Source organism: Enterobacter cloacae complex sp. IR5458, from assembly GCF_049238025.1.
GTDB lineage: Bacteria > Pseudomonadota > Gammaproteobacteria > Enterobacterales > Enterobacteriaceae > Enterobacter > Enterobacter kobei.
On record NZ_JBMKIF010000017.1, the window covers coordinates 1 to 57,671 of the forward strand.

General features: G+C 55.9%; 51 protein-coding genes (1 of these 51 running past the window's edge). 28 read left to right on the forward strand and 23 right to left on the reverse strand.

All coding sequences use genetic code 11. The features are described from left to right. Positions 1 to 113: 113 nt before the first annotated feature. The 6 genes from artJ to ACOTYN_RS14690 form a co-directional block, all read right to left on the reverse strand. Positions 114 to 845, reverse strand: a complete 732-nt coding sequence (gene artJ / locus ACOTYN_RS14665; RefSeq protein ID WP_014883160.1) for an arginine ABC transporter substrate-binding protein ArtJ — start codon at positions 843 to 845, stop codon at positions 114 to 116. A 195-nt stretch (positions 846 to 1,040) separates the two neighbouring features. Next, a complete protein-coding gene (gene artM, locus ACOTYN_RS14670; RefSeq protein WP_071922442.1) occupies positions 1,041 to 1,709 on the reverse strand; it encodes an arginine ABC transporter permease ArtM in 669 nt (222 codons plus the stop codon). After that, positions 1,709 to 2,425 carry an arginine ABC transporter permease ArtQ gene (gene artQ, locus ACOTYN_RS14675; protein ID WP_014883162.1) on the reverse strand — a complete coding sequence of 239 codons (717 nt, stop codon included), beginning with the start codon at positions 2,423 to 2,425 and terminating at the stop codon, positions 1,709 to 1,711. Before artQ ends, artM begins: the two co-directional genes overlap by 1 nt. A gap of 6 nt (positions 2,426 to 2,431) precedes the next feature. Beyond that, positions 2,432 to 3,163 (reverse strand): arginine ABC transporter substrate-binding protein ArtI, encoded by a 732-nt coding sequence (gene artI, locus ACOTYN_RS14680; RefSeq protein ID WP_008500032.1) that lies wholly within the window; start codon positions 3,161 to 3,163, stop codon positions 2,432 to 2,434. A gap of 19 nt (positions 3,164 to 3,182) precedes the next feature. Then, a complete protein-coding gene (gene artP / locus ACOTYN_RS14685) occupies positions 3,183 to 3,911 on the reverse strand; it encodes an arginine ABC transporter ATP-binding protein ArtP (protein ID WP_071922441.1) in 729 nt (242 codons plus the stop codon). Positions 3,912 to 4,137: 226 nt separating this feature from the next. Further along, positions 4,138 to 4,656 carry a lipoprotein gene (locus ACOTYN_RS14690; RefSeq protein WP_014883164.1) on the reverse strand — a complete coding sequence of 173 codons (519 nt, stop codon included), beginning with the start codon at positions 4,654 to 4,656 and terminating at the stop codon, positions 4,138 to 4,140. Between the two features lie 97 nt (positions 4,657 to 4,753). On the opposite strand from ACOTYN_RS14690, the gene ACOTYN_RS14695 reads away from it, so the two are divergent. The 3 genes from ACOTYN_RS14695 (at position 4,754) to ACOTYN_RS14705 (ending at position 6,797) form a co-directional block, all read left to right on the forward strand. After that, on the forward strand, positions 4,754 to 5,077 hold the full coding sequence (locus ACOTYN_RS14695) for a heavy metal-binding domain-containing protein (protein ID WP_023332507.1): 324 nt from the start codon (positions 4,754 to 4,756) through the stop codon (positions 5,075 to 5,077). Further along, positions 5,074 to 5,904: an N-acetylmuramoyl-L-alanine amidase gene (locus ACOTYN_RS14700; RefSeq protein ID WP_071922440.1), complete on the forward strand. Its 831-nt coding sequence runs from the start codon at positions 5,074 to 5,076 to the stop codon at positions 5,902 to 5,904. The genes ACOTYN_RS14695 and ACOTYN_RS14700 overlap by 4 nt, the downstream gene beginning before the upstream one ends. A gap of 269 nt (positions 5,905 to 6,173) precedes the next feature. Beyond that, positions 6,174 to 6,797: a helix-turn-helix domain-containing protein gene (locus ACOTYN_RS14705; RefSeq protein ID WP_014883167.1), complete on the forward strand. Its 624-nt coding sequence runs from the start codon at positions 6,174 to 6,176 to the stop codon at positions 6,795 to 6,797. Here the strand turns inward: ACOTYN_RS14705 and ACOTYN_RS14710 are convergent, their stop codons facing one another. Beyond that, positions 6,798 to 7,442, reverse strand: coding sequence for a hypothetical protein (locus ACOTYN_RS14710; RefSeq protein WP_071922439.1), 645 nt, complete (start codon positions 7,440 to 7,442; stop codon positions 6,798 to 6,800). Then, positions 7,442 to 9,007 carry an ExeA family protein gene (locus ACOTYN_RS14715; protein WP_071922438.1) on the reverse strand — a complete coding sequence of 522 codons (1,566 nt, stop codon included), beginning with the start codon at positions 9,005 to 9,007 and terminating at the stop codon, positions 7,442 to 7,444. Before ACOTYN_RS14715 ends, ACOTYN_RS14710 begins: the two co-directional genes overlap by 1 nt. 300 nt (positions 9,008 to 9,307) lie before the next feature. Here ACOTYN_RS14715 and gspC point away from each other — a divergent pair, with 300 nt between their 5' ends. From gspC to ACOTYN_RS14790, 15 genes are all read left to right on the forward strand, one after another. After that, positions 9,308 to 10,039: a type II secretion system protein GspC gene (gspC, locus tag ACOTYN_RS14720; protein WP_014883170.1), complete on the forward strand. Its 732-nt coding sequence runs from the start codon at positions 9,308 to 9,310 to the stop codon at positions 10,037 to 10,039. Between the two features lie 13 nt (positions 10,040 to 10,052). Continuing rightward, positions 10,053 to 11,984: a type II secretion system secretin GspD gene (gspD, locus tag ACOTYN_RS14725; RefSeq protein WP_014883171.1), complete on the forward strand. Its 1,932-nt coding sequence runs from the start codon at positions 10,053 to 10,055 to the stop codon at positions 11,982 to 11,984. A gap of 14 nt (positions 11,985 to 11,998) precedes the next feature. Beyond that, a complete protein-coding gene (gene gspE, locus ACOTYN_RS14730) occupies positions 11,999 to 13,477 on the forward strand; it encodes a type II secretion system ATPase GspE (RefSeq protein ID WP_014883172.1) in 1,479 nt (492 codons plus the stop codon). Continuing rightward, the gene (gspF, locus tag ACOTYN_RS14735) at positions 13,477 to 14,685 is read left to right on the forward strand and encodes a type II secretion system inner membrane protein GspF (RefSeq protein ID WP_014883173.1); all 1,209 of its coding nucleotides are present in this window, start codon (positions 13,477 to 13,479) and stop codon (positions 14,683 to 14,685) included. Before gspE ends, gspF begins: the two co-directional genes overlap by 1 nt. 3 nt (positions 14,686 to 14,688) lie before the next feature. After that, entirely contained in the window at positions 14,689 to 15,138 is a 450-nt protein-coding gene (gene gspG / locus ACOTYN_RS14740; RefSeq protein WP_014883174.1) for a type II secretion system major pseudopilin GspG, read from the forward strand. After that, positions 15,138 to 15,623, forward strand: a complete 486-nt coding sequence (gene gspH / locus ACOTYN_RS14745; protein ID WP_071922436.1) for a type II secretion system minor pseudopilin GspH — start codon at positions 15,138 to 15,140, stop codon at positions 15,621 to 15,623. The genes gspG and gspH overlap by 1 nt, the downstream gene beginning before the upstream one ends. After that, positions 15,616 to 15,996 carry a type II secretion system minor pseudopilin GspI gene (gene gspI / locus ACOTYN_RS14750; protein WP_023332514.1) on the forward strand — a complete coding sequence of 127 codons (381 nt, stop codon included), beginning with the start codon at positions 15,616 to 15,618 and terminating at the stop codon, positions 15,994 to 15,996. Before gspH ends, gspI begins: the two co-directional genes overlap by 8 nt. Then, on the forward strand, positions 15,993 to 16,664 hold the full coding sequence (gene gspJ / locus ACOTYN_RS14755) for a type II secretion system minor pseudopilin GspJ (protein WP_332958170.1): 672 nt from the start codon (positions 15,993 to 15,995) through the stop codon (positions 16,662 to 16,664). Before gspI ends, gspJ begins: the two co-directional genes overlap by 4 nt. Next, positions 16,661 to 17,671: a type II secretion system minor pseudopilin GspK gene (gspK, locus tag ACOTYN_RS14760; protein ID WP_023332516.1), complete on the forward strand. Its 1,011-nt coding sequence runs from the start codon at positions 16,661 to 16,663 to the stop codon at positions 17,669 to 17,671. The genes gspJ and gspK overlap by 4 nt, the downstream gene beginning before the upstream one ends. A 15-nt stretch (positions 17,672 to 17,686) precedes the next feature. Further along, the gene (gspL, locus tag ACOTYN_RS14765) at positions 17,687 to 18,820 is read left to right on the forward strand and encodes a type II secretion system protein GspL (protein ID WP_023338197.1); all 1,134 of its coding nucleotides are present in this window, start codon (positions 17,687 to 17,689) and stop codon (positions 18,818 to 18,820) included. Beyond that, positions 18,817 to 19,302: a type II secretion system protein GspM gene (gene gspM / locus ACOTYN_RS14770; protein ID WP_014883180.1), complete on the forward strand. Its 486-nt coding sequence runs from the start codon at positions 18,817 to 18,819 to the stop codon at positions 19,300 to 19,302. The genes gspL and gspM overlap by 4 nt, the downstream gene beginning before the upstream one ends. After that, the gene (locus ACOTYN_RS14775; protein ID WP_023336994.1) at positions 19,299 to 20,096 is read left to right on the forward strand and encodes a prepilin peptidase; all 798 of its coding nucleotides are present in this window, start codon (positions 19,299 to 19,301) and stop codon (positions 20,094 to 20,096) included. The genes gspM and ACOTYN_RS14775 overlap by 4 nt, the downstream gene beginning before the upstream one ends. Positions 20,097 to 20,349: 253 nt before the next feature. Beyond that, the gene (locus tag ACOTYN_RS14780; RefSeq protein WP_071922434.1) at positions 20,350 to 23,064 is read left to right on the forward strand and encodes a glycosyl hydrolase family 18 protein; all 2,715 of its coding nucleotides are present in this window, start codon (positions 20,350 to 20,352) and stop codon (positions 23,062 to 23,064) included. 103 nt (positions 23,065 to 23,167) lie between these two features. Continuing rightward, positions 23,168 to 23,608 (forward strand): type III secretion system invasion protein IagB, encoded by a 441-nt coding sequence (gene iagB / locus ACOTYN_RS14785; protein ID WP_014883183.1) that lies wholly within the window; start codon positions 23,168 to 23,170, stop codon positions 23,606 to 23,608. 133 nt (positions 23,609 to 23,741) lie between these two features. Then, complete coding sequence (locus ACOTYN_RS14790) at positions 23,742 to 25,571, forward strand: glycoside hydrolase family 19 protein (protein ID WP_059372790.1); 1,830 nt, start codon at positions 23,742 to 23,744, stop codon at positions 25,569 to 25,571. Between the two features lie 104 nt (positions 25,572 to 25,675). Here ACOTYN_RS14790 and ACOTYN_RS14795 read toward each other — a convergent pair whose 3' ends face one another. From ACOTYN_RS14795 to poxB, 4 genes are all read right to left on the reverse strand, one after another. Continuing rightward, the gene (locus ACOTYN_RS14795) at positions 25,676 to 26,689 is read right to left on the reverse strand and encodes an NAD(P)-dependent oxidoreductase (RefSeq protein WP_332958177.1); all 1,014 of its coding nucleotides are present in this window, start codon (positions 26,687 to 26,689) and stop codon (positions 25,676 to 25,678) included. Positions 26,690 to 26,778: 89 nt separating this feature from the next. After that, complete coding sequence (locus ACOTYN_RS14800) at positions 26,779 to 28,218, reverse strand: SDR family oxidoreductase (protein ID WP_071922433.1); 1,440 nt, start codon at positions 28,216 to 28,218, stop codon at positions 26,779 to 26,781. A 10-nt stretch (positions 28,219 to 28,228) separates the two neighbouring features. Beyond that, complete coding sequence (gene ltaE, locus ACOTYN_RS14805) at positions 28,229 to 29,230, reverse strand: low-specificity L-threonine aldolase (protein WP_071922432.1); 1,002 nt, start codon at positions 29,228 to 29,230, stop codon at positions 28,229 to 28,231. Positions 29,231 to 29,268: 38 nt separating this feature from the next. Beyond that, a complete protein-coding gene (gene poxB / locus ACOTYN_RS14810) occupies positions 29,269 to 30,987 on the reverse strand; it encodes a ubiquinone-dependent pyruvate dehydrogenase (protein ID WP_023332523.1) in 1,719 nt (572 codons plus the stop codon). Positions 30,988 to 31,138: 151 nt separating this feature from the next. On the opposite strand from poxB, the gene ACOTYN_RS14815 reads away from it, so the two are divergent. Next, positions 31,139 to 31,573, forward strand: coding sequence for a DoxX family protein (locus ACOTYN_RS14815; RefSeq protein WP_023338201.1), 435 nt, complete (start codon positions 31,139 to 31,141; stop codon positions 31,571 to 31,573). A gap of 146 nt (positions 31,574 to 31,719) precedes the next feature. Here ACOTYN_RS14815 and hcr read toward each other — a convergent pair whose 3' ends face one another. The 4 genes from hcr to aqpZ all read right to left on the reverse strand — a co-directional run bounded on the left by hcr (position 31,720) and on the right by aqpZ (position 36,261). After that, positions 31,720 to 32,688 (reverse strand): NADH oxidoreductase, encoded by a 969-nt coding sequence (hcr, locus tag ACOTYN_RS14820; protein ID WP_180253510.1) that lies wholly within the window; start codon positions 32,686 to 32,688, stop codon positions 31,720 to 31,722. 10 nt (positions 32,689 to 32,698) lie between these two features. After that, positions 32,699 to 34,351, reverse strand: a complete 1,653-nt coding sequence (gene hcp / locus ACOTYN_RS14825) for a hydroxylamine reductase (protein ID WP_014883191.1) — start codon at positions 34,349 to 34,351, stop codon at positions 32,699 to 32,701. 144 nt (positions 34,352 to 34,495) lie between these two features. Further along, entirely contained in the window at positions 34,496 to 35,395 is a 900-nt protein-coding gene (locus tag ACOTYN_RS14830) for a lysine exporter LysO family protein (RefSeq protein WP_032637084.1), read from the reverse strand. A 170-nt stretch (positions 35,396 to 35,565) separates the two neighbouring features. After that, positions 35,566 to 36,261 (reverse strand): aquaporin Z, encoded by a 696-nt coding sequence (gene aqpZ / locus ACOTYN_RS14835; RefSeq protein WP_071922430.1) that lies wholly within the window; start codon positions 36,259 to 36,261, stop codon positions 35,566 to 35,568. A gap of 289 nt (positions 36,262 to 36,550) precedes the next feature. Here aqpZ and ACOTYN_RS14840 point away from each other — a divergent pair, with 289 nt between their 5' ends. Continuing rightward, positions 36,551 to 38,209, forward strand: coding sequence for an ATP-dependent endonuclease (locus ACOTYN_RS14840; RefSeq protein WP_071922429.1), 1,659 nt, complete (start codon positions 36,551 to 36,553; stop codon positions 38,207 to 38,209). Here ACOTYN_RS14840 and ACOTYN_RS14845 read toward each other — a convergent pair. After that, positions 38,206 to 39,162: a VirK/YbjX family protein gene (locus ACOTYN_RS14845; RefSeq protein WP_071922428.1), complete on the reverse strand. Its 957-nt coding sequence runs from the start codon at positions 39,160 to 39,162 to the stop codon at positions 38,206 to 38,208. The genes ACOTYN_RS14840 and ACOTYN_RS14845 overlap by 4 nt on opposite strands. Positions 39,163 to 39,321: 159 nt before the next feature. Here ACOTYN_RS14845 and macA point away from each other — a divergent pair, with 159 nt between their 5' ends. Further along, positions 39,322 to 40,437 (forward strand): macrolide transporter subunit MacA, encoded by a 1,116-nt coding sequence (macA, locus tag ACOTYN_RS14850; RefSeq protein WP_071922427.1) that lies wholly within the window; start codon positions 39,322 to 39,324, stop codon positions 40,435 to 40,437. Further along, the gene (macB, locus tag ACOTYN_RS14855) at positions 40,434 to 42,374 is read left to right on the forward strand and encodes a macrolide ABC transporter ATP-binding protein/permease MacB (RefSeq protein ID WP_071922426.1); all 1,941 of its coding nucleotides are present in this window, start codon (positions 40,434 to 40,436) and stop codon (positions 42,372 to 42,374) included. The genes macA and macB overlap by 4 nt, the downstream gene beginning before the upstream one ends. Positions 42,375 to 42,444: 70 nt before the next feature. Here the strand turns inward: macB and cspD are convergent, their stop codons facing one another. Continuing rightward, positions 42,445 to 42,666, reverse strand: a complete 222-nt coding sequence (gene cspD, locus ACOTYN_RS14860; RefSeq protein ID WP_008499993.1) for a cold shock-like protein CspD — start codon at positions 42,664 to 42,666, stop codon at positions 42,445 to 42,447. Between the two features lie 267 nt (positions 42,667 to 42,933). Here cspD and clpS point away from each other — a divergent pair, with 267 nt between their 5' ends. The 3 genes from clpS to ACOTYN_RS14875 all read left to right on the forward strand — a co-directional run bounded on the left by clpS (position 42,934) and on the right by ACOTYN_RS14875 (position 46,444). Then, positions 42,934 to 43,254: an ATP-dependent Clp protease adapter ClpS gene (gene clpS / locus ACOTYN_RS14865; RefSeq protein ID WP_006174393.1), complete on the forward strand. Its 321-nt coding sequence runs from the start codon at positions 42,934 to 42,936 to the stop codon at positions 43,252 to 43,254. A 27-nt stretch (positions 43,255 to 43,281) separates the two neighbouring features. Then, complete coding sequence (gene clpA / locus ACOTYN_RS14870) at positions 43,282 to 45,561, forward strand: ATP-dependent Clp protease ATP-binding subunit ClpA (protein ID WP_014831269.1); 2,280 nt, start codon at positions 43,282 to 43,284, stop codon at positions 45,559 to 45,561. 430 nt (positions 45,562 to 45,991) lie between these two features. After that, positions 45,992 to 46,444: a hypothetical protein gene (locus tag ACOTYN_RS14875; RefSeq protein WP_047624184.1), complete on the forward strand. Its 453-nt coding sequence runs from the start codon at positions 45,992 to 45,994 to the stop codon at positions 46,442 to 46,444. 71 nt (positions 46,445 to 46,515) lie between these two features. On the opposite strand, the gene infA is transcribed toward ACOTYN_RS14875, so the two are convergent. From infA to trxB, 5 genes are all read right to left on the reverse strand, one after another. Beyond that, entirely contained in the window at positions 46,516 to 46,734 is a 219-nt protein-coding gene (gene infA / locus ACOTYN_RS14880; RefSeq protein ID WP_002211347.1) for a translation initiation factor IF-1, read from the reverse strand. 284 nt (positions 46,735 to 47,018) lie between these two features. Next, positions 47,019 to 47,723 (reverse strand): leucyl/phenylalanyl-tRNA--protein transferase, encoded by a 705-nt coding sequence (aat, locus tag ACOTYN_RS14885; RefSeq protein WP_032637078.1) that lies wholly within the window; start codon positions 47,721 to 47,723, stop codon positions 47,019 to 47,021. 45 nt (positions 47,724 to 47,768) lie between these two features. Continuing rightward, positions 47,769 to 49,490 (reverse strand): heme ABC transporter ATP-binding protein/permease CydC, encoded by a 1,722-nt coding sequence (gene cydC, locus ACOTYN_RS14890; protein WP_071922424.1) that lies wholly within the window; start codon positions 49,488 to 49,490, stop codon positions 47,769 to 47,771. Next, complete coding sequence (gene cydD, locus ACOTYN_RS14895; protein ID WP_071922423.1) at positions 49,490 to 51,256, reverse strand: heme ABC transporter permease/ATP-binding protein CydD; 1,767 nt, start codon at positions 51,254 to 51,256, stop codon at positions 49,490 to 49,492. The genes cydC and cydD overlap by 1 nt, the downstream gene beginning before the upstream one ends. A 114-nt stretch (positions 51,257 to 51,370) precedes the next feature. Beyond that, positions 51,371 to 52,339 (reverse strand): thioredoxin-disulfide reductase, encoded by a 969-nt coding sequence (gene trxB / locus ACOTYN_RS14900; RefSeq protein WP_023332535.1) that lies wholly within the window; start codon positions 52,337 to 52,339, stop codon positions 51,371 to 51,373. Between the two features lie 544 nt (positions 52,340 to 52,883). On the opposite strand from trxB, the gene lrp reads away from it, so the two are divergent. The 3 genes from lrp to lolA form a co-directional block, all read left to right on the forward strand. Next, on the forward strand, positions 52,884 to 53,378 hold the full coding sequence (lrp, locus tag ACOTYN_RS14905) for a leucine-responsive transcriptional regulator Lrp (RefSeq protein ID WP_000228469.1): 495 nt from the start codon (positions 52,884 to 52,886) through the stop codon (positions 53,376 to 53,378). Positions 53,379 to 53,513: 135 nt separating this feature from the next. Beyond that, positions 53,514 to 57,203 (forward strand): DNA translocase FtsK 4TM domain-containing protein, encoded by a 3,690-nt coding sequence (locus tag ACOTYN_RS14910; protein WP_332958192.1) that lies wholly within the window; start codon positions 53,514 to 53,516, stop codon positions 57,201 to 57,203. Between the two features lie 128 nt (positions 57,204 to 57,331). Next, positions 57,332 to 57,671: the 5' portion of an outer membrane lipoprotein chaperone LolA gene (gene lolA / locus ACOTYN_RS14915; protein WP_014883204.1), read on the forward strand. It continues 275 nt past the right edge of the window; 340 of the gene's 615 nt are visible here — the first part of the coding sequence; its start codon is at positions 57,332 to 57,334; its stop codon lies off the right edge, out of view.

Sequence of the window (57,671 nt, forward strand, 5' to 3'; positions counted from 1 at the left end):
ATGTTCCCGGTCTGATCTGTCACCTATGTATCCGGTCATACACTGCGCTTATCCGGCCTACAAAACCCCCCTCGTAGGCCGGGTAAGGCGAAGCCGTCACCCGGCAAAACACCTTACTGCGGGAACCACTGCTCGCTGATTTTCTGGTACGTACCGTCAGCTTTAATCGCTTTCAGCGCGCCGTTCAGTTTTGCAAGCAAGGCTTTGTTATCCGGACGTACCGCGATGCCGAGGCCGGTACCGAAGTACTGTGGATCGGTCACTTTCTCGGTCGCCGTGCCCAGCTGCGGGTTGGTTTTCAGCCACTCGTTGACCACGGCGGTATCGCCGAAGACGCCATCAATACGGCCATTTTTCAGGTCGATAATCGCATTCTGATAGCTGTCATAGGCCACGGTTTTCACTTCAGGATGTTTGTCCTGCAGGTATTTCTGGTGCGTGGTGCCGTTTTCCATCCCGATGCGTTTGCCTTTCAGCTCGTCGAAGGACTTATACGCCCCTTTCTTCGCAATCACTACCGCCGAGTTGGCGTAGTACGGGTCGGTGAACGCTACCTGCTTGCTGCGCTCTGGGGTGATGTCCATTCCGGAGATCACCGCATCGTATTTTTTGAACTTCAGCGACGGGATCAGACTGTCAAAGGCGTGGTTGGTAAAGGTGCAGTCGGCCTGCATCTGTTTGCACAGCGCTTTCGCCAGGTCGATATCGAAACCGACGATCTGGTTGCTGGCATCCAGCGATTCAAACGGCGGATAGGTGGCGGACACGCCAAAATTGATTTTATCCGCTGCGGATGCGCCTGCGGCGAACGTTGCCAGTAATGCGGCCAGAACTAACTTTTTCATGGTAATGCTCCCGTCTGTCTTATTGATGCGCCGTGTCTGCGGCCTGGATGTACAATGCCAGTTAATGAATTTATATGCAATAAAAACGATTAAATATTATCTTTATAGCAAAAAAAAGCGGATAACCAGAAAGTTATCCGCATTGATTAATCACATTTATGCACTTCTTGCCGGGTGGCGCTGCGCTTACCTGGCCTACGATCTGCGCTCAAACGCTAAAGCTTTACGCTCAATCAGGCGCATCATCAGCGTCAACAGGCCGTTCACGACCAGATACACCACGCCCGCCGCGCCGAAGACCATCACGTCATAGGTGCGTCCATACAGCAGCTGTCCGTGGCCCATCACTTCCATCAGGGTGATGGTATAGGCCAGAGAGGTACTCTTGAACACCAGCACCACTTCGTTGGAGTAAGAGGAGAGCGCACGCTTAAAGGCGTACGGCAGCAGGATCGCCAGCGTGTCTTTCTTGCTCATGCCGAGCGCCCCGCAGGACTGCCATTGCCCTTCCGGGATGGCACGAATCGCGCCGTAGAACAGCTGGGTGGTATAGGCCGCGCTGTTCAGGGAAAGGGCTATCAGGGCGCACAGCCACGGCTCAGAGAGCAGATGCCAGATAACCGGATATTCCTGCAGCGACGGGAACTGTCCCGGGCCGTAGTAAATCAGGAAGATCTGCACCAGCAGCGGCGTACCGGTAAACAGGGTGATGTAGCCGCGCACAATCCATACCAGTACCGGCGTTTTCAGCGTCAGGACGATGGTGAAGATGATCGCCAGGATCAGCGCCACGATAATGGACGCCACGGTCAGCGTCAGGCTGGTGTGCAGCCCTTTCATGAGCTCCGGGAAATATTCAAGCATCAGCCTGGTCTCCGTTCAAAGCGCGTCGCCCGCAGGTCAATACGCTTGAGGATGTACTGACTGAGCAACGTGATCACCAGGTAGATCGCCGCCGCCACAATGTACCAGGTAAAAGGCTCCTGGGTACGGGTGGCGATGCTTTTGGTTTGCAGCATCAAATCGTTAACGCTGATCAGGCTCACCAGCGCGGTATCTTTCAGCAGCACCAGCCACTGGTTACCAAGGCCCGGCAGGGCATGGCGCCACATCTGCGGCATGACCAGACGGAAGAAGATCGCTGATTTCGACATACCCAACGCCTGACCCGACTCCCACTGCCCCTGCGGCACGGCTTTCAGCGCACCACGCAGGGTTTGCGACGCGTACGCCGAGTAGAGCAGGGAGAGGGCAATCACGCCGCACAGGAACGGGCTGACGTCGAAGTTTTCAATCTGCATTTGCACCGGGATCTGCGCAAAGCCAAGATTGACAGTGAAGCCATCCGACAGCGTAAGCAGCAGCTGCGAGGAGCCGAAATAGATAAACAGGACCACCAGAATTTCCGGTAGTCCACGCAGCACAGTGACCAGCGCGGAGCCTGTCCAGGCGACGGGGAACCATTTCGCGGACTCCCACACCGCAAAGAACATCGCCAGCACCAGGCCGATAATCAGTGCGCAAACGGCAAGGCCGACGGTCATCCCGGCGGCGCTTGCTAAAGGAAAAATTTCATTCATCAGGAATTACTTCTGGAACCATTTTTTGTAGATGGTTTCGTAGGTGCCGTCTTTCTTCACTTTTTCCAGCGCAGCGTTGAACTTCTGCTGCAGCTCAGTGTTGCCCTGACGAACGGCAATCCCCAGACCGGTACCGAAGTAGTCCTTATCGGTCACTTTGTCGCCTACTGGCGCCAGTTTATCGTTCGCTTTCAGCCACTCGGTCACGACCGCGGTGTCGCCAAAGACGCCGTCAATACGACCATTTTGCAGATCCAGCTTCGCGTTCTGGTAGCTGTCATACGGAACGGTGGTGATTTCCGGATGCTTATCCATGATGAATTTCTGGTGCGTGGTGCCGTTCTGCACGCCCACTTTTTTGCCTTTCAGCTGATCAACAGAGGTGAATTTCCCTTTCTGACCAATGAACAGCGCCGAGTTGTCGTAGTAAGGGGTCGTAAACAGCACCTGCTTTTCACGCTCAGGGGTGATGTCCATACCGGCCATGACGGCATCGATACGGCGGAACTTCAGGCTTGGGATCAGGCTGTCAAACGCCTGGTTGCTGAAAGTGCAGGTCGCATCGATCTCTTTACACAGGGCGTTTGCCAGGTCTACGTCAAAGCCAACAATTTTGTTGTTTGCATCAATGGACTCAAACGGAGGGTAAGACGCTTCCGTGGCAAAACGAATGGTCTGGGCTGCGGTAGCGGAAAGGGTAACGCCAGCAAGCAGCACGGCAAGTAATACTTTTTTCATTATATTTCCCCTGACACAATCAATGAGATAAATAGTTTTTGAAGGCATCGGTTTGCGGGTTAGCGAAGCAGCTCGCATCACCTTGCTCAACGATATACCCATTTTCCATGTAGACCACACGGCTGGCGGTTTTACGCGCCACTTCCACTTCGTGGGTAACGATGACTTGCGTGATATTGGTTTCCGCCAGCTCACGAATAATGCTGACGATCTGAGCGGTGATTTCCGGGTCCAGCGCCGCGGTCGGTTCATCAAACAGCAAAACCGCCGGTTCCATCATCAACGCACGGGCAATCGCCACACGCTGCTGCTGACCACCCGAAAGATGCAGCGGATAACGGTCACTGTAAGGCTTAAGGCGCAGACGCTCCAGCAGCTTTTCGGCACGGCCGATGGCCTGATCCTTACTTAACCCCAGCACGCGACACGGGGCTTCAATCAGGTTTTGCAGCACCGTTAGATGCGGCCAGAGATTGTATTGCTGGAAGACCATGCCGACGTTTTGACGCAGCTCGCGAATCGCTTTATCAGACGGCGTTTTCGCGAAATCAAAATGGTTACCAGCAATCACCAGCGTACCTGAACGGGGCATTTCAAGCAGATTAAGGACACGCAGAAGGGAGCTTTTACCTGCACCGCTTGGGCCAAGCAAAACCAGCGTTTCGCCTTCCGGGCAGTTCAGCGTGATGTCAAACAGCGCCTGGTGTGCGCCGTAGAAGCAGTTAATGCCGTTTAGTTTAATACTCATCGGGGCAGTCTTTACTCATCCAGGCAATCTATAGCAATTGAGGCCGCAGATAGTACCGTTGACAGAATAGTTATGCAATATTTCTGCGTTAAAAGTTAAATATAACCCGTATTTACTCTTAAACATAGCACAAAATAGCGAAGGGCAAAGGCGGCGAGTATAAATGTCGGCATTCCGCGAGAAATGCCGGACATTTTACGGGGGTAACATTTTTATAACTGATGGTTTAGCGGTTCTCAATCGACTGGCGCAGCGTGCCTGCCGGGGCATGAACGCTGCCGCCAATGTAGCGTACGTCGTCGACAGCCCAGCACTGACCTTCACGGATCATCAGTACCTCATCCTGCCAGGACTGGGTCCCCTGGGTCAGCTTGACGCGCAGCGGAATGTTTCGCGCATCGGTGTTGGGAATGGTAGAAGCGCTGGCCACTTCCGCACTGTCCGGCAGCGTGGTACGGCTGGAGAACGGATCGGATTTAAGCAGGGTATTATGCTGCGGATCGCGGGTGGCGTCGTTGAGCAGTTTTGCCAGACCGTCACTCAGGTAAGGGCGCAGGCCGGTGAGATCGTTGCTGCGGTGCTGAATGCGGTAATCATAGAACTGCTGCGCCACGGTGTCCGGGCCGCCGTCAATGCAGGGGCCGCTGCGGGTACCAATATCCTTAAAGGCTGGCGTGACCGTGGTGGTACAGGCGCTGAGCACCAGCGCGCAGGGCACCAAAAGTGTTAAAGCAGAGTAGCGCATGTTGATTTCCTTATTTATTAACTATCCTTTCAATCATAGCGTAACGAACCGATAATGCTGTGCCTAAGGCATTGAACGCTAAAGAAGGAGAGAAACTATGCAGTTTTCAACAACACCAACCCTGGAAGGGCAAACAATAACCGAGTATTGCGGCGTGGTGACCGGGGAAGCAATTCTCGGTGCTAATATCTTCCGCGACTTTTTTGCTGGCATCCGTGACATCGTGGGTGGACGATCCGGTGCCTACGAAAAAGAGCTGCGTAAAGCGCGAGAAATTGCCTTTAAGGAGCTGGGCGAGCAGGCCAAGGCGCTGGGTGCGGATGCGGTTGTCGGCATTGATATCGACTACGAAACGGTCGGGAAAGATGCCAGCATGCTGATGGTGAGCGTCAGTGGAACGGCGGTGAAAACCCGTCGATGAAGCGTTCGCTCTCCACTCTCCTGCTGGCGCTGTTGCTGGCAGGATGTACCTCGGAAAAGGGCATTGTTGATAAAGGCGCGTACGAGCTGGATACCCGTCATCAGGCGCAGGCGGCCTACCCGCGAATAAAGGTGCTGGTGATCCACTACACCGCCGATGATTTTGACACGTCGCTGGCGACCCTAACCGATAAAAACGTCAGCTCTCATTATTTGATCCCCGCAAACCCGCCAGCACCGGACGGCAAGCCGCGTATCTGGCAACTGGTACCCGAGAGCGAACTGGCCTGGCATGCTGGTATCAGCTTCTGGCGCGGTACCAACCGAATTAATGATACGTCTGTGGGCATTGAACTTGAAAATCGTGGCTGGCAAACGTCTGCTGGCGTAAAGCGTTTTACGCCTTTCGAACCCGCGCAGATTGCGGCGCTGGTGCCACTCGCCAAAGACATCATTGCCCGCTACGACATCAGACCTGAGAACGTGGTGGCCCATTCGGACATTGCGCCGCAGCGCAAAGACGATCCCGGTCCGTTGTTCCCATGGCGACAGCTGGCTCAGCAGGGGATAGGCGCATGGCCCGATCCCGCGCGCGTGGCATTTTATATCAACGGACGACCACGCTTTCAGGCGGTGGATACCGCAGCGTTACTCGATTTGCTTGCGCGCTACGGCTATGACGTGCCGGCCAACAGCACCCCAGCGCAGCAAAAACGTATCATCATGGTCTTCCAGATGCACTTCAGGCCTGACCTGTGGAACGGCGTCGCAGATGTCGAAACGATGGCCATTGCTGAAGCGCTTTTAGAGAAATACGGGCAGGGGTAATCCTTCGGATACCCCCGAAAGCGCCAATTACTCCTGATTTACTTGAGATTAATCTTAGGTACAAACTCAATTCATTTTTAGTTAATTGACTTAAAATTATCCGCATTTAAGATAGACACATAGCTTGCTAATTAATGCAGCAGATAAATATATCGTATCCATTTTTTATTTTTCTCCTTGAGCGCATCATCAGGAAAAATATTCTAAGGCTAAGGTTTTTATGCTTTGGTCTGCATTCTAAAAATTAACATCTTAAATCGGGTATAACAATGTTAAGCATTTACGGTAAAAAGTTACGTCCACAGGACGAAATGAATAGTATTATTTCTGCAACCTCAGGTTTTGAAGAGAAAACCTTAAAGAAATGGCAGAAAATATCCACCTCTGATTCACAATATATTCATATTATCGTCAGCGGTGAAGTTGAATTCCGACGTGAATCCGACGAACTGTGTATGTTCACGGTTACCGGCCAGTGCATTTTTGGTCTCTCTTCGATGTACTACGACGCGACCCATATGTACGGCCTCGTTCGGGCCAATACCGTGGTGCGCTCAATTAAAAAAGAGACCTTCGCACAGCTTATGACGGATAACAATTTGTGGCCTCAACTGACCAAAGTTCTCTCCTGGTATATTTGTATGTTGAGCAAACGTGACGATGTTCTGGTTGCCCGCAGTGCGTATTCAGTCGTACGTGAGTTTTTATACGAGATCAATGACCTGATTGTTCATCAGCAACGCGATATTAACGTTTATGATTATATTCAGGAGTACACCAACCTGGCTCGTAGCACCATCATTAAAATTCTTTCCGATCTGAAAAAAGGTCAATATATTGTTGTGGAAAAGGGAAGACTCCTTAACCTGACAGCCTTGCCTGAAAAATATTAACTACTCCAGCCGGTCTCCTTTCTCACTCAAAGGGGACCGGGCATCCACTTTATGATTCACATCCCTCTGCGAATTATCCTGCGTTTCGTCAACCGGCGGCGCGGGAATTTTGCCTTGCGAATAATCTTGCTCTTGTTCTTTTAACGCCTGCTTAAGTAACTCGCTTATAGAAGCGTCATCATTGCCTGTGCTGGCGGAGGCGGCTTCGTGTGCTTCGGTTCCGGGTAACGTATCCCGGGAAGTATCATGGGGCACGTCACCATCAGGTGCCTGCTGCCAGTCGGCATCATCGCTGTTGATGGGCAGATCCTGCATGGCAGGAACATCCGCCTGCACCGGAGCCGGTTTTGGCTGCGGATGCGGATGGGGATGCGGGAACGGCTTGCTCACATACACATAGTGCATATCTGAAAGCTGCGTTTCCGGTTTCGCGGCGCTTGCTTTGACCGGTTCCGGTTCCGGCGCCGGATGGCGCAGGTTCCAGTAAACATGTGCGTACAGCCCTGCCATGATCATGGCGCACAGAGCCACCATCCCTAAAAAGGCATGGCTAACGATGTTTCTCAGACGGGGGAGGCGGTATGAAAACCAGACCGCCTCGCCGGTGGTGTAACTGCGCTGAGCCGCAAGACAGATGGTAGACATTAGGAATGCTTCTCCTGCGTGTTGGCGTCGGGTGTGGCATGCGTGGTCTGGAGCAGTACGCTCGGCGCGGTATGGGTTTCACGCATCAACTGCATCAACGTATCTTCGCCAGGAATGCCATCCACATGCAGATGCATTTTTTGCTGGAATTCGCGGGTGCGTTTCATCATCTCCGCCGTCCAGGTCTGCGAATGGGTTTCTGGCTGGCCAAGCGCCAGGCTCAACTGCTGGTCAAGCCAGCCCATGTCTTTCGTGTCGCTGGCAGCACTGATAGCCTCTTTACCTTCCGGCGTCAGGCGGTGCAACTGGGTAAAGTTGCCGGTCGCATGCTGGTTAAACCAGCGGTGGCTTACCTGCCAGGTACGGTTATTCATCAGCAGGTCGAGTGACGTATCTCCGACGCGGGCGACCACGGCATAGTTAAGATGATCGCCGGTTTTCAGCTCGCTCACCCACGGATACCCCTCCTGGGCCAGCGCATCGGGTGAAGCATTCCCTTGTTTACACATCAGGTTCACCTTCGCGGCGTTCTGGCACAGGGCATCATCCGCCGAGGCGTCATACCCCCACATCAGGTAGAGCTGGTGCATGGCATCCGGCTGATTAACCATTTCGTTGTCGATAACCGGCACCACCGGTGCCTCAACTTTTGGCGCCTGCTGTTTCCAGCTGACGGGTACCGGGAGTTGAACCGGAAGTTTTCCGGCGATCGACGACGTTAAATACCAGCCGCAGGCGGCGAACAGCACTGAGGCAAAAAGCCCCACGGTTGCCAGGCGCTTACCGTGTTTTTTCGCCGGGAGGATCTCACCTGCCGCCAGCCGTAAATGACGCGGGCTGACCTGGGCTGCACGTTCGGTCCAGGCAGCCAGCATCGACAGATGCGACAGTTCATTCAGTTTGCTGATATTCCCCTTGGTCAGCACATGCATTTTACGCACGCGTGCCGGGGATAACGGTGCGCTCTCGCACCCGTGTTCTTCACACTGCGCCTGTACATAGCTGAGATATTCCCGGCAGGTAAGGGGACGCAAAGTGTGGCGGGTGTGCGCATATTCACGCAGTTCAGATTGCTGCATCAGAACAACGTCCCGATCCGCCGCGCCCGTCAGCACCACCGACAGGCGAAACGCCAGCTCCTGGGCACGGGTGAGTAGCATCGCCAGCACCTCGTGACAGCTCTCTTTCATCGCCTCGCAATGGCTAACGATCAGTATCTTCGCCCGGTTTTTTTCCGCCTGCCACTGGTGCAGTACGGCATCCACCGCCTGAATCCGGTTCTTGTTCTCTTTGGTTCCCGGGCTGAGCTTGTACAGCAGGCTACTGGCACTCAGTTTTGGAAACGCATTAATAGCAAGCACGTCGGGGTGGGCAGATTTGAGGGCGTCACTGAACTGCCCCAGCAGAGGGGCATCGTCGGAAAAGAGCCCGATAATTCCCGCCTGTTGGGTTTTCTCCTTCAGCAGGTTGAAAACATCCTGATGATAAGGCACCAGAAAATCGCCGTTTGAGCGGACGATCTTCCGAAAGGGCGGATTTTTAAAATTAAAGTGCTTCTGATACATAACGACTTACCGTCTCTGATTGGGAATAGCAACAGGACGAGAAAGTAAAGCAACGCCAGGGTGTGGTCAATTTACACACAGGGTAAAAATATCCACTGGACGATGCCTAACATCTGGATTTTATACGGTCAATATTTTTCTTTATGAAAGTTAACGGCAAAGTCAGTGGTCGAATTTACAGCAGCTCATTACTATTTCCTCACATGTTAGCGCAGCACGACGCTGCTTATTTTCGCTTTGCTATAGGCCAGATGAAAAATGAGGTTCTCATTTCTGTCACGGTGGATAACCCCCTGTATTATGTTTGCGCTGTTGCTATTTTGCGGCCAACAAGGGTATCTGACGTTTAAAGATTATAAAAAAGTTACAAATAAGTTGGCTAATTCTGATGTGCAGCCGCTGAAAAAACGTCGCGAAGAAAAATCCTTCACGCTTTTCACGGCTGCTGTTCGCCAGGATAACGTCGAGATAGCGGCAAAAGCGCCGCTGGCAGCGGAGATCGAAGGTATCGTGCGCAGTGATGATGCCTGGCTCTCCTTCGCCGTCATTAAAACCCCCGGAGGGGCGAGAAGCTACCGGGAGGGCGAGCCGTTGACCGGTTTTACCGACGCGTTTGTTCAGGAAATTAATAAAGATAATGTGGTGGTTAATTATGAAGGTGCTACGCAGGTACTCGCATTAAATAAGCCGGATTATTTTAAGGGCGGCGTTGACAGCGGCCCGGTGACGAAATCGACGAAGGATGCAGGCGCGGAAAGCGTGCATCTGGATGATTATCTGGTGTTAAAACCTCTGATCGAAAAAGGCCAGCTGGAAGGCTACAACATTAATCCAAGGAACGCCTCCGCCTTCTTCAGTCATTCAGGACTGGAAAAGGGGGATGTGGCGGTAAAAGTAAACTCTGTCGATATGACCGATGAAGCAAAGGCAAAAAATATTATTGCCAACTGGTCGAAAATGAAAGAAGCGGAGGTCGTCGTCAGACGTCACGCTCACCTTGAAAATATTCGGATTAATGTTCTAAACAATTAACAAGTGTACAGCCATGAAGAAATTTCCTTGGGCGTGCGTGGCGCTGACCGCATTGTCGTTATATTCAGGTTCGCTGTTCGCGGCGAACTTTAGCGCGAGCTTTAAAAATACCGATATTCGGGAGTTTATCGATACGGTAGGCCGCAATCTTAATAAAACCATTCTTGTCGATCCGTCCGTTCAGGGCACGGTATCCGTAAGAACCTATAACGTGCTGACGGAAGATGAGTATTACCAGTTCTTCCTGAGCGTGCTGGACCTGTACGGCCTGTCGGTGATCCCGATGGACAACGGCATGGTCAAAGTGGTGCGTTCAAGCGTCGCCCGCACCGCCGGGGCGCCGCTGGCGGACAGCAGCAACCCGGGCAAAGGGGATGAAATCATCACCCGCGTCGTGCGCATGGAAAATGTGCCAGTACGCGAGCTTGCTCCGCTGTTGCGCCAGCTCAACGACGCAACCGGCATCGGTAACGTGGTTCACTTTGAGCCGTCCAACGTGCTGCTGTTAACCGGTAAAGCCTCGGTGGTGAACCGCCTGGTGGATCTGGTTCAGCGCGTGGATAAAGACGGTGTTCAGCGCCGTGAAATTGTGCCGCTGCGCTTTGCCTCTGCCAAAGAGCTCTCAGACATGTTGAACAACCTCAACAACGAAGAGCAGAAAGGGCAGAACGCACCGCAGCTGGCCACGAAAGTGGTTGCGGATGACGAGACCAACAGCCTGGTGATCAGCGGCTCGGAAGCGGCGCGCACCCGCACCCGCTCTCTGATTCATGAGCTGGATCGCGAGCAGAACAACGAAGGTAATACCCGCGTGTTCTATCTCAAATACGCCAGCGCCACCAAGGTGGTGCCGGTGCTGACCGGGATTGGCGAACAGCTGAAAGACAAAGCGGGCGCGCCAAAGGCGAAAACCGCCGCCGCGTCCAGCGATCTGAATATTACCGCCGACGAGTCAACCAACTCTCTGGTGATCACCGCGCAGCCTAACGTGATGAACTCCCTGGAGAAGGTGATCGACAAGCTCGATATCCGCCGTCCGCAGGTGCTGGTGGAAGCCATCATTGCGGAAGTACAGGACGGTAACGGCATGGATCTGGGTGTGCAGTGGACCAGCAAGCACGGCGGCGTCCAGTTCGGATCCACCGGCCTGCCAATCGGGCAGGTCAAAAATGGCACGATGAAAGGGTTGTCGTATACCGGTCTGGCAACCGGCTTCTTTAACGGTGATTTTGGTGCGCTGATGACTGCGCTCTCCACCGGGTCCAAGAACGACATTCTTTCTACGCCAAGCGTGGTGACGCTGGATAACAAAGAAGCGTCGTTTAACGTCGGTCAGGATGTGCCGGTACTGTCCGGTTCGCAAACGACCAGTGGCGACAACGTCTTTAACTCTGTTGAGCGTAAGACGGTGGGGACCAAGCTGAAAATCGTGCCGCAGATTAACGACGGCGACATGATTCATCTGAAGATTGAACAGGAAGTCTCCAGCGTTGACGCTAACGCGACTGAAGACGCCAGCCTCGGCCCAACCTTCAACACCCGTACCATCAACAACGAAGTGATGGTACACAGCGGCCAGACCGTGGTGTTGGGCGGTCTGATGGAAAACGTCACCAAAGAGACCGTCTCCAAGGTGCCGCTGCTGGGCGATATTCCGCTGGTGGGCCAGCTGTTCCGCTACACCTCTGAGGATACTTCTAAACGTAACCTGATGGTGTTCATCCACACCACGGTGCTGCGCGACGACGACAACTACAGTGCGGCGTCGAAAGAGAAATATGACCAGATCCGTGCTCGCCAGCAGCAGCGCATGGAGGAGAAAAAGCTGGGCATCGTAACGAACAGCAATAACCCGGTGATGCCAGCATATCCGTCCGCGCCTTCTGCCGACGCGGTGCCGGTGAAAACCAGCGCAGCCGCAACGCGCAACCCGTTTAAACAGTAAGGCGGAGGGGCAACGTGGACGAACTGAGTAAAACCCTGTGTAGCAGCAGCTATGCAAAAGATAACGGCGTTTTATTTTACAACAATGACGTCTTTATCCGTGAAGACACCCCGGCATTTGCGCTGCTGGAAGTGCGCCGGGTGCTGGGACGCACGTTCGTCCCGGTGACTCTGACGCCAGAGGCCTTTGACGAGCTGCTGGCGAAAATCTGGCAGCAGAGCAGCGGCGTCTCTCAGCAGCTGGTGGACGATATGGACGCGGATATCGATCTGATGGCGTTAACTGAGGAGATCCCGGACAACGAGGATTTGCTCGACAACGACGAAAACTCGCCGGTGATCCGCCTGATCAACGCCATTCTTGGCGAGGCGGTCAAAGATGGCGCGTCGGATATTCATATCGAAACCTTTGAGCGCACGCTGAGCATTCGTTTTCGCGTCGACGGCGTGCTGCGCCCGGTGCTCCAGCCAGCGCGCAAGCTCGCGCCGCTGCTGGTGTCGCGCATCAAGGTGATGTCAAAACTCGACATCGCCGAGAAGCGTTTGCCGCAGGATGGACGTATCTCCCTGCGCATCGGCCGTAAGGCAATCGACGTGCGTGTATCGACCATTCCTTCGCAGTACGGCGAGCGTGTGGTGATGCGTCTGCTCGATAAAAGCAATCTGAAGCCCGACATCAACAAGCTTGGCCTGATTGATGAAGAGCTGGAAAAGTTGAAAGGGCTGATTGATCGCCCGCACGGCATCATCCTGGTCACCGGGCCGACTGGCTCCGGTAAAAGTACCACCCTGTACGCCATTCTTTCGGCGCTGAACGGTCACGAACGCAACATTCTGACCGTAGAAGACCCGATTGAATACGAACTGGAAGGGGTGGGGCAGACGCAGGTTAACCCGCGCGTGGACATGACCTTTGCCCGCGGACTGCGCGCCATTCTGCGTCAGGATCCGGATGTGGTGATGATCGGGGAAATTCGTGACGGTGAAACCGCGCAAATTGCGGTGCAGGCGTCGCTCACCGGTCACCTGGTCATGTCTACGCTGCACACCAACAGCGCCGCGGGGGCGATCACCCGTCTGCGGGATATGGGGCTGGAATCCTTTTTAATTGGTTCATCGTTGCTCGGTGTCATTGCCCAGCGTCTGGTGCGTCGGCTGTGTACGCACTGCCGGACCACCAGTCCGCTGGACGCCAATGAGAAAGCGCTGTTCAGCTTTATGGACACGCCGCCAAAAGCCATCTACCGCGCGGTGGGCTGTGAACACTGCCGCCAGAGCGGCTACCAGGGGCGCGCCGGTATTCATGAGTTTCTGGTGGTGGACAGCACCATGCGCCGCGCCATTCATGAAGATAAAGACGAAATGTCCATTGAAACGCAGCTCTTTAAGCAGGCCTACAGCCTGCGTGAGAACGGCCTGCTGAAGGTCATTAGCGGCGTGACCTCTCTCGAAGAGGTGATGCGCGTTACCGCCGAGCGTGGAGGAGATGCGTAATGGCCTTCTACGCCTGGACGGCAACGGATGCAGCGGGGAAAACCCAGCGCGGCACGCTGCAGGCTGAGGGGCAAAAGCAGGTTCGCCAGATGTTGCGCGAGCAAAAGCTGATGCCCGTCAGCATCAACGAAACCCGTGAGGCTGCGTCTGCCGGAAAAGCGAAAACCGGCGCAAAGCTCTCTACGCCGGTGCTGTCGATGTTTACCCGCCAGCTTTCCACGCTGGTCAACGCGGCGCTGCCGCTGGAGAGCGCGCTCAAAGCGATTTCCAAACAGACGGAAGACAAAAAGCTGGCGGCGATGGTGGTTGAAATTCGCGAGAAGGTGGTGGAAGGGCATACGCTGTTTGACGCCTTCAGCCAGTTTCCGCGCACCTTCGACAAACTCTACTGCACGCTGGTGATGGCCGGCGAAAAGACCGGTCACCTGGGCGACGTGCTGGAAAAGCTGGCCGAATACAACGAGCAGCGTCAGAAGATGAAAAGCAAGCTGACGCAGGCGATGGTCTACCCGATTACCCTGACGGTAGTGGCCATTGCGGTCATCAGCATTCTGCTGGTCGCGGTGGTGCCGCAGGTGATCGAACAGTTCACCCACATGAAGCAGCAACTGCCGATCACCACCCGCACGCTGATTGCAGTGAGTGATTTCCTGCAGGCTTACGGGATTTATATCGCGGGCGGCATCGGCGGGGGGATTGTCGGTTTCAAAGCCTGGGTCAGAAACGTCAAAAACCGCTTTCGCTGGCACAGCTGGCTGGTGAACGGTTCGCCGATAAAAAAACTGGTTTGCGCCATCAACAGCGCCCGCTATATCCGCACCCTGAGTATTCTGCAGGCCAGTAGCGTGCCGCTGCTGGAGGGGATGTATATCGCGATGGACGGTATCGAAAACCTCTACGCCCGGCAGGTGCTGGAGCAGGCGGCGGATACCGTCCGCCAGGGGGCATCGCTGTATGCCGCACTGGAGCAGGCGAGACTCTTCCCGCCGACCATGCTGTATATGATTGCCTCCGGGGAAGAGAGCGGCGAATTAGGTAATTTAATGGACCGCGCGGCGGAAAACCAGGAATCGGGATTACAGCATCGCATTACGTTAACGCTGTCGGTATTTGAACCGGCGCTGGTGGTATCCATGGCAACGATTGTTTTATTCATCGTGCTGTCAATATTACAACCGCTTCTGCAACTTAATAATATGGTAGGTTAAATCATGGCTTTAAAACGTAAAAACCTGGCTCGCCAGGCGGGCTTCACATTGCTCGAATTAATGGTGGTCATTGTTATTCTCGGCGTACTGGCGAGTATGGTGGTGCCCAATTTAATGGGTAATAAAGAAAAAGCGGATGCCCAAAAGGCGACCAGCGATATTGTCGCGCTCGAAGGTTCGCTGGATATGTATAAGCTGGATAACCACCGTTATCCGACAACCGAACAAGGCCTGCAGGCGCTGGTGACCAAGCCGGAAATCGCGCCAATCCCGAACGGCTACCGCGCGGATGGCTATATTCGCCGTCTGCCGCAGGACCCATGGGGCAATGATTATCTCCTCGTAAGCCCGGGTGAGCACGGTGCGGTTGACGTCTTCTCGTCTGGCCCGGACGGTGAAGCCAATACCGCCGATGATATTACGAACTGGTCTCTGGATAAGAAAGAGAAATAATGAAAAATCAACGCGGCTTTACGTTGCTGGAAATTATTCTGGCGCTGGTGATATTTGCCAGCTGCGCCATGATGGTGGTGTCAACAATACCTTCGCGCAGCGGTGCGGATATATTTGGCCAGCAATTAAAAGCCCTCGTTGATTATGGTTCAGACCGTGCGGTGATGGACGGAAATATCGTCGGGCTGGTGATCTCCACGGATAACTATCAGCTGGTGACGCTCGAAGATAAAGAGGGCGAGCGTCGCTGGGTACCGTTATCCGCGGGCCGTATCACCACCAAAGGTGATTTCCCGGAGGAGATGCACGTATCGCTCTCGCCGCAGCGCCTGGCCGCGACGCTGACGTCCGATCCGCAGGTGCTTTTTTTGCCGGACGGCGAAATCAGCCGCTTCACGCTGACGCTGCAAAGCTATGACAAAGAGCACCATTTCCGCGTGGTGTCGCAAGGCGCGGCGCCCGTATCGGTAGAAAACGATGGCTAACGGTAAGAAAAAGCAAACGGGGATGACGCTGCTGGAGGTCATGGTGGCGCTGGTCATCTTCTCCACCGCCGCGCTGGCGCTGATGAACTCGGTGTCTCTGAACGTGCGTTTCACCCACGGCCTGGCCGATACGCTGCAGGCCAGCTGGGTGGCGGAAAACCAGCTGGCGGAAGTGCAACTGACTAAAAGCGACTTTCCCGATGCCGAAGAACGGGGAAGCGAAACCATGGGCGGGCGCGGCTGGACGTGGCGTAAACAGCGTATCAAAACGGCGGACAACCGCTGGGCAAACGCCATCAGCGTTTATGCGGAAGGCGACGACAGCCAGCCTGTGATATCGCTGCAGATTGTGCCGCCGGGAGAGATCAAGTGAACAAAGCCCGACGCCAGCGCGGATTTACCCTGCTGGAGATCATGATTGCGCTGACCATTTTTGCGGTGATCAGCACCCTGGCCTGGCAGATTCTGGACGGCGCGATGCGCACCAGTTCGGCAACCGACGCCAGCGCGGCGAAGCTCAATCAGCTTCAGCGCGCCTGGAGCCTGATGGAGCGCGATTTTTACCAGCTTCAGGCGCGCGCGCCGCGCAACGAGCCGGACCTGTTCCGCCAGGTCGATGATGCGCTGGAACTGACCACGCTCAACGGCGTGAGCGGTACGGTGCAACTCGAACGCGTGCGCTGGCGGCTGGAAGAGGGGCGTCTTTACCGCGATGTCTGGCCGGTCATTGACAGCCCGGCGGACGTTAAATCGGACGAAGTGCCGATCGTCAGCGAGGTGAAATCCCTGGCGTGGCGTTTTTACCGTCAGGGCTGGCAGAAAAGCTGGAGCGACCCGGCGCATCTGCCGGACGGGGTTGAGCTGACGCTGACGATGGAAAACGGTGATACCTGGCGCTGGGTCTTCACGACCCCGGGCGATCTGCCTGCGGTGGCTGCACCGGCACCTGCCACCGGGGCAGACGCCGCGCCTGCCGCCGCGCCAGAGGCAGGGACTGCGCCGCAACCCGCGCCACAACCTGCTCCGGAGGCGAAACCATGAGTGCCTTACGTAAACAGAAAGGGGTGGCGCTGCTGGTGGTGTTGATCCTGCTGGTGATGATGTCGGCCCTGGCCGCCAAAATCAGCCAGCAGTTCTGCCGCAACCTGCAGAAAACGCATTATCAGGTCAGCCAGCAGCAGCTGCGCTGGGCGATGCAGGCCCAGGAAAAAGTGGTCAAAGACCGTCTGCAGAGTGACGCCAGCGGCGAGAGCAACGCGCTGTCACCGGAAGGGGACTGGCAGCAGCCGCTGGAAACGCAGGGGGAAGATTACACGGTGGTAAGCCAGGTCGAAGATGCCCAGGACTGCTTCAACGTTAATAACCTGCTGGCAGCAGAAAAGCCTGCCCAGGGGCAAGCGCAGACTACCGTGCCGGAAAAGCCGCGCAACGAGCGAATTGTTGAGCAGATCCTGACGCAGAGCGGGCTAAGCCAGTCCACGGCGGAAGAAGTTTACCTCCAGCTGGTGGACTACCTCGATGGCGACACGACGACGGCCAAAGAAGGCGCCGAGAGTGATGCCTGGGCAGGCGTCGTGCCTGCCCGTCAGCCGGCTAACCAGATGATGCGCACCATTGCGGAGATCAAACTGCTGCCTGCGTTCCCGGCGGCGGCATATCCGAAGGTAAGCAAACTGCTGTGCGCGTTACCGGACACCGCCAGCAAGGTGGATGTGAATACCCTGAAACCGGAGCAGGCCGCCTTACTGGCCGCCCTGTTCCCGGAGAAATTAACTGAAGATGACGCCCTTCGCCTGATTGAATCGCGTCCTGAAAGCGGCTGGGAAAACATGGAGACCTTCAGCAAAGCGCTGGAGCAAACCTTCCCGCAGCTGAAAGATGACCTTCCGCAGGTGGCAGAGCTTCTCTCAATAAATAGCCGGTATTTCCGCGTTAACTACACCGGCAATACCGATGAATTAACGCTTCGTGTGGTAAGCCAGCTTCAGGTTAATAACGAAGCCGGTGAGATCGTGACGTGGCAGCGTCGTTACCGAATGATTGAATAAGAAAAGTAGATCGCTATGAAACAGGTACTTTTTGTTCGTCCCGACAGCTTCGAGGGCGGGAAAATAATGTGGTGTGTCTCCGGCACTCAGCAGGTGGAAACCGTGGCTAGCCTGGAGGCACTGGCGGATCATCCGCTGGCGACGCGCGTATGTCTGCTGTTGCCGGCCAGCAGCATGATCTTCCGCCATTTTACGTTGCCGAAAAAGGTCGCTTCTCTGGCGACGGCGTTCTCGTGGATGGCCGAAGAGACGCTGATTGGTGACGTGGACACGCTTCACTGGACCGTGCTTAGCAAAAAGGGCGCAGAGGTCGACGCGGTGGCGATCGATGCCGACAGTCTTCAGGCGTGGTTAACCCGCTGTCAGGAGGCGGGTCTGACGGTGGTGCAGGCGCTACCGGATGCCTGGCTGCTGCCCGTGACGGCGGGCGGCAGCACGCTGGTTGCCGAAGGTGAAACCTGGTGGCTGCGGTTATCTCCGCACGTCGCGGGTGAAATGGAGGCCAACCTGCTGCCGCTGCTGATGCAGAAAGCCGGAGAGGGTGAGGTCTGCTGCTACGGTGATGCACCTGCCGGTGTGGATGTCGATGTTGTGCTGCCCTGGCAGCATCCGCTGGTGCTGATTCAGCCCCAGTGGCAGGCCTGCCGCGTCACGCTTCTGCACGGGGCGTTCAGCGCCAAAGCCAGCAATGGCAAAGCCGCCAGACGGTTAAACGTGGCGATGGCCGCCGTAGGGTTGCTCTCACTTAGCCTGCTGCTGGGGCCGCGCATTGCGATGGCCTGGATGCTGGTACAGCAGGAAAATCAGATCCAGCAGGAGATCCAGCAGGTCTACGAACACCATTTCCCGAGCATGCGTCACAAGACCAATATTAAGTACCACTTTGGTCAAAACATGAAGAAGCAGGGTAAAGGGATCTTTCTTCAGTTTGACGATCTGGAGAAAGCCCGACAGGCCGTTCCGGCAATGGAAATCGACCTGCTGGAATACGATGCGCGGCAGAATACGTTGACGCTGAGCGTCAGCGCACAAAACCAGACCGCATTACAGACGTTTGTGAACCAGGCCAGTGAGAAATTTGATTTCACCCTGCAGCCCGTGTCCACGTCAGCACCTTATACCGCCATGATCGCAGGGAAATATAAATGAAACAGCGAATTGCGCAGCTTAAGTCCCGTTACCAGAATTACAGCGCCAGGGAAAAAGTCATTTTAAAAATATGTGCCGCCGCCCTGCTGGGGGCCGCGGTCTATTACGCCGGGGTTATGCCGCTGGATAATATGATTCAAAATAGTGCTTCGACCCTGGCCAGACAAAAAGAAACCCTGAACTGGATGCGCAGTGAAATAGATAAAAACCATTTGCAGGTTCAGGTAACCAAAACAAATAACCCGCGTGCGCTGGTGGAAAATAGCGCCCAGGAGATCCATCTTCCCCTGACGGATGTGCATCAGGATGGACAAACGTTATCGTTCGTGGTCAGCCGCGTGAACGTTTATGAATTAAAGAACTGGCTGCGGGAAATTAACCAGACCTCCGGCGTCAGGCTGCAGAAAATGAACCTTACGCCGGTGGATCATCTCAGCGACGTGAAGGCTGAAGTGCAACTCACGTGGGGTAAAACCGCATGAACAGCGTTGCGCTGATGCGGGACGTCTACCCGGTGGGGTTCGCGATCGCGAGCGCGGTGTTAGGCGGCATGGTGGGCAGTTTTCTCGGCGTTGTCGCCGAACGCGTGCCGGCCATGGTAAGGGAAGAGGAGGGATGCGGAAATCTGCTCTTTCCGTCCTCGCACTGTCCGGTGTGCCAGCACGCGCTGGCGGCCTGGGAGAATATTCCGCTGGTGAGCTGGCTGCTTCTGCGCGGGCGATGCAGCCAGTGCAAAACCGCTATCCCGCTGCGAATCTTTCTGGTTGAGCTGGTTTCCGCCCTGTTTTTTGGCCTGACGGCGTGGTGTATGCCCGACGTTCAGGCGCTGTTTTCTCTGTGGCTGCTGGCCGGCTTTTTACTCCCGCTGACGATGATTGACTGGCGGCATCAATTGCTCCCGGATTGCCTGACCCAGCCGCTGCTCTGGGCGGGACTGTTGCTTCATGCGTTCGATCACCAACTGCCGCTACGCGACGCGCTGCTCGGCGCGGTGGCGGGCTATATGTCTCTTTGGTTGCTTTACTGGGCGTTTCGTCTGGCTACCGGGCGGGAAGGTCTGGGATACGGTGATTTCAAGCTGCTGGCGGCATTAGGTGCCTGGTGCGGCTGGCAGGCTCTGCCCACGATTGAACTCGCAGCCGCACTGAGCGGTATCGTTGGGTATTTTGCTTTAAATAATTCAAATAAAAATAACCTCACTATTTCTTTCGGACCTTACCTTTCTTTTGCTGGAATAGTTGTGTTTATTGGGCAGCAGTTTGCTTTCATATTTTAAATATACAGGTCAAGCTTTTTTATAAATTTTTTCAGCGGTGGAAGAGAAGGACGTCTCTTTGCGCTCAGTGTATCGTAAAGGATATAAGCTACACGGAATTTGGGCTTGTATCTTTTTATGGAGGAATACAAAGCAGCAAAACGTTTTTTGTCTCGGTTGTCAGGTTGGTTAAATACGCATTACGCGAAACACGCCATGTTCTCAAGGAAGGCATGGGTATTAACGTTACGAATAAATTTATCAGGAAATAAAAATGAATTTTATGAAGCCTAAATATCTGGCGCTCTTTATTGCGGCGGCAACCAGCTCCGCATTCGCAGCGGCACCAGGCGCACCGTCCATTGGTTCCGGCAATGACAAATTTGCCCTGGTTGAAGTGGATCAGGCCGCTCAGGATTATAACAGTCTGGTTAAAGTCCATAATGACGGCGTAGATGTCAAAGTCGAGTGGAACGTCTGGAGCGGCGATGCGCCAACTTCAGCCAAAGTGCTGTTGGACGGTAAAACCGTGTGGACCGGTGCCGGCGGCGCGGCGGGCTCTGCAACGTTCAAAGTGAAAAAAGGCGGACGTTATCAGGAGCAGGTTGAAGTCTGTAACAACAGCGGCTGTACGAAAAGCGCCAGCAAGCTGATCATCGTTGCGGATACCGACGGTAGCCATCTGCTGCCGCTGAACACGACAATGCACGAGAACAACAAATCCTTCGCGCAGCATACCGATAAAGTGGTTGCGGCCTACTTCCCTGAGTGGGGCGTTTACGACCGTAACTTCCCGGTTGACAAAATTCCTGCTGCGAACCTCAACCACATTCTGTATGGCTTCATTCCAATCTGTGGCGGTGACGGCATCAACGACGGCCTGAAAACCGTAGAAGGCGGCAATAGCTACGGCGTGCTGCAGCGCGACTGCCAGGGACGTCCTGACTTTACCGTGGCGATCCACGACCCGTGGGCTGCCCTGCAAAAACCGCAGGCTGGCGTGTCCAACTGGGACGACCCGTACAAAGGTAACTTTGGTCAGCTGATGGCGCTGAAAAAAGCGCATCCGGACCTGAAAGTACTGCCATCTATCGGTGGCTGGACCCTGTCCGATCCGTTCTTCCACATGGGCGATCCGGCTATCCGCGCACGCTTTGTCTCCTCTGTTAAAGATTTCCTGCAGACCTGGAAATTCTTTGACGGTGTGGATATCGACTGGGAATTCCCGGGCGGCGGCGGTGTGACCGAGACGAAAGGCAACCCGCAGCAGGATAAAGCGACCTATACGGCGCTGATGCACGATCTTCGCGCGATGCTGAACGAGCTGTCTGCCCAGACTGGCCGTACCTATGAGCTGACCAGCGCAATCGGTGCCGGTAAAGATAAGATTGAAGACGTGGACTACACCACTGCTCAGCAGTACCTCGACCACATCTTCCTGATGAGCTACGACTTCTACGGCGGCTGGAGCAACACCGAGCTGGGCCACCAGGCTGCGCTGCATGCGCCAGCATGGCGACCAGACACCAACTACACCACGGAAAACGGGGTTGATGCCCTGCTGCAGCAAGGCGTACAGCCTGGCAAGATCGTGGTCGGTGCGGGCATGTATGGCCGCGGCTGGACGGGTGTACACGGCTACAGCGGTAACAATCCGTTCACCGGTACCGCGACCGGTATGGTGAAAGGTACCTGGGAACCGGGCGTGGTTGACTATCGTCAGATCGTTAACGAGTACAAAGGCAAACCAGGCTGGGAATACGGCTACGACGCGGATGCAGAAGCGCCATACGTGTTCAACAAAACGACGGGTGACCTGATCACCTATGAAGACGCGCGTTCTACTGCTGCAAAAGGCAAATACGTGCTTCAGAAAAACCTGGGCGGTCTGTTCGCATGGTCTATTGACTCCGATACCGGCGACATCCTGAACGCCATGAACGAAAGCCTGCTGGGTGGCGGCTCTACGCCGGTTGATCCTGTTGTGACCAACCATGCGCCAATCGCCTCTTCTGCAGACCAGAACGTTTCTGGCCCGGCAACCGTTACGCTCGATGGTTCCGCGTCCAGCGATCCAGACGGCGATGCAATTACCTACAAATGGACTCAGGTTTCTGGCCCATCGGTCACCCTGACCAACAGCACCAAAGCGAAAGCGACCTTCAACGTCGCGGCTGCGACCAGCGATCAGACCATGGTGTTCCGCCTGACGGTTACCGACGCCAAAGGCCTGAGCAACGCGATTGACGTGCAGGTTGTTAACAAGGCGCCGAAGGCTAACCAGGCACCGGTTGTGAACCCAATGGAAGCGGTGACGCTGCAGGCGGGTGAAACCTATGTTGTGCATGCACAGGCTGCGGATCCAGACGGTGATAACCTGACCTATACCTGGAGCGTTCCGGCAGATATGCACGCGACCGGTACTGACACCGCGAACGTGACCATCACTGCGCCAGAAGTGGCTTCTACCTCTTCCTACACCCTGAGTGTGGTGGTAGGCGATGGTAAAACCAGCGTGCAGTCTAACGTCCAGGTAACGGTTAATCCGAAACCAGCCGACGTGACGCCGCCAGCTGATGACGTGACTCCGCCGTCTGACGAAGTTACACCACCTGCTGATGACGTGACTCCGCCATCTGACGAAGGCACTGCAACCGGCAGCTGCGACGCACCGGTTGACGCCAACGCCGGCAACTACGCCGCGTGGGATTCCAGCAAAATCTACAACACTGGCGATACTGTAAGCTTCGACCATCTGGTGTGGAAAGCGAAGTACTGGACTCAGGGCAACCAGCCTGGCTTCGGCGTGGACGCATGGGAACTTGCGAGCAACGTGAAGATGAACTGGCGTTCTGATCTGGTGTACAACGGCGGCGAAACCACTACTTACCAGGGCAACGTTTACCGTGCCAAATGGTGGACCCGTGGTGACAACCCAGCGAACAGCGATGTATGGGTCAAAGAAGGCCCAGCGACAGATTGCCAATAATCTGAGCTGATAAAGACTCCCCCCGTATAAGGGGGGAGTAAATCAAAAATGATTTTACAGGATGTTGTTAAGGAGAAATAAACGAAACGGTCAGCAGGTAAAAATGAAAAAGTTAATTTTTTTATTATTGATTATCAGCCAAAGCGCGCTGGCAAACTGTTGGGATAAAGCGGCACATTATTATCACGTCGATCCTTATTTACTGTACGCCATTGCCAATGTGGAGTCGGGAATGAACCCGTATGCGGTCGGCAGAAACCATGACGGTACGCGTGACGTGGGGTTGATGCAAATTAACAGCTCACATTTTTCGGCACTGGAGAGCAGGGGGATAGATGAATATCGGCTAATAACCGAACCCTGTACCTCGATTATGGTTGGCGCATCGATTTTATCCAGCATGATTAAAGTGTATGGCTATAACTGGGAGGCGGTCGGCGCCTATAACGCCGGATTAAAGAAAGAAAATTATCCGCAACGCATGATATACGCCCACAAAGTGTGGAAAAAATATCAGGAACTGAAAGCGACAGCAAACGAATGAGTTTTTTATTTTTGAAGAATTCCTGAGGGTGTTCTTCGAAAAGAGAAAACAGCTGTCTGCGGTTTATTTATTAACGGATTAATACATAAGCCTGGATTGTTATTATTTAACTTAAATAAACAGGAATAGTGAAATGAACAAAAGGACGTTACTGAGTGTTCTCGTTGCCGGCGCATGCGTAGCACCGTTTATGGCGCAGGCTGCCTCGCTGCAAGCGACCACCAGTGAACCATACACCATGAACGCCAGCGATCTGGCGAAGAAAGAGAAAGAGCTGACCAGCTTCCCGCTGATGGATGCCGTAAAGGAAACCATTAAGACGCTGGACAACGCCCAGGTTGAACTGATTGAACCTGGTCGTGCGGCGAACCCGGAGAACGTGAAACGCGTGGAAGGGATCGTGAAAGCCAGCGACTGGGAATATCTCTTCCCGCTGCGCGCGCAGGCGTACACCTACAGCAACTTCCTGAAAGCGGTTGGTAAATTCCCGGCGCTGTGTAAGACCTACAATGACGGTCGCGACAGTGACGCTATCTGCCGTAAAGAGCTGGCAACCATGTTTGCGCACTTTGCTCAGGAAACGGGCGGTCACGAAAGCTGGCGTCCGGAAGCCGAATGGCGTCAGGCCCTGGTTCACGTGCGTGAGATGGGCTGGAGCGAAGGCCAGAAGGGCGGCTATAACGGCGAATGTAACCCGGACGTCTGGCAGGGTCAGACCTGGCCGTGCGGTAAAGATAAAGACGGCGACTTCCTGAGCTACTTCGGTCGCGGTGCGAAGCAGTTGTCCTACAACTACAACTACGGCCCGTTCTCTGAAGCGATGTACGGTGACGTGCGTACGCTGCTCGACAAACCTGAGCTGGTGGCGGATACCTGGCTGAACCTGGCGAGTGCGATCTTCTTCTTCGCCTATCCACAGCCGCCTAAACCAAGCATGCTGCAGGTTATCGACGGTACATGGCAGCCGAACGATCACGATAAAGCCAACGGTCTGGTCCCTGGCTTCGGCGTGACCACTCAGATCATCAACGGTGGCGTTGAGTGCGGCGGTCCAACTGAAATTGCACAGTCTGAAAACCGTATCAAGTACTACAAAGAGTTCGCGAACTACCTGAAGGTCCCTGTTCCGGCGAACGAAGTGCTGGGCTGCGCGAACATGAAGCAGTTCGACGAAGGCGGTGCTGGCGCGCTGAAGATTTACTGGGAGCAGGACTGGGGATGGAGCGCGGATACGCCAAGCGGTGCAACCTACTCTTGCCAGCTCGTCGGCTACCAGACGCCGTTCAGCGCGTTCAAAGAGGGTGATTACAGCAAGTGCGTGCAGAAGTTCTTTAACGTGAACATCGTTAACGACGACGGTTCCGTTACGCCGGATGAAACCCCGGTAACGCCAACGCCAACACCTACGCCGTCAGAAGACGAAACGCCGGCGCCAGCGCCAGTTCCGGATGAAACCCCGGCTGAACCTGCTGCGGTGAACCACGCGCCAGTGGCGCATATCGCGGGTCCAATTGGTGCAGTTGACGCCGGTGCGCAGGTTTCACTGAGCGCGGAAGGCTCTACTGATGAAGACGGCAACGCGCTGACCTATACCTGGCGTTCCCAGGACGGCCAGACCGTAACCGGTCAGGATAAAGCGGTAGTGAACTTCAAGGCGCCTGAATCGGCAACGGCTCAGCAAATTGAAATCAGCCTGACCGTGAGCGACGGTGAGTTGAGCAGCACCACCTCTTATCTGCTGAACGTGAAAGCCAAAGCAGCACCGTCTCAGGACGAAGGCACGTCTGGCGATTACGCGGCGTGGAGCGCGAACAGCAAGTACAAGGCCGGTGATATCGTGAACAACCACGGTAAACTGTTCCAGTGCAAACCGTTCCCGTACAGCGGCTGGTGTAACAACGCCCCGGCATACTATGAACCGGGCGCTGGCCTGGCATGGTCTGATGCCTGGACCGCTCTGTAAAAGCAAACGGCAACCGAAAGGTTGCCGTTTTAGTTTTTGCACCCTTTCCAGCGGTACGGTGCAGTTGTAGACCCGGTAAGGCGAAGCCGCCACCGGGCAACAGGCTAGCGGTGAAGTTTCCCGTGATCCCGTAACCACGCCGCCGTGCGCATAATCCCTTCATCCAGCGTCACCACTGGCCGATACCCCAGTTCGTTCTCTGCGCGTGAAATATTCAGCGTGAAATCAAAGTTGAGTTTTGAGACGCCGTAATGCGTCAGCGCAGGTTCTTTGGCCGCTTTACTGCCAAATCGCTCCATGCTGCGGGCAATCATGTCAAGCATGGGGTAGGGGACAGAACGGATGCGGCAGTCGATCTGCAGTTCATCAATCAGCCGCTGCACAATGCTGCGTAGCGTACAGGGTTCGCCGTTGGTGATGTTATAGGCGCGACCAGAGATCAGCTTATCGCAGTCCGGCTGGCTGGCCAGCCACATGGCGTGGACGGCGTTTTCGTAATAGGTCATATCCACCAGCGCATCGCCACCGCGCGGCAGCAGCACGCTGCCGTAGTGATGCATCATCTGCGCCAGGCGCGGAATAAACACTTTGTCGTGCGGTCCGAACAGGCTCTGCGGACGCAGTACCGTAAAACGGGTGTGCGGGTTCGACTGCGCCAGCAGGTCGATCACCTCTTCACTGGCCGCCTTGCTGCGCGCAAATTCACAGGCAAAGCGTGCCGGACGGAAATCTTCCTGCACATCGCGATGGTGATGATAGTCGAAATAGAGCGACGGGGAGGAGATATGAATAAAGTTACGTACCCCCCAGGCAACGGCCCATTCGCCCAGACGGCGGGTGGCCCGCACGTTGGCGAGATCGAAGGCTTCCTGGGTCCCCCACGGAGAGGTAAAACTGGAGCAGTGCCACAGCGTATCGATTCCGGCGAGCATCACCTTCGCCTGCGAGGAGACCAGCTCCGTCAGGTCGGCATGGACGAACTCTGCGCCCATTTTTTGCAGCAGTTTTCCCATCGCCTCGTTGCGACCGGTAGCCCTGACGCTAATGCCCTTGTTGCGCAGAAATTCGACCGCATTTCGGCCTAAGCCGCTGGTCGCCCCGGTAACCAGTACCTTCATATCAATCCACTGTGTTGAAAAAGAATTTCGTGCGCATTCTTTCGTGAATTACGGCGCTATGCAATGGGAAAGGTGAAAGAAAAAGCGTTTTAATGAGTTATTTTCGTTTTTTGTTCTGCCAGTTGCGCAATTCGTTTCGCCATTCCCCGGAAGATAAAAAGATGGGCGGGGATCATGAACAGCCAGTAAAAAAGGCCCGGCATCCCGTGCGGGTGCCACCAGGCGCGGACGTCCAGTTCCCGGCGATCGCCTTTATCCTTGAGGGTGAAGCAGAGTCGCCCCAGCCCCGGCGCTTTCATACCGAACAACAACGCCAGCTGCTTTTCCGGCTCGACGATGATCACTTTCCAGCTGTCCACCGCGTCGCCCACCTCAAGATACGGGCGCGCCGGGCGGCCTTTCGCCAGCCTGTGCCCCACCAGCAGATCCATTGTCCCCCGCGTTTGCCAGAGGAGATTGCCGAAGAAATAACGTTCTTTGCCGCCAATTTGGTTCACCACTTCCCACAGCGCCTCAAGGCTGGCAGAGGTTTTTACCGTGCAGCCCGCCTGTTTAGGGTAATAACCGTACTCCGGCCGCCAGCGGGCAAAGGCCTGCGCGTCATAACCCCAGTCGCTGGAGTTCACCAGCTGCTCTTCTTCTTTCAGCGTATTGCGTACCGCGTCGTCAAACCGGATCAGATCCTGAGGGATTAAGGCGCGCAGCTCGCGATCGTCCGCCAGCAGATCGTGTTTCAGACCCTGAATCAGCGCTTTGGCGGTGGTCGGCGGCACGGAGGTGATCACATTTAAAAACCAGACTGAGATCCAGCGGGTCGGGAAGGGGATGGGGAGCAGCCAGCGGCGGCGTCCGCTGACGCGCATGAAATGTTCGAACTGCTGCTGATAGCTCAGCACTTCAGGGCCTGCTGCTTCAAGCACCCGGTGTTGCTCCGCCGGGTGATCGAGCAATGCCACCAGATAGTGGAGCAAGTTCGCCAGCGCAATCGGCGTGGTACGCGAGCGGACCCAGCGCGGCGGCGTCAGTACCGGCAGGTTGTAGACCATATCGCGCATCACTTCAAAAGCGGCTGAGCCCGCGCCGACGATGATCCCTGCGCGCAGTTCGGTGACGGGGATATTCGCCCCGCGGAGGGTGTCCGCCGTCAGCTGGCGCGCGCGCAGGTGATCGGACTGCTCGCTCTCAGGCGCCTGTAGCGAACTTAAAAAAATCACCTGCTTCACCGGCGTTTGCAGCAGGGCATCGCGGACGTTCAACGCCACCTGTCGCTCGTGGGCGATAAAATCGCCGCCTTCGCCCATGCTGTGGACCAGGTAGTAAAGCGTGTCGACCTCTTCCAGCAGCGCGGGAAGCGTCTTCGGCCAGTTGAGGTCAACGTTGTGGCAGGTGACGCCCGGCAACGCCAGCTTTTGCAGGCGGTCGGTGTTGCGTGCCGCTGCCAGCACCTGATGTCCCCGCTGGCTCAACGCCGTGGTGAGATGCTGACCGATATACCCGCTGGCGCCCAGCACCAGAATGCGTTGCGGCACGTGAGGCTCCTTAGCGCTGTAAAAACGCCTGCCAGTGTTTCACCACCTCTGCCAGCTGTTCGCGATTCACGTCGAGGTGCATGACCAGACGCACCACCGGAGAGGCGTTGATCAGCACGCCGCGCGCTTTCATAAATTCGCCCAGCGCAGCGGCATGCTCGTCGCCCACGCGAATGAACAGCATGTTGGTGTCGTGGCGCATCACGTCCGCTCCGATCTCGCGTAGCTGTGTGGCCATCCATGCGGCGTTATCGTGATCGTCTTTCAGCCGCGCCACGTTATTTTTGAGAGCATACAGACCCGCCGCCGCCAGAATACCCGCCTGGCGCATGCCGCCGCCGGTCATCTTACGCCAGCGGTTGGCGCGCTTGATGTAATCTGCACTGCCGACCAGCAGGGAACCCACCGGCGTACCCAGCCCTTTGGAGAGGCAAATGGTGAACGAGTCGCAATATTGCGTAATCTCTTTCAGCTCGCAGCCGTACGCCACTACGGCGTTAAAAATGCGCGCACCGTCAACGTGCAGGCCGAGCTTGCGCTCGCGGGTGAAGTCCCACGCCGCTTTCAGGTACTCGCGCGGCAGCACTTTACCGTTGTGGGTATTTTCCAGACTGAGCAGTTTCGTGCGGGCGAAATGAATATCGTCGGCTTTGATTTTTGCCGCGACCTTATCGAGCGGGAGTGTACCGTCCGGCGCGGCGTCAATCGGCTGCGGCTGGATGCTGCCGAGCACCGCCGCACCGCCGGCTTCGTAGAGATAGTTATGCGCGCCCTGGCCGACAATATACTCTTCGCCGCGCTCGCAGTGGCTGAGCAGCGCCACGAGGTTCGCCTGCGTGCCGGTCGGCAGGAACAGCGCGGCCTCCTTGCCACTCAGCTCTGCCGCATAGCGCTGTAACGCGTTGACCGTCGGGTCATCGCCGTAGACGTCGTCCCCGACCGGGGCGGCCATCATCTCTTCGAGCATGGCACGGCTTGGGCGGGTAACGGTATCACTACGCAAATCAATCATTTCACATCCCTTTATTTTAAGAGGTCACGTGAAATGTTTTACCTGAGCCAGTTGGTTTTTGCCAGTTCGATCACTTCATCACCGCGGCCGCTGATGATGGCGCGCAGCATATAGAGGCTAAAACCTTTCGCCTGTTCCAGCTTGATTTGCGGTGGAATAGCCAGCTCTTCTTTGGCGACTACCACATCCACCAGCACCGGACCGTCGATAGAGAAGGCGCGCTGCAGGGCTTCATCCACGTCAGACGCTTTTTCCACGCGAATACCGGTGATGCCGCACGCCTCGGCAATGCGCGCGAAGTTGGTGTCATGCAGTTCGGTACCGTCCGTCAGATAACCACCGGCCTTCATCTCCATCGCCACAAAGCCCAGTACGCTGTTGTTGAAGACCACGATTTTGAGCGGCAGCTTCATCTGTACCACGGAGAGGAAATCACCCATGAGCATGCTAAACCCGCCGTCGCCGCACATGGCCACCACCTGACGTTCCGGTGCCGTCGCTTTTGCGCCCAGCGCCTGGGGCATGGCGTTGGCCATCGAGCCGTGGTTGAACGAACCCAGCAGGCGGCGTTTGCCGTTCATCTTCAGGTAGCGTGCTGCCCAGACGGTTGGCGTGCCGACGTCGCAGGTAAAAATGGCGTCGTCGTCAGCGAAATGACTGATCTGCTGTGCCAGGTACTGCGGGTGGATGGCTTTGTCGCTTGGTTTGGCGAGATCGTCCAGCCCCTTACGGGCATCGCGGTAGTCACTGAGGGCTTTATCAAGAAACGCGCGATCCGTTTTCTCCTCGAGCAGCGGCAGCAGGGCGGCCAGGGTGGATTTGATATCGCCTACCAGCGCCATATCCACCTTGCTGTGCGCGCCGATGCTGGCCGGATTGATATCGATCTGAATGATTTTGGCATCCGTCGGGTAAAACGCGCGGTAAGGGAACTGGGTACCGAGTAAAATCAGCGTGTCGGCGTTCATCATGGTGTGGAACCCGCTGGAGAAACCGATCAGCCCGGTCATTCCCACATCGTAGGGGTTGTCGTACTCGACGTGCTCTTTGCCGCGCAGGGCGTGAACAATGGGGGCTTTTAGTTTACCCGCGAATTCAAGTAGCTCTTTGTGCGCGCCCGCGCAGCCGCTACCGCACATCAGGGCAATATTGCTGGAGTAACGCAGCAGCTGCGCCAGCTTTTTCAGTTCTTCTTCCGCAGGCGTCACCACAGGCTGCGGGGCGTGATACCAGTGGGTGCTGGCCCCTTCTGGTGCGGACTTGAGGGCCACATCACCCGGGATAACGACCACCGACACGCCGCGGTTCAGCACCGCCTTGCGCATGGCGATTGCCAGAACCTGCGGGATCTGCTCCGGGGATGAAACCAGTTCGCAATAGTGGCTGCATTCACGGAACAGCTCCTGCGGATGCGTCTCCTGAAAATAGCCGCTACCGATTTCGGAAGAGGGGATATGGGCGGCAATCGCCAGCACCGGCACGTGGTTACGGTGGCAGTCAAACAGACCGTTGATCAGATGCAGGTTACCTGGCCCGCACGAGCCTGCACACACGGCCAGTTCACCGGTGAGCTGCGCTTCGGCTCCCGCGGCAAATGCGGCGACCTCTTCATGGCGGGTCGGCATCCATTCAATGGTTTTCATTTTGTTAAGGCTGTCGCTCAGTCCGTTCAGGGAATCGCCGGTTACGCCCCAGATACGTTTCACGCCAGCCTGTTCCAGGGTTTTCGCTATATATGCAGCCACGGTTTGTTTCATGGGTGTCCTTCTCCTTTTTGTGATATCGCTTACAAGCTTAGAAGAAAGTCGCTGTATTGCCTGCTCAACACCCCTCAATTAACAGGGTTTCCTTGCGCGATAATTCGGCATGATCTGGTGCTGACTCAGGTGAAAACAGGAATCATTTCAAATGGTTAAATCATTGTTAATTGCTGTTAATGAAAAGCTATCGTGCGACGATCTTGGCAAACTCTTGTTACGACTTGCCGTCGGTGGGTTGATGCTCTTTCACGGTTTGCACAAGTTATTCGGCGGCGTGGGCTTTATCAGCGGCATGCTGGTGGAAAAAGGGTTGCCGGGGTTTATCGCTTATGGCGTGTTGATTGGCGAAGTGGTGGCACCGATGTTGATTATTGTCGGGCTCTTTACGCGCCCGGCCGCGCTGATGCTGGCGTTTACGATGATTGTGGCATGGCTTATGGTAGGAATGGGTGAAACGTTCGCCCTCGATAAGGTTGGAGCATGGGCGATTGAAAGCCTGGTGTACTTCTTTATTGGCTCGCTGGCGGTGGCATTTTTAGGGGCTGGGCGGTTTGCGCTGGGGAAAGCACCGGCGTGGCGTTGAGGCTGTTGTCGATCGGGTAAACAATGTGCCGCCCGACAAAAAAGCCCGGTGGCGCTAGCGCTTACCGGGCCTACGACGTCCAGCCCCTACAAGGTAGGCCGGGTAAACGCAGTGCCACCCGGCAAAAACAGGGGCACCGCGTAAGATTATGCGAGGACCAGATCCCCCTGCGGATGGCATGAGCACGCCAGCACGTAACCTTCGGCAATTTCCGCGTCGGACAGCGTCATGGTGCTGGTGACAGTGTACTCACCTGAAACCACTTTCGTCTTACAGCAACCGCATACGCCCGCACGACAGGCGACCACTACCGGTACTTTATTGCTTTCGAGTGCCTCCAGCAAAGTCGTTCCCACGCGGCCAAAGAAGGTCTGCGCAGGCTGTAGCTTAGTAAACTGAATCCCGCTGGTTGCCGCCTCCGCTACCGGCGTGAAGAACTGCTCCTTGAAGAAGCGGGTCACGCCAAGCGCCTTCACTTCTTTCTCGACGATATCCATGTAAGGCGCCGGGCCGCAGGTCATCACGGTACGGTGCGCAATATCCGGCACGCTTTGCAGCAGCTCGCGGCTCAGACGACCGGGCACAAAACCGTGGACCGCATTGTGTTCTGCCACCAGTGTTACCGGATAATTACGCCACTCCTCGGCAAAAATGACATCTTCCGGAGAGCGAACGCTAAAGATCACCTGCACGTCGGCCTGCGGACGGTTTTTCGCCAGCCAGCGGCGCATGGACATAATCGGCGTGACGCCACAGCCCGCCGCCAGCAGCAGGAATTTATCTTCCGCCTTGTCGTCACAGGTGAAATCGCCCTGGGCGTCTGACAGCCAGATATAGTCTCCGCGCTTCACGTCACGGGTCAGCCACTGCGAGCCGGCACCGTCATCAATACGGCGAATGGTAAGCGTGATGTATTCGCTCACGCCCGGCGTTGAGGAGATCGTGTAGGCACGCAGGGTGTCCGCCGAATGGCGGACACTGACCAGCGCATATTGACCGGCACGGTACGGATAGTAATCGTGGCAAATCAGTGAGAGCGTCCACACATCCGGCGTCTCCTGGTGGATGTGATGAACCTGCATCCGCCACGGACATTGTGAGGTTGGCATGGTCATGAATAACTCCTTACGCGCTCAGCAGCTGCTTCATATCATCTTCAACGTTGGTGACGGAGCGCAGGCCGAATTTTTCGTTCAGCACGGCCAGCAGGTCCGGAGTCAGGAAGCCTGGCGCGGTCGGGCCGGTCACGATGTTGGTCACGCCCAGAGAGAGCAGGGTCAGCAGGATGACGATCGCTTTCTGCTCAAACCACGAAAGCACCAGCGACAGCGGCAGATCGTTCACGCCACAGCCCAGTTTCTCCGCCAGGGTAACCGCCAGAATAATGGCCGAGTAAGCATCGTTACACTGGCCCGCATCGATCAGGCGCGGCAGACCTTCGATATTGCCAAAGTCCAGCTTGTTGAAACGGTATTTACCGCACGCCAGGGTCAGGATCAGGCAATCGTCCGGTACGCTGGTGGCGAAATCGGTGAAGTAGTTACGCTCACCGCGCGCGCCGTCGCAGCCGCCGACGAGGAAGATGTGGCGCAGCTTTTCACGGCTGACGAGATCGATCAGCGAATCTGCGGCGCCGAGCAGGGTTTCACGGCCGAAGCCGACGGTGATCAGATGCGGAATTTCGCTGTACGGGAAGCCCGCCATCTGCTGCGCCTGGGCAATAACCGGACCGAAATCGTCGCCTTCGAGGTGGCTCACGCCCGGCCAGCCGACGATGCTGCGGGTCCAGATGCGGTCGTCATACGCGCCCACGGTAGGGTCGATGATGCAGTTAGAGGTCATCACGATAGGGCCAGGGAAGCGGGCGAACTCCACCTGCTGGTTCTGCCAGCCGCTGCCGTAGTTACCGATCAGATGTTTGAATTTACGCAGCTCCGGGTAGCCGTGTGCAGGCAGCATTTCACCGTGGGTATAAACGTTGACGCCAGTGCCTTCAGTCTGCTTCAGCAGGTTGTAGAGATCTTTCAGGTCATGACCGGAGATCAGGATACATTTGCCCTCGGTCGCCTTCACGTTGACCTGCGTTGGCGTCGGGTGGCCGTAGGTGCTGGTTTCACCGGCATCCAGAATGCTCATCACGCGGAAGTTCATCTGGCCGATTTCCATTGAGCACTCAAGCAGGGCGTTCATATCGGCAGGCCAGGTACCCAGCCACGCCATGATTTTGTGGTACTGCGCGTAGATATCGTTGTCGTACTGACCGAGAACGTGCGCGTGCTCCATATACGCCGCTGCGCCTTTCAGACCGTACAGGCACAGCAGGCGCAGGCCGAGAATGTTCTCGCCAATCGCCGCTTTGTCTTTATTCGGGGTAAAGTCTGCCGCCTGACGCTGGAGGTCGCCCAGGTCATCACTCGCCAGCTGGAGTTCTGACATCGGGTTGTCCACGCGAGCGTTAGCATCAGCGTTCAGGCACTGCGCTTTCAGCGCTTCACGCAGGGCGATAGCTTCACGGGCATAGCCGACGATGCGAGGGGAATCAAAGTTAACGTTGGTCAGCGTAGAGAAGAATGCGCGCGGCGCGAAGCTGTCGACGTAGTGGTCGACGATGCCGTATTCGCGGGCTTTGAATGCCCATGCGGAAAGGCCTTGCAGGGCAGCAATCAGCAGGTCCTGCAGGTCTGATGTTTCTGCGGTTTTGCCGCACATACCCTGCGCGTAAGAGCAGCCATTGCCTGCCGGGGTACGGATGGTTTGTTCACATTGCACACAAAACATAATCACACCTGTTAAAGTTATATTTGATATACATGTTTAAGATTATGCCTGTGCCAGAACGGTGAAAAGCGCTTTCTGCTACAAAATAGAGGGAGATTGATTTAGCGCAATTTTGGCGGCAGGCACCCTACCGCCAAAGAAGTATCAGGCAGAGAAGAACGCCATCAGAATGGGAACCAGCAAACTCAAAATAAAGCCGTGCACGATGGCTGCCGGCACCATTTCCAGCCCGCCTGAGCGCTGAAGTACCGGCAGGGTAAAGTCCATCGACGTTGCGCCGCACAGACCCAGTGCGGTAGAGCGACTGCGGCGAACCAGCCCCGGGATCAGCATAATGGCAATCAGCTCACGCGCCAGATCGTTAAAGAAGGCGGCGCTGCCGATCACCGGACCGAATGATTCAGTCAGCAGAATACCGGAAAGGGAGTACCAGCCAAATCCGGAGGCCATTGCCAGGCCGGTTTTCAGCGGCAGATCGAGAATAAAAGCATTAATCACACCCGCCACCATTGAGCTGGCGACAACCATTACGGCAATAATCATTCCCCGACGGTTCAAAACAATCTGTTTCAGGGTCATGCCGTTATTTCGCAGCTGGATACCAATCAGGAACAGCAGGAAGATCAGGGTATATTCACTGGCTTCTGTCGCGTGCTGTAAAAATGCCCATCCGGTGAGACCCAGAAGAAAACCGAGCACCACGACGCCGCAGAGTTTTAATGACTCAAGTGCCATCGCAATACGGGAGGGCAGCTTTTCCTGGTGGTGATGGTTTTTCCAGGGAATGGTGCGTTCCAGCCACAGCAGTGCGGCAATATTGCACAGCAAAATAACCGTAACCGTGACGGCTGAATAATGCAAAATGGAGAGTAAATTCGCGGACAGGTTATCCAGGAAGGCCAGGCTGATCCCCATAAAGAAAAGAATGAGGTAAACAATCCCGCTGAGAAAACGGTTGATAAGCCGTAATGCGGATTCCTGACGCAGCGGAATAAGGTAGCCCGCAATCAGGGGCAGCAGAATAATGAGGAGTCCTGAAAACATGAACAGCCGGTCCTTTTGAGTGTCTGTTGAGCGCCAGAGACACTACCCAATAAAGGCTATTCAGTAAAGCGGCAAAAGAAAGCCGGGTGGCGGCTACGCCTTACCCGGCTTGTATGTGCGGCCTGTTGCCCTCACCCCGGCCCTCTCCCACAGGGAGAGGGAGGGAAAGATTAATCGCGTTTTTCCAGCAGGGTACGATACAGCACGCCGCCCAGAATACCGCCGATAATTGGCATCACCCAGAACAGCCACAGCTGCTCAAGCGCCCAGCCGCCCTGGAAGATGGCGACGGCGGTACTGCGTGCCGGGTTAACGGAGGTGTTGGTGACCGGAATTGAAATCAGGTGGATAAGCGTCAGCGCCAGACCAATAGCAATCGGGGCAAAGCCAGCAGCCGCGTGTTTGTCGGTGGCGCCGTGGATCACCAGCAGGAAGCCCGCGGTCAGCACAATTTCAATCACGATGGCAGACAGCATGGAGTAACCGCCCGGCGAGTGTTCGCCAAAGCCGTTTGAGGCGAAGCCGCTGGCGGCCGCGTCAAAGCCGGCCTTACCGCTGGCAATAACGTACAGAACGCCAGCCGCAATAATACCGCCCACCACCTGCGCCACGATGTAGCCAATGACGTCTTTAGCAGGGAAACGACCGCCCGCCCATAAACCTAACGTCACAGCCGGGTTAAAATGACCACCGGAAATATGCCCCACGGCGAAGGCCATGGTTAATACGGTTAAGCCAAACGCCAGCGCGACGCCGACAAAACCAATGCCTAATTCCGGGAACGCTGCTGCCAGAACGGCGCTACCGCAGCCACCAAATACCAGCCAGAATGTACCAAAACATTCTGCAGCCAATTTTCTAAACATAACCACCTCAAATAATTTCCGCGCGCTTTCCCGCGGGCGGGATATATCGCCATAAAGGGATGACGACTCAAAGAGCCCGTATTTTAGAAACCAACAACATCCCTTCGCCACTTAAATAAATTCGATAAATTTGATTTAAGGCAATGTGATGTCATTCCTTGTTCAAATGAGCGGTAAATAGAGCATAGACCAATTCTTGTCAGGGTGAATGTTATGCTGTCGTGACAAGATTCCTCCCGCTATACTGCTGATAACTTAAAGGAAAAAGTGTTCATTTCGCGGGGGATTTATGCTTCTCGAACGTGTGGAAATTGTCGGGTTTCGCGGTATTAACCGCCTGTCGCTGCAGCTTGAGCAGAACAACGTCCTGATCGGCGAGAACGCGTGGGGTAAGTCCAGCCTGCTCGATGCGCTGACGTTACTGCTATCCCCCGAAGACGATCTGTATCACTTTGTCCACGACGATTTCTGGTTCCCGCCCGGGGACGTGACGGGACGCGAGAAGCACCTGCATATTATCCTGACGTTCCGTGAATCCGAGCCAGGCCGTCACCGCGTGCGTCGCTTCCGCCCGCTGTCACCCTGTTGGGTGCCCTGTGACGATGATTTCCACCGGATTTTCTATCGCCTGGAAGGCGAGATGGCGGAAAATGAAGGGGTCCTGACCCTGCGCGAGTTTCTTGATGAAAAAGCCAACCCGATCCCGCTGGACAACATCGACGATTTGGCTCGCCACCTGACCCGCCTGACGCCGGTATTGCGGTTGCGTGATGCGCGCTTTATGCGGCGTATCCGTAACGGCACGGTACCGAATATGCCGGAGGTGGAAGTCACCGCCCGCGAGCTGGATTTTCTGGCGCGTGAGCTGGTGTCGCGTCCGCAAAACCTGACCGATGGTCAGATTCGCCAGGGGTTGTCCGCGATGGTACAACTGCTGGAGCACTATTTTTCCGAGCAGGGGACATCGGAGTCGCGCCACCGGCTGATGCGCCGTCGCTCTCATGATGAACAACGCAGCTGGCGCTATCTCGACATCATCAACCGGATGATCGACCGGCCCGGCGGTCGTACCCATCGGGTGATTCTGCTGGGGCTGTTTTCAACACTTTTGCAGGCTAAAGGCACCGTGCGTCTTGACCGGGATGCCCGCCCGTTGCTGCTGGTGGAAGATCCTGAAACGCGGCTTCACCCCATCATGCTCTCGGTGGCGTGGCATCTGCTGAATTTGCTGCCGCTCCAGCGTATTACGACCACCAATTCTGGTGAGCTATTATCCATGACGCCGGTTGAGAATATCTGCCGTCTGGTGCGCGAGTCTTCGCGGGTCTCCGCGTACCGTCTCGGGCCTGGCGGTTTAAATGCCGAAGACGGGCGGCGCATCGCGTTTCATATTCGTTTTAATCGCGCGTCGTCACTTTTTGCCCGGTGTTGGCTGCTGGTGGAAGGGGAAACGGAGACCTGGGTCATCAACGAACTGGCGCGCCAGTGTGGGCACCATTTTGATGCGGAAGGCATTAAGGTGATCGAATTTGCCCAGTCGGGATTAAAACCGCTGATAAAATTTGCCCGCCGGATGGGTATTGAATGGCATGTGCTGGTGGACGGTGACGAGGCGGGTAAAAAGTATGCCTCGACCGTGCGTAGCCTGCTGAATAATGAACGGGAAGAAGAGCGCGACCATTTAACCATGCTCCCCGCGATGGACATGGAGCACTTTATGTATCGTCAGGGGTTTGACGATGTGTTCCACCGCATTGCGATGGTGCCAGTCGATGTTCCGATGAACATGCGCCGCGTGATCGCCAAAGCGATACACCGTTCGTCAAAACCGGATCTCGCCATTGAAGTGGCGACGGAAGCGGGAAGGCGGGGCGTGGAGGCGGTGCCCACTCTGCTGAGGAAGATGTTCTCCCGCGTGCTGTGGCTGGCACGCGGGAGGGCGGATTAACCCCGGGTCGCCTGATTCACCTGCTGAATCAGGCTGTCCAGCAGTTCGTAGCGACGGCGATATTCGGAACGTTTTTTGCTCGCGATCTCTTCCATCGGTTTACGCGGCATGACAAGCGGCAGCATAAAGTTACCGCTATCCTGCTTTTCACCGCCGAGGGAGAGCCAGAAGCTGTCATAATCAGCCAGCAGTTTTCCCTCTTTTTTCTTGCGGTAGCGCCAGCTGCGATAAATATGGGTGTCGTTACTGACGGCGACAATTTGCTCTACCGGGAACGCGGCGCCGAGCGTCATGGCGGCCTCGACCAGCAGACGTTTCGGGAACAGCCCGTGGCAGGCCTTTGTCGCACCCTGGATCAACTCATGGGGAACATGCGCCTTTGCGCCCTGCAAACCGCCAATGAACAGCGTCGATTTTCCCTCAAACGGGCAGAGCGTAAAAGTCATCTCCGCCAGCGCGGTGTTTTGATCGTCACAGAAAATGAGGGTCGCTTCTCCCTCTTTATCCATAAACGCATCGGCGCACAGACGAACGGTAAAGCGCTGTTCATCTTTTCCGGTTAAGGTCAGCAGCGTCACGCCGTGCTTTGAAAGGTAGCCATTTATCAGCGTCGGCGGCAGCTGGCGAGACATGACCTGATAATGCCAGGACAGCGATTCCAGCGTACGCTGTCGATTCATATTGACGGTCAACCACGGGCGATGCAGGCGGCAGGGTAGCCCCGGCTGAACCTGGAGCATTTGCATCAGGTGCGGATGCTTTGCCAGCGCAGACAGCAGGCGAGCGGTGCTGAGCGGTGTCGCCAGCGAGCGCAGCATGAACTTACGCCGGTAGGCGGTTTTTTCCCATGCCAGCCCTGGCGCGATCTCACCGAAAGCCAGGCTTTTGAAGAGCTGCCAGCCGGATTTTGGCTGCGGCAGGTTTGAAAGTGATGTATCGACGATAGAAGACATGGTAGATCCTGATCCTTTTGGAATATCGCTATTTCAGCAGGGGAAATGTCAACGTCTCGTAAACAAATTGGGGCGATTTCGGAGAACAGGGGTTTCGTTGAAGAGTCGTTTAGTTAGAATCAACCTTTATCATTGCCAGAACATTTAATTGGAATATTTATGAACCTCAAGGGAAAACGCAGAACGCTGTTTCTGCTGCTGGCGGTCGTGGTTTTAGCCGGTGGATACTGGCTATGGCAGGTGCTGAATGCGCCGGTGCCGCAGTATCAGACGCTGATCGTTCGCCCCGGCGAACTGCAGCAAAACGTCCTGGCGACGGGCAAGCTTGATGCATTGCGCAAGGTTGACGTTGGCGCTCAGGTCAGCGGTCAGCTGAAAACGCTGTCGGTAGAGATCGGCGACAAGGTAAAAAAAGGCCAGCTGCTGGGTGTTATCGATCCTGAACAGGCTGAGAACCAGATCCGCGAGGTGGAAGCCACGCTGATGGAGCTGCGCGCCCAGCGTGCTCAGGCGCTGGCTGAACGTAATCTGGCCCAGGTCACGCTGACCCGTCAGCAGGCGCTGGCAAAAACCCAGGCCATTTCGAAGCAGGATTTAGATACTGCCACGACGGAGCTGGCGGTCAAGCAGGCGCAGATTGGCACCATCGACGCACAAATCAAACGCAATCAGGCCTCGCTGGACACGGCGAAAACCAACCTCGACTACACGCAAATCGTTGCGCCGATGGCCGGTGAAGTCACCCAGATCACCACGCTGCAGGGGCAGACGGTAATTGCCGCCCAGCAGGCGCCTAACATTCTGACGCTGGCGGATATGAGCACTATGCTGGTCAAAGCGCAGGTTTCCGAGGCGGATGTGATCCATCTGAAACCGGGGCAGAACGCCTGGTTTACCGTGCTTGGCGACCCGCAGACGCGCTATGAAGGCGTGCTGAAAGACATTCTGCCGACGCCGGAAAAGGTTAACGACGCTATCTTTTACTACGCCCGTTTTGAGGTACCAAACCCGCAGGGCGTGCTGCGTCTGGACATGACCGCGCAGGTGCATATCCAGCTGACCGGCGTGAAGAACGTGCTGACCATTCCGCTCTCCGCGCTGGGCGAGTCCGCCGGGGACAATCGCTATAAAGTGAAAGTGCTGCGCAACGGCGAGACGCGCGATCGCGAAGTGGTGATTGGCGCGCGTAATGATACCGATGTGGTGGTGGTGAAAGGGCTGGAAGAGGGGGAGGAGGTTGTTGTCAGCGAAAACCTGCCCGGAGCTGCGAAATGACCGCGCTGCTTGAGCTGAAGGATATCCGTCGCAGCTATCCGTCGGGCGATGGTCCGGTGGAGGTGCTGAAAGGCATCTCCCTGCGCGTGGAGGCGGGCGAGATGGTGGCGATTGTCGGTGCGTCAGGTTCCGGTAAATCGACGCTGATGAACATTCTCGGCTGCCTGGATAAACCCACCAGCGGGACCTATCGCGTGGCCGGGACGGATGTCTCCACGCTCGACGGCGACGCGCTGGCGAAGCTGCGCCGGGAACATTTTGGTTTTATCTTCCAGCGTTACCACCTGCTCTCACACCTGAACGCGGCGCAAAACGTCGAAGTGCCCGCCGTCTATGCAGGCGTGGAGCGGAAGAAACGTCTTGAGCGTGCGAAGACGCTATTAACACGTCTCGGGCTGGCTGAACGCGTGGAGTACCAGCCGTCGCAGCTGTCCGGTGGCCAGCAGCAGCGCGTGAGTATTGCTCGCGCACTGATGAATGGCGGGCAGGTGATCCTCGCGGATGAACCCACCGGGGCGCTCGACAGCCATTCCGGTGAAGAGGTGATGGCGATCCTCCACCAGCTTCGCGATCAGGGGCACACGGTGATCATCGTTACCCACGATCCGCAGGTGGCGGCGCAGGCGGAACGCATTATTGAGATCCACGACGGTGAGCTGGTCAGCAACCCGCCGCCACGTGCGTCCAGAGCGGCAGCCCCGAAAGAAGCGCTGCCAGCCTCAACCGGCTGGGGACAATTTTCCAGCGGCTTTCGTGAAGCGCTGAACATGGCCTGGCTGGCGATGGCGGCTAACAAAATGCGCACCCTGCTGACCATGCTCGGGATTATCATCGGTATCGCCTCGGTGGTCTCGATTGTGGTGGTGGGCGACGCCGCCAAGCAGCTGGTGCTGGCCGATATTCGCGCCATCGGCACCAACACCATTGATGTCTATCCCGGCAAGGACTTTGGCGACGACGAACCGCAGTATCAGCAGGCGCTAAAGTATGACGATCTGGCAGCGATTCAGAAGCAGCCGTGGGTAAATTCCGCCACGCCAGCCGTTTCGCAAAACCTGCGTCTGCGGGTAGGGAATGTTGACGTTGCCGCCAGCGCCAACGGCGTCAGCGGGGACTACTTCAACGTCTACGGCATGACCTTCAGCGAAGGGGCGACCTTTAATGCCGAACAGCTGGCGGGCAGGGCGCAGGTGGTGGTGCTGGACGCGAACTCGCGCAGGCAACTCTTCCCTAATAAAGCCAATGTGGTCGGTGAAGTGATCCTGGTCGGCAACATGCCTGCCACGGTCATTGGTGTGGCGGAAGAGAAACAGTCGATGTTTGGCAGCAGCAAGATCCTGCGCGTCTGGTTGCCCTACACAACGATTTCCGGGCGGATCATGGGGCAGTCATGGCTCAACTCCATCACCGTGCGCGTGAAGGAGGGCTACGACAGCGCGCTGGCCGAACAGCAGCTTGAGCGGTTGCTCACGTTGCGCCACGGGAAGAAGGATTTCTTCACCTGGAACATGGACGGCCTCTTGAAAACGGCTGAAAAGACCACACGTACTCTTCAGCTGTTCCTCACGCTGGTGGCGGTGATCTCGCTGGTCGTCGGCGGCATCGGGGTGATGAATATCATGCTGGTGTCGGTCACGGAACGTACCCGGGAGATTGGCATCCGCATGGCGGTCGGGGCCAGAGCCAGTGATGTACTGCAACAGTTTCTGATTGAGGCTGTGCTGGTGTGCCTGGTCGGCGGGGCGATGGGGATTGCGCTCTCGATGATGATTGCGTTCGCGCTCCAGCTCTTTTTACCCGGGTGGGAGATTGGTTTCTCGCCGGTCGCCATTATTACCGCATTTTTATGTTCGACCTTTACCGGCATTTTGTTTGGCTGGCTCCCCGCCCGCAACGCGGCGCGGCTGGATCCGGTGGATGCGCTGGCTCGGGAATAACCCGAAAATAAAAATGCCAGCCGATCGGGCTGGCATTTTGACTGCGGGATGTACACAATAAAACAGAGCGCTATGCAACCGTCTCTGCTTCAATGGGTACGATAAGGCTTGCATGATTGCCTTTTGGTCCCTGGTGTACATCGAACCGGACGGACTGCCCGGCTTTGAGCGTTCTGTAACCATCCATCTGAATGGTGGAATAGTGAGCGAAGATATCCTCGCCGCCGCCTTCGGGGCAGATGAAGCCAAACCCTTTGGCGTTGTTGAACCACTTAACAGTACCCATTTCCATGCTTCGACATCCTTCGTAAATCTTATAAGTTAAGATGGAATGAACCGGTGGTGGAGTGGGGGCTGTTCAAAACCTCGCCATCTCACGCTTGTACAATTTAGAGAAACGAAAGACGTCGTCAAGCGTTTGGCGCTGGAGATGGGACAATAATCAACCAAAGTTTGAAGCAGTTAACGCTATTGCAACGGTTTGTGACAGACATCGCGGATGACAGTAATAGATGATTGTTATCTAACATCTGAGGTAGATTCAAAGTGGTTATGCAAAATGGGTAAGACCAACGACTGGCTGGATTTTGACCAGCTGGCGGAAGATAAAGTGCGTGACGCGCTAAAACCGCCATCTATGTATAAAGTTATGTTAATGAACGATGATTACACGCCGATGGAATTTGTTATTGACGTGCTACAAAAGTTCTTTTCTTATGATGTAGAACGTGCAACGCAACTGATGCTTACCGTTCATTATCGAGGCAAAGCCATCTGCGGCATCTTTACGGCAGAAGTGGCGGAAACCAAAGTGGCGATGGTGAACGACTATGCGAGGGAGAACGAGCATCCGTTGCTGTGTACGCTGGAAAAGGCCTGATAAGGCATAAAATTGGGGGAGGTGCCTATGCTCAATCAAGAACTGGAACTCAGTTTAAACATGGCTTTCGCCAGAGCGCGTGAGCACCGACATGAGTTTATGACCGTCGAGCATTTACTGCTCGCACTGCTTAGCAACCCATCTGCCCGCGAAGCGCTGGAAGCCTGCTCCGTGGATCTGGTGGCGCTACGTCAGGAACTCGAAGCCTTCATCGAACAAACCACACCGGTGCTGCCAGCCAGTGAAGAGGAGCGCGACACGCAGCCGACGCTCAGCTTCCAGCGCGTGCTGCAGCGCGCGGTATTCCACGTCCAGTCTTCCGGACGTAGCGAAGTGACTGGCGCAAACGTCCTGGTCGCCATCTTCAGCGAGCAGGAGTCACAGGCGGCCTACCTGCTGCGCAAACACGAAGTCAGCCGACTCGACGTGGTGAACTTTATTTCTCACGGAACGCGCAAAGACGAGCCTAACCAGGCATCGGATTCCAGCAATCAGGTCAATAACAATGAAGAGCAAGCAGGCGGGGAGGATCGTATGGAAAACTTCACCACCAATCTTAACCAGCTTGCTCGCGTTGGCGGTATCGACCCGCTGATTGGCCGCGATAAAGAGCTGGAGCGCGCGATCCAGGTGCTGTGCCGTCGCCGCAAAAACAACCCGCTGCTGGTGGGTGAGTCAGGCGTGGGGAAAACCGCGATTGCGGAAGGTCTGGCCTGGCGCATTGTGCAGGGCGACGTGCCGGAAGTGATTGCCGATTGCACCATCTACTCGCTGGATATTGGCTCGCTGCTGGCGGGCACCAAATACCGCGGCGATTTTGAAAAACGCTTCAAGGCGCTGTTAAAACAGCTGGAGCAGGACACCAACAGCATTCTGTTTATCGATGAGATCCACACCATCATCGGCGCAGGTGCGGCGTCCGGTGGCCAGGTGGATGCCGCTAACCTGATCAAACCGCTGCTCTCCAGCGGCAAGATCCGCGTGATTGGCTCCACTACCTACCAGGAGTTCAGCAACATCTTCGAAAAAGACCGTGCGCTGGCGCGCCGCTTCCAGAAAATTGACGTGACCGAACCGTCCGTTGAGGAAACGGTGCAGATCATCAACGGTCTGAAGCCGAAGTATGAAGCGCACCACGACGTGCGTTACACCGCGAAAGCGGTCCGTGCGGCGGTGGAGCTGGCGGTGAAATACATCAACGATCGTCATCTGCCGGATAAGGCGATTGACGTGATTGATGAAGCAGGGGCGCGAGCGCGCCTGATGCCGGCCAGCAAGCGTAAGAAAACGGTTAACGTGGCGGATATTGAGTCCGTGGTGGCCCGTATCGCACGTATTCCTGAGAAGAGCGTCTCTCAGAGTGACCGCGACACGCTGCGCACCCTCGGCAATCGCCTGAAAATGCTGGTCTTTGGTCAGGATAAAGCTATTGAAGCCTTAACCGAAGCGATCAAGATGGCCCGCGCCGGGCTGGGGCATGAGCACAAGCCTGTCGGGTCCTTCCTGTTCGCTGGCCCAACCGGCGTCGGGAAAACCGAGGTGACGGTTCAGCTCTCCAAAGCGCTGGGCATTGAGCTGCTGCGCTTTGATATGTCCGAGTATATGGAGCGCCACACCGTCAGCCGTTTGATTGGTGCGCCTCCGGGCTACGTGGGCTTTGACCAGGGCGGCCTGCTCACCGACGCGGTGATCAAGCATCCGCACGCGGTACTGCTGCTCGATGAAATCGAGAAAGCGCACCCGGATGTGTTCAACATCCTGCTGCAGGTGATGGACAACGGGACGCTGACCGACAACAACGGGCGCAAGGCGGACTTCCGCAACGTGGTGCTGGTGATGACCACCAACGCCGGTGTGCGTGAAACCGAGCGTAAATCCATCGGCCTGATCCATCAGGACAACAGCACCGATGCGATGGAAGAGATCAAGAAGATCTTTACGCCGGAGTTCCGTAACCGTCTGGACAACATTATCTGGTTCGATCACCTGTCTACCGAGGTGATCCATCAGGTGGTGGATAAGTTCATCGTCGAGTTGCAGGTACAGCTGGACCAGAAAGGCGTATCGCTTGAAGTGAGTCAGGAGGCCCGCAACTGGCTGGCTGAGAAAGGCTACGACCGTGCGATGGGTGCCCGTCCGATGGCGCGTGTGATTCAGGACAACCTGAAGAAACCGCTGGCGAACGAGCTGCTGTTTGGCTCGCTGGTGGACGGCGGTCAGGTGACCGTGGCGCTGGATCAGGCGAAGAACGAGCTGACGTACGACTTCCAGAGTGCGGCGAAGCACAAGCCGGAAGCGGCTCACTGAGTAGTAAGGTAAAAGCAAAACGGCAACTTCGGTTGCCGTTTTTTATTGTTTGCTCCCTCTCCCTGTGGGAGAGGGCCGGAGTGAGGGCATCAGGCCGCAGAGGAATTTTGCGAGGCGCTTTCCAGTTTCTTTCGATGTCTGTTGCTGGATGAATCCACAGTAATAAAATGGCGGCGCACCTGCAAAATCAGGTGTCGGGATTGGCGTCCTGATTACACACATATGGAAAGATGTTGTTCACAACAACGTCACTGGTTTCGTTCACTCTAATTTTAGCTGCGGTATAATCCGTGTCTTCAAATATGGTGGGCTGAACCGGGGCTTCTTTTGAAGCGCCGATTTTCCATATGGTCGGTACGCCAAACCGGTTCAGTCTACCACCCGAAGTTGGCGTTTCTGGTGGTAGTTTTCAGTTTTTAATATGGAAATTATGAATATGGAAAACCAGTCTTACTCCCCATTTTACAGCGAACTCTCCCTCAATCCCGATCTCCCAACCCTTGCTGAGCGCTGCAAACTGCTCACCGAAATCCTCCTTGACTGCAAATCGCTCCCTCAAACGCAGCCTGTATGCCGTTGCCTTGGTGCATACCTGGAAGAAATGAAAACCGGCCTCACAGAATCAATGCGTGATTTTCAGGTGGTGGAATTTGAGAACGAAGCGGAAGAACCGCGACAAAAAGAGTGGCTGCTGGAAGATACAGAAACGAAATGCGACTACTGCCGGGCATTAAACCATGTGCTGCTGGTATCGCATTTTGACCGCGATATGTTGCCGCACCTGACGGGATTACTGCATGATATGGTTCATTCTATGGCGGTGGATTTAATCACTACTGTACAGCCGTGGATGACAATACATCTTCCGGTACAGCAACACTAGAGCCATAAATAAAAAAGGCCGGGATGATCCCGACCTTTTAAATATTCATCTGCCATTACAGGCGAAAACAATTAGCGACTACGGAAGACAATGCGGCCTTTGCTCAGGTCGTACGGGGTCAGTTCAACAGTCACTTTGTCGCCCGTTAAAATGCGGATATAGTTTTTGCGCATTTTACCGGAGATGTGCGCAGTTACCACGTGACCGTTTTCCAGCTCTACGCGAAACATGGTGTTAGGCAACGTATCAAGTACGGTACCCTGCATTTCAATATTGTCTTCTTTGGCCATCTAATCCTCTGGGGTATCACTACCAAGTTTTGAACCGGCAAGATAATGCCGAAATTCATCAATTAAGTAAAGAATTGCGCGTTTAAAACGCAGCAAAACAGTTTCGGCGCATTGCCCAAGCGTCACGGTTCAACCGAACGGAAAGCGCATTCGTAAAGGGGATACAACAGGATTAACGTCAGGACGTTATCTGAAGCGAAGGTCCCAAACGGCGGCGGGGCAACAGGCAGAAGCTACTCTGCGGCATAATTATAACACCCTCACAAAAAATATGCGGAAAACATTTAGGCATTGGGCATAAAGAGCGTTCTCGGTATCCAGAAGTCGCGCGGGAGCTTCTGCTGGCGGCTGGCATCCAGATGTTCGATGTACTGGCGTCGCGGGATCTCAACGGCGCCGAGGGAGGCCGTATGCTCATTGAGGACCTGACAATCGATCAGGTTTCCGCCGCGTTGCGCGAATTCCTGGCAGAAAATGAGCAGCGCGGTTTTCGAGGCGTTCACCGCGCAAGAGAACATCGACTCGCCGCAAAACAGCGTCCCTTGCGCCACGCCGTACATGCCGCCGACGAGTATGCCGTCTTCCCATACTTCGATGGAGTGAGCGTAGCCAAGCTCATGAAGCTGGTGGTAGGCGGTAATAATATCGCGGGTTATCCACGTCCCTTCATGGCGGTCTTGCGCACAGCCTTCAATGACCTGACCAAACGCGTGATTGAGGGTGACGCGGTATGGAGATTTGGCATGGAAACGCTTCATGCTGCGGCTGAGGTGAAACTGCGCTGGCCACAGCACGGCGCGCGGATCGGGCGACCACCATAAAATCGGGTCGCCGGGCGAAAACCACGGGAAGATGCCGCGCTGGTAAGCCATCAAGAGCCGTGCAGGGCTGAGATCCCCACCCAGGGCCAGCAGCCCATTGGGCTCACGTAGCGCTCCCTCCGGCGACGGGAACGCAATGTTATGACGAGAAAGCTGGACCAGGCGCATGACAGCAAAACTCCAGTACGCGAGTGAGGACGCTACAAATATAGTCTACAGACGCTGTTTAAACTGGTAGTAGCGACCCTGTTTCGTCAACAGCTCTGCGTGACTACCTTGCTCAATAATGTGTCCGTTGTCCATCACAATTATCCGATCAAAACTTGCCAGTCCACGCAGGCGGTGTGTGACCATCAGCACGGTTTTCCCTGTCATCACATTCGCAAGTAAATCAAGGATTTGACTCTCAGTCGTCGCATCCAGTCCTTCAGTCGGTTCGTCGAGCAGCATCAGCGGTGCATCATGCAGCAGCGCACGCGCAATCGCCAGACGACGCAGTTCTCCACCGGAGAGCTGACGACCGCCTTCACCCAGCCAGCTGTTCAGCCCGTCGTCCTCAAGCAGTTTTTGCAGCCCGACCTGTTCCAGCGTGGCGCGAAGCGCGTCGTCCGAAGCCTCCGGCGCGGCCAGTAACAGGTTATCGCGCAGGGTGGCGCTAAACAGATGCACACGCTGTGGAACGACGCTGACGGTCTTACGTAGCGCCTGCTCGCTGAAATCTGTCAGCAACGTATTATTGAAGCGAATCTGGCCGCGCTGCGGATCCCAGGCGCGGGTCAACAACTGTAGCAGCGTCGATTTACCGCAGCCGGTGCGGCCAAGGATCGCAATCCGCTGCCCCGCATCAACTGACAGAGTGATACCTTCCAGCGCATTCTGCGCCTGTTTGTCATAGGCGAAGGTCACGTCATCAAGCGTCAGCGTCACCTGCTCAGGCACCGCGGTCTGCGCTGCGCTGAACGTTACCTCAGGCTCCTGCTCGGCAATCTGGGTGATGCGCAGGGCAGAGGCGATCACCTGACCAAGATGCTGGAAAGCGCCCGTTACCGGTGCCAGCGCTTCAAAAGCGGCCAGTGCGCAGAAAACGAAGAGGGCAATAAGCGGACCTGGCTGAGGATTACCGCCAACTCCGCCGGAAGCCAGCCACAGCATGGCAATCACCGCCACGCCGCCGATCAACATCATCAGCGCCTGAGAGAAGGCCGTCAGTTCCGACTGGCGGCGCTGGGCTTCGTGCCAGTTCAGCTCCGTACTTTCCATCCGAGCGCGGTACCGCTTGCTGGCGCCAAAAATGGTCAGCTCTGCCTGCCCCTGAAGCCAGGAGGTCAGCTGCTGGCGGTAATCGCCGCGCAGACGCGTCAGGTTTTCCCCCGTGGATTTTCCGGCGCGGTAAAACAGCGGCGGCAGAATAATGAGCGTTAACAGCATGATCCCGCCGAGCGTTAGCGCAACGGGAACATCCAGAATAGCCAGTCCCAGCGTGACCACCACAATCACCACAAACGCGCCCACGATCGGGGAGATCACGCGCAGGTAAAGGTGATCCAGCGTATCGACATCCGCAACGACACGGTTCAGTAATTCACCCTGACGAAAACGCGTCAGCCCGGCAGGGGAGAGGGGCAGCAGTTTGCTGAAGGTGTAGATACGCAGATGCTGCAGGACGCGGAACGTGGCGTCGTGGCTGACTAAGCGCTCGAAATAGCGTCCGGCCGTGCGGGTAATGGCTGTACCGCGAACACCTGCCGCCGGAAGCATATAGTTGAAGCTGTATAATCCGGCGAACCCCGCCACGGCCGAGGCCGACAGAAACCAGCCGGAAAGCGTGAGCAGGCCGATACTGGCGAGCAGCGTCACAATGGCCAGCACAATCCCCAGCGTCAGCATCCATTTATGGCGTTTATAGAGCGCAAGATAAGGCAGCAGAGCACGCATCAGATGTCCTCCTGACGGTTTGCCAGCAGGGCGGCAAACGGCCCCTGCGCGGCAACGAGTGAGGCGTAATCGCCTTGTTCAACAATACGTCCGTTTTCCATCACCCAGATCTCGTCCCAGTCAGCAATTCCTTCCAGCTGATGGGTAACCATCAGCGTGGTTTGTTGCAAGGAGGCGGCGTTCAGCGCCGCCATGACGCGCAGCTCACTGTGTGCGTCCAGACTGGCTGCGGGTTCATCCAGCAGCATTAGCTGGCACGGGTTAAGCAGTGCGCGGGCGACGGCCACGCGCTGCGCCTGTCCAACCGACAGCCCGGCAGACTGGTCGCCGACCACGGTATCTACACCTTGCGGGAGCATCGGCAGAAACTCGCTGACCCAGGCGCGGTCGAGAACCGATTGCAGTTCATCTTCACGCGCATCCGGGCGCGCCAGCAGAACGTTTTCACGCAGCGTAGAGGCAGGCAGTTGCGGATTTTGCCCCACCCAACTGAGCTGTTGACGCCAGGCGTCAGGATCGAGATGACGCAGTTCGGTTTTGTTGATCCGCAGTGAACCGGTGTAGGCCATAAAACCGGATAACGCATTCAGCAGAGAACTTTTCCCGGAACCGCTGGTGCCAACCAGCACCACGCGCTTTCCGGCCGGCAGGGTGAAGTTCAGCGGGCCTGCCAGCACTTTCCCTTCCGGCGAGAGGATGCAGAAATCGCTCGCGTCGAGGGTTACCGGCTCTTTGCTGTTCAGCGTCACGTCACCCCGATCCGGATGCGCCAGCGGCGTCTCCAGGAATGTTTTCAGGCTGTCAGCTGCGCCAACTGCCTGCGCTTTGGCGTGATAGAACGTCCCCAGGTCGCGAAGCGGCTGGAAAAATTCCGGGGCCAGGATCAGCGCCAGGAAACCGGCGGAAAGGGTCACTGCCGTGCCGTAATGACCGAAATCCAGCGCGCCCAGATAGGAGAAGCCAAAGTAGACCGCCACGAGGGCAATAGACAACGAGGTAAAGAACTCCAGTACACCGGACGACAGGAATGCCAGGCGTAACACCTCCATGGTGCGCTGACGGAAGTCCTGCGATGCCCGACGAATGTTTTCGGTTTCCGCTTCACCACGACCAAAAATGCGCAATGTTTCCATGCCGCGAAGACGGTCCAGGAAATGGCCGCTTAAGCGCCCCAGTGCCAGGAAGTTACGGCGGTTGGCATCCGCAGCACCCATTCCGACCAGCGCCATAAAGAGGGGAATCAGCGGCGCGGTGCCCATCAGGATCAGCGCAGCCATCCAGTTCACCGGGAAGATGGCGATCACAATCAGCAGCGGAACGAAGACGGCGAGCGCCATCTGTGGCAGATAGCGTGCGTAGTAGTCGTGCATATCGTCAATCTGTTCAAGGATCAACGTCGCCCAGCTTCCGGCCGGTTTACCCTGGATCCACGCGGGCCCGGCTTCCTGCAGACGATCGAGCACCTGACGGCGGATCTCGTAGCGGATATGCTGTCCGGCATGGAAACCGACGCGCTCGCGCAGCCACACCACCCATGCGCGCAGGATAAAAATCAGGACCAGGACGATAAAAGGCATCAGGAGCGCTTCGCGCGGAATGTTCTCCATGATCATGTGGTTAAGAATGCGGGCCAGCAGCCATGCCTGGGCAACAATCAACAGACCACTGACAAACCCCAGAACACGGGAGATCGTAAGCCAGCGGCGGGAAATAACGCTTTGCTGTTTCAGCCAGCGTGTTAACTCTTGTTGACGGGTTTTTTCCATTGCGTATTTTGCAGGTGACGTTATAAGAAATTAGACATCTGCATGTTACACGGGAGCAAAAATAAAGGCGACCTGTGGCCGCCTTTATTTACGTTTGTTACTGACTTGTAAAGATTATTTACCTTGTTCAGCCAGTCCATCAAGATAGCGTTCTGCGTCCAGCGCGGCCATACAGCCGGTGCCCGCTGAGGTGATCGCCTGACGGTAAATATGGTCCATCACGTCACCAGCAGCGAACACGCCAGGGACGCTGGTTTGAGTTGCATTACCGTGAATACCAGACTGCACCTTGATGTAGCCGTTTTCCAGTTCCAGCTGACCTTCGAAGATAGCGGTATTCGGGCTGTGACCGATTGCCACAAACAGGCCAGCCACGTCCAGCGTTTCGACGTTATCGGTGTTCTGGGTGTCACGAATGCGCAGTCCGGCAACGCCCATCTGATCGCCCGTTACTTCTTCCAGGGTGCGATTGGTGTGCAGCACGATGTTGCCGCTCGCCACTTTATCCATCAGACGTTTGATCAGGATCTTCTCGGCGCGGAAAGTGTCACGACGGTGGATCAGGTGCACTTCAGAGGCGATGTTTGCCAGGTAGAGCGCTTCTTCCACGGCGGTGTTGCCGCCGCCGATAACCGCGACTTTCTGGTTGCGATAGAAGAAACCGTCGCAGGTTGCGCAGGCAGAGACGCCGCGGCCTTTAAACGCTTCTTCAGACGGCAGACCGAGGTAGCGGGCAGAGGCGCCGGTGGCGATAATCAGCGCGTCACAGGTGTACTCGCCGCTGTCACCCGTCAAGCGGAACGGACGGTTCTGAAGATCGACCTTGTTGATATGGTCGAACAGGATTTCAGTTTCGAATTTCGCGGCATGCTCGTGCATGCGCTCCATCAGCAGCGGCCCGGTCAGGTCGTTCGGGTCGCCCGGCCAGTTTTCCACTTCTGTGGTGGTGGTCAGCTGACCGCCTTTTTCCATACCGGTGATCAGTACCGGTTGCAGGTTAGCGCGTGCAGCATAGACCGCCGCGGTATATCCCGCAGGTCCGGAACCAAGGATTAGCAACTTACTGTGTTTGGTCGTGCCCATGAGATCCCCATTGTTGTTGGCAGGCAATGGGCTGGATTGTAGGGAATTTGTTGCCGTAAAAAAAGAGCACTGGAGTTTTGCTTTCGATATATGCAATAGCTACGCCCGATGGATATGACGCAGTGTTATCACGTCTGCTGCTGAAAATCGCGCGTTTATAAGTCAGTAAAATGAGGATTAATACCCCTCCGTAATGAATATCCGGCATCTTGTACTAAAAATCGATGTTTTGCTTTGACAATCCCCTGCGCTTTTGCGAAAACATCCAAGGAAGAAAAAAAACCGCGTTAACCGTATGCCGCATAGGCATGCACGTAAATGCCATTTTTACCGTGTCAGTGAAATCTACGCATGGCGTGGACAGACGCCATACGTGATGTCGGTGACGGCCTTCGGGCAACGGTCTTCTTACCAATAGAACCCGAATCCGCATCGCGTCAAATACATAACCAGGCGATGTGATGACTAACGGGTACAGGCTCTGAACAGTGATGTGCACAGGGTCCAGGCAGGAGTAGGGAAGGAATACAGAGAGACAATAATAATGGTAGATAGCAAGAAGCGCCCTGGCAAAGATCTCGACCGTATCGATCGTAACATTCTTAATGAATTGCAAAAGGATGGGCGTATTTCCAACGTCGAGCTTTCAAAACGTGTGGGTCTTTCCCCGACGCCGTGCCTTGAGCGTGTGCGCCGACTGGAAAGACAGGGTTTTATTCAGGGCTATACGGCTCTGCTGAACCCGCATTATCTGGATGCCTCACTTCTGGTATTTGTTGAGATTACTCTGAATCGTGGTGCACCGGATGTGTTTGAGCAATTTAACGCCGCTGTACAAAAACTTGAAGAAATTCAAGAGTGTCACCTGGTGTCCGGTGATTTCGACTACCTGTTGAAAACCCGTGTGCCTGATATGTCCGCCTACCGTAAGCTGCTGGGGGAAACCCTGCTGCGTCTGCCAGGCGTGAACGACACCCGTACTTATGTGGTGATGGAAGAGGTCAAACAGAGCAATCGTCTGGTTATTAAGACGCGCTAACACGGAACAGGTGCAAAATCAGCGTAGTTTGATTACACTCCTGTTAATCCATACAGCAACAGTGCCGGGGAGTCCCGGCGCTGTTGTCCGTTTTAGCAAACAGGCAGGATATGCCTGATACCTGGAGAGCCTTTCTTGAGCCAGGAATACACTGAAGACAAAGAAGTCACACTATCGAAGCTAAGCAGCGGACGTCGTCTCCTCGAGGCTTTGCTGATTGTTATTGCCCTTTTTGCCGTCTGGCTGATGGCAGCCTTACTCAGTTTCAACCCTTCCGATCCCAGCTGGTCACAAACCGCATGGCATGAACCTATCCATAATTTAGGTGGTGTACCCGGTGCCTGGCTTGCGGACACGCTCTTTTTCATATTCGGTGTGATGGCCTACACCATTCCCGTCATTATCATCGGCGGATGCTGGTTTGCATGGCGTCATCGTCAGAACGATGATTACATCGACTATTTTGCGGTTTCCCTGCGCCTGATTGGCGCGCTGGCACTGATCCTCACCTCCTGCGGGCTGGCGGCGATTAACGCCGATGACATCTGGTACTTCGCCTCCGGCGGGGTCATTGGTAGCCTGCTCAGTTCTGCGTTACAGCCCATGCTGCACAGCAGCGGTGGCACGCTGGCGCTGCTGTGCATCTGGGCGGCAGGATTGACGCTGTTTACCGGCTGGTCATGGGTGAGCATTGCCGAAAAAATCGGCAGCTTTATTCTCACGATCCTGACGTTCGCCAGCAACCGGACCCGCCGCGACGATACGTGGGTCGATGATGACGACTATGAAGAAGAGTACGAAGAGGAAGACGAGGCCCCGGTACAGCGTCGTGAATCTCGTCGTGCCCGTATTCTGCGCGGTGCCCTGGCGCGTCGCCAGCGCGTCGCGGAAAAATTTGCCAACCCGCTTGGACGCAAAACGGATGCCGCGCTCTTCTCCGGTAAACGTATGGATGAAGACGAGCAGGTTGAGTACCGTGCCGCGGGTGCCGCTGTCGATCCTGATGATGTGCTGTTCTCCGGCAGCCGTGCTACCCCGGGTGAATTTGACGAATACGATCCGCTGCTGAACGGCCATACGGTCACCGCACCGGTTGCGGCAGCCGCAGCCGCCACGACGGCCGCGCAGGCGTATGCCGCGCCTGTCGAAGCCGTGATGCCCTCCGCGCCGGTTCCACCACCAGAATCCGTTATTCAGCAGCCACACGTTGCGTGGCAGACCGCGCCCGGTGTCCATACGCCGGAGCCCGTCATCGCGCCTGAACCTGAAAGCTATATTCCTGTGCAGCAGGAGCCGTGGCAGCAGCCTTACCAGCCGCCGCAACCTGAGTATGAACCGCAGCACTATGAGCAGCCTGTGGCCCAGCCGTATCAGGAATATGTGCCTGAACCGGTTGAACCTGTGCAGCCATATGCAGAGCCTCAGCCTGAACCTGAGGTGATGGAAGAGGTGAAACCGTCTCGTCCGCCAATGTACTATTTTGAAGAAGTTGAAGAACGCCGCGCCCGTGAACGCGAGCAGCTGGCGGCCTGGTATCAGCCTGTGCCTGAACCCGCGCAGGAGCCCGTTACGAAGGCACCTTCAGTTTCGGTTCCGCCGGTCGACGCGACGCCTGCGGTTGCACCTGTCGCCGAAAGCGTGAAGCAGGCCACCGTGGCCGCTGCTGCTGCCGCACCTGTCTTCAGCCTGGCTACGGGTGGCGCACCGCGTCCTCAGGTGAAAGAGGGGATTGGTCCACAGTTGCCACGCCCTAACCGCGTTCGCGTTCCTACCCGTCGTGAACTTGCCTCTTACGGCATCAAACTGCCATCCCAGCGTATGGCCGAAGAAAAAGCACGTGAGTCGGACTACGAAGATGACGCAGATGACATGCAGCAGGACGAACTGGCTCGCCAGTTCGCGGCACAGCAGAATCAGCGCTACGGTGAAGAATACCAGCACGATGAGCCCGCTCTGGACGATGAAGATGAAGCTGCAGAGGCAGAGTTAGCGCGTCAGTTCGCGGCAACGCAACAGCAGCGCTACTCCGGGGAACAGCCAACGGGTGCCAACCCGTTCTCGTTGTCTGATTTCGAGTTCTCACCAATGAAAGACCTGGTGGATGATGGTCCGAGTGAGCCTTTATTTACCCCGAGCGTGATGCCTGAAGCTGAACCTGTGCGTCAGCAGCCTGCCCCGCAGGCCTACGCGCAGCCGCAACAACCGGTTCAGCAGCCGTATGCTCAACCGCAGCAGCCACAACACCAGCCGCCGCAGTTCCAGCAGCCAGCGCCACAGCCGCAGGAGAGCCTGATTCACCCGCTGCTGATGCGTAACGGTGACAGCCGTCCGCTGCAGCGTCCAAGCACGCCGCTGCCGTCACTGGATCTGCTGACGCCGCCCCCTGCTGAAGTCGAGCCGGTTGATACTTTTGCTCTGGAGCAGATGGCCCGTCTGGTGGAAGCCCGTCTGGCTGACTTCCGCATTAAGGCGGATGTGGTGAACTACTCCCCGGGTCCGGTCATCACCCGTTTCGAACTGAACCTGGCGCCGGGCGTAAAAGCCGCGCGTATTTCTAACCTGTCTCGTGACCTGGCGCGTTCTCTGTCGACCGTGGCGGTGCGTGTGGTGGAAGTGATTCCGGGTAAACCGTACGTGGGTCTTGAACTGCCGAACAAAAAACGTCAGACCGTCTACCTGCGTGAAGTGCTGGACAACACCAAGTTCCGTGATAACCCCTCTCCGCTGACCGTGGTGCTGGGTAAAGATATCGCCGGCGATCCGGTGGTGGCAGATCTTGCGAAAATGCCACACCTGCTGGTGGCCGGTACGACCGGTTCCGGTAAGTCCGTCGGGGTGAACGCCATGATCCTCAGCATGCTCTACAAAGCGCAGCCGGAAGATGTGCGTTTCATCATGATCGACCCGAAAATGCTCGAACTGTCCGTCTACGAAGGTATCCCGCATCTGCTGACGGAAGTGGTCACCGACATGAAAGACGCTGCCAACGCCCTGCGCTGGAGCGTCAACGAGATGGAACGCCGCTACAAGTTGATGTCTGCATTGGGCGTGCGTAACCTGGCCGGTTATAACGAGAAAATCGCTCAGGCGATGCGCATGGGACGTCCGATTCCGGATCCTTACTGGAAGCCGGGCGATAGCATGGATGCCCAGCATCCGGTGCTGGAAAAACTGCCTTATATCGTCGTGCTGGTGGATGAGTTCGCTGACCTGATGATGACCGTCGGTAAGAAGGTGGAAGAGTTGATTGCTCGTCTGGCGCAGAAAGCGCGTGCGGCCGGTATTCACCTTGTGCTGGCCACCCAGCGTCCTTCGGTGGACGTTATTACGGGTCTTATCAAAGCGAACATTCCGACGCGTATCGCCTTTACCGTATCAAGTAAAATTGACTCCCGTACCATTCTTGACCAGGGCGGCGCAGAGTCGCTGCTGGGTATGGGTGACATGCTCTATTCCGGCCCGAACTCCACCTCTCCGGTGCGTGTCCACGGTGCGTTCGTCCGCGATGAAGAAGTTCACGCCGTTGTGCAGGACTGGAAAGCACGCGGTCGCCCACAATATGTGGACGGTATTACCAGCGATACGGAAAGCGAAGGTGGCGGCGGTGGCTTTGACGGCGGCGAAGAGCTGGATCCGTTATTCGATCAGGCGGTTAATTTCGTCACCGAAAAACGTAAAGCCTCGATCTCTGGCGTCCAGCGTCAGTTCCGCATTGGCTATAACCGCGCGGCGCGTATCATCGAACAGATGGAAGCCCAGGGCATCGTGAGCGAGCAGGGGCATAACGGTAACCGCGAGGTGCTGGCGCCGCCGCCGTTTGATTAACCTTCAGCGATTGCAAAGAAGGGTAAATCAGCCAAAATTAAGCATTTTCTTCTGTCGCCTGCCTTCGGGCAGGTCCAGAATAGATGACGGAAACCCCATTTCGGGAAGACGTATTTTAAGGAATAACAATGAAAAAAATCGCCATCGCCTGTGCATTACTCACCAGTTTTGTTGCCAGCAGCGTCTGGGCTGATGCGGCCAGCGACCTTAAAAGCCGACTGGATAAAGTGAGCAGCTTCCACGCCAGCTTCACGCAGAAAGTGACTGACGGCAGCGGCAACGCGGTGCAGGAAGGTCAGGGAGATTTGTGGGTAAAACGCCCGAATCTGTTTAACTGGCACATGACTCAGCCGGATGAGAGCATCCTGGTCTCTGACGGTAAAACACTGTGGTTCTTCAACCCGTTCGTTGAGCAGGCCACGGCAACCTGGTTGAAAGATGCCACCAGCAATACGCCCTTTATGCTGA

Excerpts from the sequence above, each read along its gene's own strand:
- artJ (WP_014883160.1), bottom strand. The coding sequence starts at position 845 with ATGAAAAAGTTAGTTCTGGCCGCATTACTGGCAACGTTCGCCGCAGGC.
- artM (WP_071922442.1), bottom strand. The coding sequence starts at position 1,709 with ATGCTTGAATATTTCCCGGAGCTCATGAAAGGGCTGCACACCAGCCTG.
- artQ (WP_014883162.1), bottom strand. The coding sequence starts at position 2,425 with ATGAATGAAATTTTTCCTTTAGCAAGCGCCGCCGGGATGACCGTCGGC.
- artI (WP_008500032.1), bottom strand. The coding sequence starts at position 3,163 with ATGAAAAAAGTATTACTTGCCGTGCTGCTTGCTGGCGTTACCCTTTCC.
- artP (WP_071922441.1), bottom strand. The coding sequence starts at position 3,911 with ATGAGTATTAAACTAAACGGCATTAACTGCTTCTACGGCGCACACCAG.
- ACOTYN_RS14690 (WP_014883164.1), bottom strand. The coding sequence starts at position 4,656 with ATGCGCTACTCTGCTTTAACACTTTTGGTGCCCTGCGCGCTGGTGCTC.
- ACOTYN_RS14695 (WP_023332507.1), top strand. The coding sequence starts at position 4,754 with ATGCAGTTTTCAACAACACCAACCCTGGAAGGGCAAACAATAACCGAG.
- ACOTYN_RS14700 (WP_071922440.1), top strand. The coding sequence starts at position 5,074 with ATGAAGCGTTCGCTCTCCACTCTCCTGCTGGCGCTGTTGCTGGCAGGA.
- ACOTYN_RS14705 (WP_014883167.1), top strand. The coding sequence starts at position 6,174 with ATGTTAAGCATTTACGGTAAAAAGTTACGTCCACAGGACGAAATGAAT.
- ACOTYN_RS14710 (WP_071922439.1), bottom strand. The coding sequence starts at position 7,442 with ATGTCTACCATCTGTCTTGCGGCTCAGCGCAGTTACACCACCGGCGAG.
- ACOTYN_RS14715 (WP_071922438.1), bottom strand. The coding sequence starts at position 9,007 with ATGTATCAGAAGCACTTTAATTTTAAAAATCCGCCCTTTCGGAAGATC.
- gspC (WP_014883170.1), top strand. The coding sequence starts at position 9,308 with ATGTTTGCGCTGTTGCTATTTTGCGGCCAACAAGGGTATCTGACGTTT.
- gspD (WP_014883171.1), top strand. The coding sequence starts at position 10,053 with ATGAAGAAATTTCCTTGGGCGTGCGTGGCGCTGACCGCATTGTCGTTA.
- gspF (WP_014883173.1), top strand. The coding sequence starts at position 13,477 with ATGGCCTTCTACGCCTGGACGGCAACGGATGCAGCGGGGAAAACCCAG.
- gspG (WP_014883174.1), top strand. The coding sequence starts at position 14,689 with ATGGCTTTAAAACGTAAAAACCTGGCTCGCCAGGCGGGCTTCACATTG.
- gspH (WP_071922436.1), top strand. The coding sequence starts at position 15,138 with ATGAAAAATCAACGCGGCTTTACGTTGCTGGAAATTATTCTGGCGCTG.
- gspI (WP_023332514.1), top strand. The coding sequence starts at position 15,616 with ATGGCTAACGGTAAGAAAAAGCAAACGGGGATGACGCTGCTGGAGGTC.
- gspK (WP_023332516.1), top strand. The coding sequence starts at position 16,661 with ATGAGTGCCTTACGTAAACAGAAAGGGGTGGCGCTGCTGGTGGTGTTG.
- gspL (WP_023338197.1), top strand. The coding sequence starts at position 17,687 with ATGAAACAGGTACTTTTTGTTCGTCCCGACAGCTTCGAGGGCGGGAAA.
- gspM (WP_014883180.1), top strand. The coding sequence starts at position 18,817 with ATGAAACAGCGAATTGCGCAGCTTAAGTCCCGTTACCAGAATTACAGC.
- ACOTYN_RS14775 (WP_023336994.1), top strand. The coding sequence starts at position 19,299 with ATGAACAGCGTTGCGCTGATGCGGGACGTCTACCCGGTGGGGTTCGCG.
- ACOTYN_RS14780 (WP_071922434.1), top strand. The coding sequence starts at position 20,350 with ATGAATTTTATGAAGCCTAAATATCTGGCGCTCTTTATTGCGGCGGCA.
- iagB (WP_014883183.1), top strand. The coding sequence starts at position 23,168 with ATGAAAAAGTTAATTTTTTTATTATTGATTATCAGCCAAAGCGCGCTG.
- ACOTYN_RS14790 (WP_059372790.1), top strand. The coding sequence starts at position 23,742 with ATGAACAAAAGGACGTTACTGAGTGTTCTCGTTGCCGGCGCATGCGTA.
- ACOTYN_RS14795 (WP_332958177.1), bottom strand. The coding sequence starts at position 26,689 with ATGAAGGTACTGGTTACCGGGGCGACCAGCGGCTTAGGCCGAAATGCG.
- ltaE (WP_071922432.1), bottom strand. The coding sequence starts at position 29,230 with ATGATTGATTTGCGTAGTGATACCGTTACCCGCCCAAGCCGTGCCATG.
- poxB (WP_023332523.1), bottom strand. The coding sequence starts at position 30,987 with ATGAAACAAACCGTGGCTGCATATATAGCGAAAACCCTGGAACAGGCT.
- ACOTYN_RS14815 (WP_023338201.1), top strand. The coding sequence starts at position 31,139 with ATGGTTAAATCATTGTTAATTGCTGTTAATGAAAAGCTATCGTGCGAC.
- hcr (WP_180253510.1), bottom strand. The coding sequence starts at position 32,688 with ATGACCATGCCAACCTCACAATGTCCGTGGCGGATGCAGGTTCATCAC.
- hcp (WP_014883191.1), bottom strand. The coding sequence starts at position 34,351 with ATGTTTTGTGTGCAATGTGAACAAACCATCCGTACCCCGGCAGGCAAT.
- ACOTYN_RS14830 (WP_032637084.1), bottom strand. The coding sequence starts at position 35,395 with ATGTTTTCAGGACTCCTCATTATTCTGCTGCCCCTGATTGCGGGCTAC.
- aqpZ (WP_071922430.1), bottom strand. The coding sequence starts at position 36,261 with ATGTTTAGAAAATTGGCTGCAGAATGTTTTGGTACATTCTGGCTGGTA.
- ACOTYN_RS14840 (WP_071922429.1), top strand. The coding sequence starts at position 36,551 with ATGCTTCTCGAACGTGTGGAAATTGTCGGGTTTCGCGGTATTAACCGC.
- ACOTYN_RS14845 (WP_071922428.1), bottom strand. The coding sequence starts at position 39,162 with ATGTCTTCTATCGTCGATACATCACTTTCAAACCTGCCGCAGCCAAAA.
- macA (WP_071922427.1), top strand. The coding sequence starts at position 39,322 with ATGAACCTCAAGGGAAAACGCAGAACGCTGTTTCTGCTGCTGGCGGTC.
- macB (WP_071922426.1), top strand. The coding sequence starts at position 40,434 with ATGACCGCGCTGCTTGAGCTGAAGGATATCCGTCGCAGCTATCCGTCG.
- cspD (WP_008499993.1), bottom strand. The coding sequence starts at position 42,666 with ATGGAAATGGGTACTGTTAAGTGGTTCAACAACGCCAAAGGGTTTGGC.
- clpS (WP_006174393.1), top strand. The coding sequence starts at position 42,934 with ATGGGTAAGACCAACGACTGGCTGGATTTTGACCAGCTGGCGGAAGAT.
- clpA (WP_014831269.1), top strand. The coding sequence starts at position 43,282 with ATGCTCAATCAAGAACTGGAACTCAGTTTAAACATGGCTTTCGCCAGA.
- ACOTYN_RS14875 (WP_047624184.1), top strand. The coding sequence starts at position 45,992 with ATGAATATGGAAAACCAGTCTTACTCCCCATTTTACAGCGAACTCTCC.
- infA (WP_002211347.1), bottom strand. The coding sequence starts at position 46,734 with ATGGCCAAAGAAGACAATATTGAAATGCAGGGTACCGTACTTGATACG.
- aat (WP_032637078.1), bottom strand. The coding sequence starts at position 47,723 with ATGCGCCTGGTCCAGCTTTCTCGTCATAACATTGCGTTCCCGTCGCCG.
- cydC (WP_071922424.1), bottom strand. The coding sequence starts at position 49,490 with ATGCGTGCTCTGCTGCCTTATCTTGCGCTCTATAAACGCCATAAATGG.
- cydD (WP_071922423.1), bottom strand. The coding sequence starts at position 51,256 with ATGGAAAAAACCCGTCAACAAGAGTTAACACGCTGGCTGAAACAGCAA.
- trxB (WP_023332535.1), bottom strand. The coding sequence starts at position 52,339 with ATGGGCACGACCAAACACAGTAAGTTGCTAATCCTTGGTTCCGGACCT.
- lrp (WP_000228469.1), top strand. The coding sequence starts at position 52,884 with ATGGTAGATAGCAAGAAGCGCCCTGGCAAAGATCTCGACCGTATCGAT.